The sequence below is a fragment of the Klebsiella sp. KE9456 genome (assembly GCF_043832615.1).
In the GTDB taxonomy this organism is placed as follows: Bacteria; Pseudomonadota; Gammaproteobacteria; order Enterobacterales; family Enterobacteriaceae; genus Klebsiella; species Klebsiella indica.
In genome coordinates this window covers 1-56,834 of record NZ_JBDYQK010000017.1, presented here as the reverse complement: position 1 = coordinate 56,834, position 56,834 = coordinate 1, and the positions used below count along the sequence as shown (strand labels likewise).

Genomic DNA, 56,834 nt, shown 5'->3' with positions numbered 1-56,834 from the left:
AAGCGGCGATCGTCGCTCAGGCGCCTGTTGTCGTCGAAGACACGGTTACTGCCGTTGAGGACGCCCCTGTGGTTTCCGCGCCGGTGGCAGCCCCGGTTGCGGAATCGGTTGTTGAACCAAAACCTGACACCGCCGCTCCGGTTGTCGTGGTGGGAAATCGTCATGCGACCGCGCCGATGACCCGAGCCCCGGCACCTGACTACGTGCCGGAGGCGCCTCGCCAGAGCGACTGGGTTCGCCCGAAATTTGCTTTTGATGGCAAAGGCGCCGCTGGCGGCCATAGCGCAACCCGTACAGCCACGGCGGAACCAACCCGCCCGCATCCTGTAGAGTAACGTCTGCACCTGAAAACCGGCCCCTGCGGCCGGTTTTTTTATTCAGCTTCCGGCCTCTGCATTCCGGCAACCTGCGGCATCACCGCTCTCATCAGATCAAGAAATTTACGCAAGCGCATCGGATAATAGCGTGCCCAGGGATACACAAGATGCACCGGCAGCGAAGGTGCCCGCCACTGTGGAAATAGCTCAATCAGTCGCCCGGCGGCAATATCCTCCACAACCGCCCAGCTCGAAACGATCGCCGCGCCCAGCCCGGCTACGGCGGTATTACGGGCGACATGCACGCTATCCGTGCTCAGACAGGGGGCAATGCCAAAGGTGATAAGCTGGTTATCAACCTGAGATTGCAGCATCACCTCGTGCTGATAAAAGGTGCTGATCGCCACCCACGGTAATACTGACATCTCCCGTGGGGATGTTAATGCCGGATAGCGCGCCAGCAGCGTCGGCGAGGCGACCACGCTACGTGGCACCTCGGCCAACAATACTGATACCGTCGCCGGGTCCACTTCCGCCCCCACGCGAATCGCGCAGTCGATACCCTCACTCAGGAAATCGACGGTCTTGTCATTCAGCATCCACTCGACAGAAAGTTCAGGATAGCGCTGGAGAAAATTCACCAGCGGTCCCAGTAACTGCTGTTGACCAAATGCATGCGGTGCCCGCACTCTTAATACTCCGACAGGCCGGTCATCGGCGATATGCAAATCGTCCTCCAGCGCCAGCCAGGCATCGACAATCTGACGAGCATGCTGATAACAGCGTTCACCGTCATCAGTCAGTTTCATTGCATGGGTGGTACGCAGAATCAGCTTGACGCCCAGCAGCCCTTCCAGAGACTGGAGCCGTCGACTTACCGTCGCCTGCGTGGTATTCATCTGTATCGCCGCCGCGGAGAGCGAACCCGCCTCAACGATACGAATAAATGTACGCATCAGCGCAATACGATCTATACGTTCCTGCTTCTTCATTTTTATTTTTCCTATACGTTTAGCGTATAACCGTTTTACCACCGGGCCATCTACCGCATCTGGCCTATTAGGGGAAAAATAGCGCCATCGTTTTTACAAGGAACATACCATGACACCGACTCCACTCTCCTCCCGCAATGCCGGGTGGGTCATCTTCATCCTCGCCCTGGGCGCCGGCTTCAGCGTTGCTTCAATCTATTATGCGCAACCGCTTCTGCCGCTGATAGGGGCCAATATGCAACTAAGCGTCGAAGGTATGGGTCTGGTGCCGACGTTGACTCAGGCAGGCTACGCGCTGGGGATCCTTTTTCTGCTTCCTCTCGGTGATCGCCATGATCGCAGAACGCTCATTCTGATGAAAAGCGCCGCCCTGGCCGTACTTCTGTTGTTATGTAGTCTCACCGGGCAACTCAGCACTCTGCTGATTGTCAGCCTGCTTATTGGTATGGCGGCAACCATGGCGCAGGATATCGTACCGGCAGCCGCTATCCTGGCGCCGGCGGGCAAACAAGGTAAAATGGTTGGCACAGTCATGACCGGCCTGCTGTTGGGGATCCTGCTCTCCAGAACCGTCAGTGGTCTGGTGGGGGCAATATTCGGCTGGCGAGTCATGTATCAGGCCGCTGCGATCAGTATCGCGCTCATTGGCGTGCTAATGTGGCGCGTCCTGCCACGTTTTGCGATTCATTCCACCCTGAGCTACCCGCAGTTGATGAAGTCAATGGCACACCTGTGGCAGCGCTATCCTGCGCTGCGCCGTGCCGCACTGGCGCAGGGCTTCCTGTCCGTCGCCTTCAGCGCATTCTGGTCAACACTGGCGGTTATGTTGCTGGCGCGCTATCAGATGGGCAGCGCGGTGGCTGGCGGCTTTGGTATTGCCGGTGCCGCCGGGGCGCTCGCTGCGCCGCTGGCCGGTGGTCTGGCCGATAAATTGGGCGCGGGAAAAGTCACGCAAATGGGCGCGGCGCTGGTGACTGCATCGTTCGCCCTGATGCTCCTGCGGCCTGTCCTGCCTCCGCATGGCCAGTTGATGCTGATTGCCATCTCGGCTGTTGGTTTTGACCTTGGGCTGCAATCCAGCCTGGTGGCCCACCAGAATCTGGTTTATGGCCTGGAGCCTCAGGCCCGTGGTCGCCTTAACGCACTGCTGTTCACCGGCGTATTTATTGGGATGTCGCTGGGTTCAATCCTCGGCAGCAAATTGTATGTGCTGGCAGGCTGGGGCGGCGTGGTTATCCTGGGGATCATCAGCGGCGCGGTTGCGCTTGGTATTCGTTTGCTCGAAAGCGCCAGAGTGCTCTCAGCCCAGCGAGAGGACAAATAAACATTCTCCCGTTCATATAACCAAAAGCCGCTCTGCCATGACGCAGAGCGGCTCCATTTTCAACCCGACACGGCAACTCAGACGGTACGGCGGGCGAACTCTTTAATGCGGAACCCCAGCAACAGCAGCGTCGCAAAATAGGCGATGACGCCAGCCGCCACCACGACCATCAAACGCAACAGGCGAAACGGCATCGTCCCCTGCGACCACTCCGGCATCACGGACATCACCCCCAGCAGTGCCACAGCCATCACAATCACCGCTATCACTAAGCGCAGCAGGAACATAAACCAGCCCGCCTGAGGCGTGAAAATTTTCTGCTTCCGCAGTTGCCAGTAGAGCAGCGCAGCGTTGAGGCAGGCAGCCAGGCCAATTGATAATGACAGGCCCGCGTGCTTCAGCGGGCCAATAAATGCCAGGTTCATCACCTGCGTCATAATCAGGGTAACGATGGCAATTTTCACCGGGGTTTTTATGTCCTGCCGCGAATAGAATCCCGGGGCCAGTACTTTCACTACAATAAGCCCCATCAGTCCGACGGAATACGCCACCAGCGCGCGTTGCGTCATCACTGCATCGAAAGCGGTAAATTTGCCGTACTGGAATAACGCGACCGTCAACGGTTTAGCAAGTATGCCCAACGCCACGGCGCTCGGCAGCGCGAGCAGAAAGCACAGGCGCAATCCCCAGTCCATTAAGCGGCAGTACTCGTCGTGATCGCCGCTGGCGAAACTTTTCGACAGCGAAGGCAACAGAATGGTCCCCAGCGCCACGCCCAGCACACCGGACGGAAACTCCATCAGACGATCGGCGTAATACATCCAGGAAACGGAGCCGGAAACCAGAAATGAAGCAAAAATGGTATTAATGATCAGTGAAATCTGGCTGACGGACACGCCAAGGATCGCCGGCCCCATTTGTTTCATGACCCGCATCGCGCCCGCATCTTTAAAATTAATTCGCGGCAGTACCAGCATGCCAATTCTTTTCAGATGCGGCAGTTGCCAGGCGAGCTGCAACACGCCGCCAACCGTCACCGCCCACGCCATGGCCAACATCGGCGGATGAAAGTATGGCGCCGCAAACAGGGCAAAACCGATCATACTGACGTTAAGAAGCGTCGGCGCAAAGGCCGGAACCGAAAAACGGTTCCAGGTATTGAGAATCGCGCCCACCAGCGAGGCCAGAGAAATCAGCAGAATATAGGGAAATGTAATACGCAGCAGTTGTGTGGTCAGCGTGAATTTATCGGGCGTATCGGCAAAGCCCGGCGCGGTAATGGCAATCACCCATGGCGCTGCCAGCATACCGGCAACGGTCACCAGCGCCAGTACCAGCGTCAACAGTCCCGACACATAGGCCACGAAAACGCGCGTTGCATCCTCGCCCTGTTTGTTTTTATATTCAGCCAGAATCGGCACAAAGGCCTGAGAAAAAGCGCCCTCAGCAAAAATACGCCGTAAAAGGTTTGGCAGTTTAAACGCGACAAAGAAAGCGTCAGTTGCCATCCCTGCGCCAAAAATACGTGCCACAATCGCATCGCGAGCAAAACCCAGCACGCGCGAAAACATGGTCATCGAACTGACTGCCGCCAGTGATTTTAAAAGATTCATTAACGTATTATTCCACAACCCTGGAGTAAAACGCCCGCAATGGCGGGCGCGGGAAAGTGGCGATAGTCTACCGGGTTCATACTGAATTACTACTGTCAGATGTTACAACGGATTATTCGCTCATCGCTTCGCGCCACAGCTTTTCCACGATGCGCTGAGCCAGAAGCGCCTGTTCTCCGGATGTTTCAGGAACTGTCTGATTTTGCACACATTCAATAAAGTGCCGCGCGCAGCCAGTAAATCCTCGCTGCTCCTGGGTGGTCTGCCAGCCGGGAACAGGACGCTGGAGCACACCGCTTCCCCGCTCCTCCTGCCACTCCCGCATATCCCGTACTTCATATAATCCGCCATCGCTCACCGCCTGTACCCACTCCCGCTGGCTTCCGGCGCGACGGTGCATACTGGTGGTGATCTGTAGCGGGCCGGAACTGAAATGATGTTCTGCATACAACATTTCACCTTGCGCCGTGGTTTGTAGCGCCCCGCAGCGCAAACGCGCTTGCCCGCCCGCCAGCCACAGCGCGGTATCGACCACATGCAGATAATCATCCAATAACGTGAAACGCAGATCGTGACCCACGCTATCGCTACGATGTTTATCCATTCGCAGCGACGCCGCATGCGTAAGTTGCGTTTTAAGTTCACGATACAGTGGAGCAAAACGGCGGTTAAAACCGACCATCAGCGTGAGATTGCGGCGGGCCGCCAGTTCAACCAACGCCTCCGCGTCGCTAAGCTTATCCGCCAGCGGTTTATCAACGCAGACATGAACGCCAGCATTAAGCAACCGACTCACCACGTCATAATGTGAAGTCGTCGAACTGTGGACGAATACGGCGTCACATTGCGCCGCCAACAGATCCAAAGAATCGGCATAGGGTATACGCCAGGTTTCACAGATACGCAGCGCTTTCTCTTTCCCCGGGGACCACGCCGCCTGTAGCGTCCAGCCGTCCGCGGGGCCCAGGACCGGCAGCCAGGCCTTTTGCGCGATACCACCTAAACCCACAACGCCGACGCGTAGCTTCGCCGCCATACTTAATCTCCCAAATGAGCGAGCAGTGAATCCAGCCGTGCTTTTAATTCTGCGACTTCCTCCTCCAGCGCTTCAACCCGGGCCTGAAGATCGTCGCCCGGCAGCGAAACGGCGTCAACCGTAGCGATAAATGAATCCATATCGTCGCAGAACAGATGCATATAGCGACTTTCACGTTTTCCCGGCTCACGCGGCAGACGCGCGACATACGGCCCATCTTCCCGCGCCGCCAGGTTATCAAGGACGCTTTCCACTTCCGCCATATCGCTGAATTCATACATTCTTTGCGCGCGACTACGTAGCTCGCCTGGCGTCTGCGCGCCGCGCAGCAGCAAGGTGGTCACAATAGCGACCTCAGCGGCGGTTAATTTCAGGTCGCCAAATTCTGAGTTGCAGAAACGCTGTTCATATTTCGTCACCCGATTGCCAAAACCGCTGACCGTACGCAAATAATGCCGCTTCACTAACGTATCAAGCAGATCCTGGACCGCGCTTTCGCTTAGCGACATCACCGGTTCACGGTTCGTTTTCTGGTTACAGGCGGTCACAACCGCATTGACCGACAGAGGGTACTGTTCCGGCGTAGTGACCTGCTTCTCCAGCAGGCAGCCAATGACGCGCGCTTCATGCGCGGTTAACTGATATTTCATGATGTCTCCTTAGCGACCCGGGGTCCAGTCCTGTGTTGTCAACGCCGTCAGTACGTGATCGCGCCACTGCCCATCGATCAGCAGGTAATCTTTGGCGTATCCCTCTTTTTCAAAGCCCAGACGCGCCAGCAAATCGCCGCTGCGCTGATTATGCGGCATATAGTTTGCCATTATGCGATGAATATGTTGTGTACGCTGCATATAGCGAATTGCCGCGGTCAGCGCTTCAAACATCAGCCCCTGCCCTTGACACTTTTCCGCAATGGAATAGCCCAGATAGCAGGCATGGAACGACCCGCGCACAACATTGGAAAAATTCGCCACGCCGATAATCTCTTTTTCTTCCGGATCGAGAAGCGCAAAATAGAATGCCGAACCCTGTTTATGAAACTCCGATATCATCGATAACCGCGCCTGCCAGCCGGACGGATAACAGTGGCTGTCATCGCGCACGGGCTCCCAGGGTTTTAAGAACCCTTTATTCTCCGCGTAATAATCGGCCAGACGCCAGGCGTCACGATCGTGAACCAGCCGGACCACCAGCCGATCCGTCGTCAAACGCACCTTCGGTACGTTACTGCGATAGCCAAACATTTCCCTCTCCTGTTCCCCTGACGCAATACATACTGACTTCACTATACCTGTCCTGCACGGTGGTGTGAAAACAGCAACATACCATTTTCTGCACCATCTCTGCTTTTCGATGAATAGCGTCTATCGTTCTTGCATTTTGATAAAAAAATATTGTCGCCAGTTTGCTGGGAAAATAGCCATTAACCCCGCAAAATATCAGCGCTTATTCTTATCTTTCCCGGGAGGGGAAATGTCCCGCGTATCGCAGGCAAGGAGCCTGGGTAAATATTTCCTGTTAGTCGATAACATGCTGGTGGTGCTCGGTTTTTTCGTTGTATTCCCACTGATCTCTATTCGCTTCGTCGACCAGATGGGCTGGGCGGCGCTAACGGTCGGAATAGCCCTTGGCTTGCGCCAGCTTGTACAGCAAGGATTTGGTATATTTGGCGGTGCAATTGCCGACCGTTTCGGCGCCAAACCGATGATTGTTACCGGTATGCTGATGCGCGCTGCCGGCTTCGCGGCCATGGCCATCGCCCATGAACCGTGGGTATTGTGGCTATCCTGCGTGCTTTCCGGCCTCGGCGGCACGTTGTTCGATCCGCCTCGCGCCGCGCTGGTGGTCAAACTGGTGCGCCCTCAGCATCGTGGGCGTTTTTTTTCTGTTCTGATGATGCAGGACAGCGCGGGCGCGGTAGTCGGCGCGCTGTTGGGTAGCTGGTTGTTGCAATATGATTTTCGTCTGGTTTGTAGCGCCGGCGCGGCGCTGTTTATCGCCTGTGCGGCATTCAATGCCTGGTATCTCCCGGCCTGGAAACTGTCGACGGTAAAAGCACCGGTTCGCGAAGGGCTGGGGCGCGTGCTGCGCGACAAACGCTTTGTCACTTACGTTCTGACGCTGACGGGTTACTACATGCTGGCGGTGCAGGTGATGTTAATGCTGCCGATCATGGTTAACGACATTGCCGGTTCGCCGTCGGCGGTGAAATGGATGTATGCCATTGAAGCAACCATTTCGCTCACCCTGCTTTACCCCATTGCCCGCTGGAGTGAAAAGCGTTTTCGCCTTGAGCAGCGCCTGATGGCCGGTCTGTTAGTGATGACCCTCGCGATGATGCCGATCGGCTTAACCAGCAACCTGCAGCAGCTGTTTACCCTGATCTGTGTGTTTTATATTGGCTCAATTATTGCGGAACCTGCACGTGAAACGCTGGGCGCTTCGCTGGCGGATGCCAGGGCGCGCGGCAGCTATATGGGTTTTAGTCGTTTAGGACTGGCCTTTGGTGGCGCTTTCGGCTATGCCGGTGGCGGCTGGTTGTTCGACGCCGGTAAAGCGGCATCTCAGCCCGCGCTGCCGTGGCTAATGCTGGGCGTTATCGGACTGGCCACCTTCGTCGCGTTATGGTGGCAATTCAGTTCAAAGCGCTCAACGCCCCGCATGCTGGAGCCGCGTACCTGAGTTGCCGGTCCTTTATTTCTCCTCCATACTGAATTGAGGATGTTCAGTACCAATGGAGGAGAAACGTGAAGTTATATATCTACGATCACTGCCCGTTCTGCCTTAAAGCCCGCATGATTTTCGGCCTGAAAAATATTCCTGTCGAGCTGATCACGCTCCTGAACGATGATGAATCAACACCCACCCGACTGATCGGGGAAAAAATGGTTCCGATCCTGCAAAAAGACGATAGCCGTTACATGCCTGAAAGTATGGATATCGTGCACTATGTCGATAAACTGGACGGCAAACCGCTACTTACCGGCTCGCGTAACCCGGCCATCGACACCTGGCTGCGAAAGGTCAACGGTTATGTTAACCGCCTGCTGCTCCCGCGCTTTGCAAAATCGGCGTTCGATGAGTTCTCAACGCCAGAAGCGCGTGCCTGGTTTGTGAATAATAAAGAAGCGGCAATCGGCAGTTTCACCGACCATCTTGCGCATTCACCCGGTCTGGTAAAGAACATCAGCGACGATCTGCGCGCGCTGGATAAACGAATAGTCCAGCCAAATGCCGTCAACGGTGATCTGTCCGAAGATGATATTCATCTCTTCCCGCTACTGCGGAACCTGACGCTGGTCGCCGGCGTAAACTGGCCAAGCCGCGTGGCCGCCTATCGTGATAATATGGCCAAACAGACGCAGATAAATCTGCTGTCATCCATGGCCATCTAAAAAGAAGGCAGCGAAAGGTCTGGCCGTTCGCTGCCATTCAGGCGCGTTTTCAGTATTTTCCGCTAGCACTTCCTGCGCTGGCCGACCATGCTGCTTTATGTCAGGATGAACCCATGGCATGACATTAAGGAACCCAATGAAAAAGATGTTTATCGTGGCCGCGCTTATGGTTATCGGCCTGCTGAGCGGCTGTAACCAGCTTACGCAGTATTCCGTGAGCGAGCAGGAGATCAACCAGGCGCTGCAGAAACGTAACCATTTCGCCAAAGACATTGGCCTGCCGGGCGTAGCGGATGCCCATATTGAACTGCAAAACCTTACCAGCGCCATTGGCCGGGAAGAACCCAACAAGGTGACGCTAAGCGGAGAAGCCAATTTAGATCTCAATTCATTATTCGGCAATCAGAAAGCAACCATCGACCTGAAGCTCAAGGCACTGCCGGTATTTAATCAAGAGAAAGGGGCCATTTTCCTGCAGGAGATGGAGGTCGTTGATGCAAAAGTTCAGCCTGAGAAGCTCCAGTCCGTTGTGCAAACGCTGATCCCTTATCTCAATCAGTCCCTGCGCAGCTATTTTAATCAACAGCCTGCCTACGTACTGCGCGAAGATGCCAGCACCGGTGAAGCGCTGGCTAAGAAATATGCTAAAGGTATAGAGGTGAAGCCAGGGGAAATCATTATCCCGTTCACCGATTAGTTCTCCGGGCGCTGACGCGCCCGTTTTTTTGCGGAAATGGGTGCAAAGGAAAACGTTTACGCTTATCCTTAGTGCCCGGCAAAAACAGCCCTGATGACTGAACCTACTAGCCGGAGCCTTCCATGACAGCACAATCCCAGGTATTGAAAATCCGCCGCCCTGACGACTGGCATATCCATCTGCGAGATGACGATATGTTACAAACCGTCGTGCCATATACCAGTGAATTCTATGGCCGGGCGATCGTGATGCCGAATCTGGTGCCGCCTGTCACCACCGTAGACGCCGCCATCGCCTATCGCCAGCGTATTCTTGCTGCCGTCCCTGCGGGCCACGATTTTACGCCGCTGATGACCTGCTATCTGACCGATACGCTCGAACCGGCGGAGCTGGAGCGCGGATTCAACGAAGGCGTATTCACTGCCGCCAAACTCTATCCCGCCAATGCCACCACCAACTCCAGCCATGGCGTCACCAGTACCGATGCGATTATGCCGGTGCTGGAGCGCATGGAAAAACTGGGGATGCCGCTGCTGGTTCACGGGGAAGTTACCCATCCTGATATCGACATTTTCGACCGGGAGGCGCGTTTCATTGACACGGTCATGGAGCCGCTGCGCCAGCGTCTGCCAGGCCTGAAGGTTGTCTTCGAGCATATCACCACCAAAGATGCCGCTGAATATGTACGCGACGGCAATGAACTGCTGGCGGCCACCATCACCCCGCAGCACCTGATGTTTAACCGTAACCATATGCTGGTTGGCGGGGTGCGCCCTCATCTCTACTGCCTGCCGATTCTGAAACGCAACATCCACCAGCAAGCTTTGCGTGAACTGGTTGCCAGCGGTTTCAACCGCACTTTCCTCGGAACGGACTCCGCGCCGCACGCCCGCCATCGTAAAGAAGCCAGTTGCGGATGCGCCGGCTGTTTCAACGCGCCAACCGCGCTGGGTAGTTACGCGACGGTGTTTGAAGAGATGAACGCCCTGCAGCACTTTGAAGCCTTTTGTTCGCTCAATGGCCCGCGTTTTTACGGACTGCCGGTCAATGAAGGCTACGTTGAGCTGGTGCGCGAGGAAAGCAAGGTGGCGGAAACAATTCCCCTGCCAGGCGATGCGCTGGTTCCGTTCCTCGCCGGTGAAACCGTGCGCTGGACAATGAAAAAATAAAAATCTCGCTCCCTGTTGTAAACGCGCAATAATAACTGTATAAATAAACAGTACATTACGCAGGGGGCAATTATGCGCATTGAAGTGTCCATCGCCAAATCAACAGCTCTACCCAATGGTGCCTTAGAAGCGCTGAACAATGAACTCTCCCGCCGTATCGAACAGCAGTTCCCCGCAATATCCAGTGAGGTGAGCGTACGCTATGCGGCTAATAATAATCTGTCGGTTATCGGCGGCCTGAAAGAAGATAAAGACCGGATTAGTGAAATCCTGCAAGAAACCTGGGAAAGCGCCGATGACTGGTTTGTCCACGACTAGTCAATTAACTTTGCTCCCTCATTGTGCTGTTTTTTTGCCGGGTCGCCCCGGCTTTTTTATTTTTCAGACTCATACATCCTCCTGATACTTCTGTTTAGTGTCTTCAAAAATAACAAAGAACCGATACTTTTTTGCGCAAAAAATCAACAAATGATAGCGTATGTACCTTCTGTTCCATTTAATTTCTCGAGTTTATTCTTGACTACTGATATAATTAACTTGCTTCAGAAAACGCGCATTAAACCTCGATAACTGTTGTCTTTTAACATATGAATAAGGGGTTATGATGGAAAAGAATAATGAAGTCATCCAGACCCATCCCCTCGTCGGATGGGACATCAGCACCGTAGACAGTTACGATGCGCTGATGTTGCGCTTACACTACCAAAACCCCACTCAAGAAAGCAGTAAAGACGCAGAAATTGGCCAGACGCTATGGCTAACGACGGACGTCGCACGTCAGTTTATTTCTATTCTGCAAGCCGGTATTGCGAAGATTGAATCTGGCGAATACCAGGAAAATGAGTATCGCAGACATTAGTATTACCGCCATGATGTCTAAATATTCACTAAACAGGCACCCCAGGGTGCCTGAATTATTTTCGGGCTTGTATAACAACAGGTTGTTAATTACCCTGCTTATAAAGCAATAACCCGGAACGCACCATGCAATACGATCTTATCATCCTCGGTAGCGGCTCAGTCGGCGCCGCAGCTGGTTATTATGCACGGCAGGCAGGGCTCAACGTCCTGATGATCGATGCGCATCAGCCTCCACATCGGGAAGGCAGCCATCATGGCAGTACGCGTCTCATTCGTCATGCCTACGGCGAAGGCGAGAAATATGTCCCTCTGCTATTACGCGCGCAAAAGCTGTGGGATGAATTTGCCGCAGCCAGCGGCGAAACCGTTTTTGAACCAACCGGTGTCATAAACCTGGGGCCTGCCGGTTCTGAATTCCTGCGTAACGTCGCCAGCAGTGCAGCCCAGTTCCAGCTAGATGTCGAGGAAATGGACGCACGAGCGGTTATGGCTCGCTGGCCGGAAATTCGTGTGCCAGATGATTATCGGGCGATATTTGAACCCGCCTCCGGCGTACTGCGCAGCGAACTGGCCGTTGAAACCTGGATTCGTCTCGCCCGCGAAGCGGGAGCCGCACAGCTGTTTAATTGCCCGGTCTCGGCCATTCACCCGCAATCGCATGGCGTGACGGTCGAGACGATAGAGGGTGAGTACAGCGGTAAAAAATTGCTGGTCAGCGCCGGAACCTGGGTCACGCGCCTTCTGCCTGAGCTCCCTGTTCAGCCCGTACGTAAAGTTTTCGCCTGGTTCCAGGCGGATGGACGTTACAGCAGCAAAAATAACTTCCCGGCATTTACCGGCGAGTTAGCCAACGGCGATCAGTTTTACGGTTTTCCGGCGGAAGATAACGAACTGAAAATCGGAAAGCACAACGGCGGGCAGCGCATTTCCGCCCCGGAAGAGCGTACAGCGTTTGGCAGCGTGGCGACGGATGGCTCGGAGTCTTTCAACTTCTTGCGTAACGTGTTGCCCGGTATTGGCGGCTGCCTGCATGGCGCATCCTGTACCTACGATAACACCCTAGATGAAGACTTTATTATTGATACTCTTCCCGGTCAGCCCAATACGCTGTTGATTACGGGCCTCAGCGGGCACGGTTTTAAGTTCGCCCCGGTGCTAGGGGAACTGGCTACCCGGTTCGCGCTTGGAGCGCCCTTTGAGTTTGATCTGACGCCCTTTTCACTGGCGCGATTTACGTTATAAGCGCCCGATTTACTGGTGAGCAAAAAACAACGGCCTCAATTGAGGCCGTTATGTGCAGAGAGAGATTATGCGTCGCCTTTTTGAACTGCTGGTCAACAACATCCGCGAACATTTTATGATTTATCTCGCGCTATGGCTGCTGCTGGCGATTATCGATCTCATCTGGTTATGGTTTTTCTGAAAATTCAGGGTCCGGGATCCCTAACTTAGTATTCAGACGACCGCGAGATTTATTGAAGATCTTATTGCCATTCTCACGTCCGGCGCGCAGTTTTCTCTGCTCCTCTTCCGGCAGCTTATGCTCTTCCATGCAGGCTTCGCTGCAGCAGCCGGAAAATTTCTCCGCGCAGGACGGGCACTGGATAAACAGCAGGTGGCAGCCATCGTTCAAACAGTTAGTATGACTATCGCAAGGTGCGCCGCACTGATGGCAATGCGCAATAACATCCTCAGTAATACGTTCGCCCATACGCTCATCAAAGACAAAGTTCTTACCGACAAAGCGTACTGGCAGCCCCTGCTCCCGCGCCCGTCGCGCATACTCAATGATCCCGCCTTCAATATGCCAGACCTTACTGAATCCATTATGCTTCATCCAGGCGCTCGCTTTTTCACAACGAATACCGCCGGTGCAGTACATAACGATTTTCTTATCTTTATGTTCCTGCATCATCTCAACGGCCTTCGGCAACTGATCGCGGAAAGTATCCGCCGGGATCTCCAGTGCCTTCTCGAAGTGCCCGACCTCATATTCGTAATGGTTACGCATATCGATGAAAACGGCATCCGGATCATCCAGCATCGCGTTAACTTCCGCCGCCTTCAGATACTCCCCCACGTCTGATGCATCGAACGTCGGATCATCAATACCGTCCGCAACGATACGATCGCGAACTTTGAGGCGCAGAACCCAAAAGGATTTGCCATCATCGTCCAGCGCGATATTCAGGCGCAAACCATTCAGGGCGGGATCAAACGCGTACAAAAATTCACGTAACGCATTGACCCGGCTTTGCGGCACGCTGATTTGTGCGTTGATGCCTTCATGAGCCAGATAAATACGGCCAAAAACATTCAGTTTAGTCAGCGCAAGCCACAGCGCATCGCGCGTCGCTTGAGGATCGGTAATCGTGAAATACTTATAAAACGAGATCGTCGTGCGCGGCTCGGTCTCAGCCAACATTTGCGCTTTTAACGTCTCATTTGCAATGCGGTTATGTAACACTGGCATGGTGTACCTGTTCAACATAGTCAATGAGTAAAATAAACGGCGGGCATCATATAGCAAACACGATTAATTTACATCCCTACATTTTGAGCTACATTTCTCTCACTCACAGGTGCCCACATTAACATTAAATGCCATTGGGCGGCGGTATTTTGGCTGGAGCATAAAAAAATGCGATAATAGAACGCGTTGCTTAATTAAACAGGTATAAGATGACCCAATTACCTAAATTTTCCGCAGCGTTGCTGCATCCACGCTATTGGTTGCTTTGGTCAGGTATTGGCCTGCTCTGGTTAGTTGTACAACTCCCCTATCCGCTAATTTATCGTCTGGGAACCGGACTGGGCCATCTGGCCCGGCATTTGATGAAGCGGCGGGCCAAAATTGCTTATCGTAATCTGCAACTCTGCTTTCCGGATAAAAGTGAGCGGGAATGTCACCAGATGGTGGTGGCTAACTTTGAATCTGTCGGCATGGGACTCATGGAAACCGGCATGGCCTGGTTCTGGCCGACAAAGCGTATTGCGCGCTGGACTGATTCCATTGGCGTTGAGCATATCAGGCAAGTGCAGGCGCAAAAGCGCGGTATTTTGCTGATTGGCATCCATTTTCTGACCCTGGAGATGGGCGCGCGCATGTTTGGTATTAATGCCCCTGGTATTGGCGTCTACCGCCCAAATGACAACCCGGTCATCGACTGGTTGCAGACATGGGGGCGTTTGCGTTCGAATAAAGACATGATCGATCGCAAAGATCTGAAAGGTATGATTCGTGCCCTGAAAAAAGGGGAAGTTATCTGGTACGCCCCCGACCACGATTATGGCCCGGCATCCAGCGTGTTTGTGCCATTTTTCGCTGTCGACCAGGCCGCCACCACTTCGGGTACCTGGATGCTGGCCAGAATGTCAAAAGCCTGCATTGTTCCCTTTGTTCCTCGCCGCAAACCGGGTGGCAAAGGGTATGAATTAATCATCCTGCCAGCGGAATGCGACCCACCGCTGGATGATGGGGAAACCACCGCCTCCTGGATGAACAAGGTTGTCGAGCAGTGCATTCTGATGGCGCCTGAGCAATATATGTGGATGCACCGTCGCTTTAAAACGCGTCCCCAGGGCGTCCCGTCCCGCTATTGATTCCCGCATCCTGCCCAGCAACGCTGGTTATCCCGCATCTGAATACGGATGTGGGATAACTCTGCCATCTGTCAGCCTTTTTTAAGCTTTAAAAGCTGTCCTCCATTGCGGCAACCCTTTCCCGGGCGCATAATTAGCATGCTCATATTTTCAATTGTTTGACCTGCGCTGCAGGCCAGTGGGAACCTATGCCGGCTGCTGATACTTCGATTAACTGGAAGCGTAACCTTACCGTCACCTGGCTTGGCTGTTTTTTAACCGGCGCCGCCTTCAGCCTGGTAATGCCATTTCTCCCTCTGTATGTTGAACAACTCGGCGTAACCGGCTACAGCGCGCTTAATATGTGGTCAGGGCTGGTTTTCAGCATTACCTTTTTATTTTCTGCTATCGCTTCGCCATTCTGGGGTGGGCTGGCTGACCGTAAAGGCCGCAAAATTATGCTGCTGCGCTCGGCCCTCGGCATGGGGATCGTCATGTTGCTGATGGGACTGGCGCAAACAATCTGGCAATTTCTGATCCTGCGCGCACTGTTAGGTCTGCTTGGCGGATTCATTCCTAACGCCAATGCCCTGATTGCCACCCAGGTTCCCCGACAAAAGAGCGGGTGGGCGCTGGGAACGCTATCGACAGGCGGCGTCAGCGGTGCGCTGCTTGGGCCGTTGGTGGGGGGGATTCTGGCCGATAACTGGGGATTGCGTACCGTCTTCTTTATCACTGCGACTGTGTTGTTTATTTGTTTCTTATTTACCTGGTTTCTTATCCGCGAGCAGTTTGTGCCGGTTAATAAAAAAGAGATGCTCAACGCGAAGGCTGTTGTCTCTTCGCTGAAAAATCCGAAGCTGGTGCTGAGTCTGTTTGTCACATCGCTGATTATTCAGGTCGCCACAGGTTCAATTGCCCCGATTCTGACGCTATACGTGCGCGATCTTGCGGGTAATGTCAGTAATATTGCGTTTATTAGCGGTATGATTGCGTCAGTACCCGGCGTTGCGGCCCTGCTCAGCGCACCGCGTCTGGGGAAACTGGGCGACCGCATCGGGCCGGAAAAAATCCTGATTGCCGCGATGGTGATCTCCGTTGTCCTCCTTATACCGATGTCGTTCGTGCAGACGCCACTGCAACTGGGGATCCTGCGTTTTCTGTTAGGCGCGGCCGACGGGGCGTTATTACCCGCGGTGCAAACATTACTGGTATATAACTCCACCAACCAGATATCCGGTAGAATTTTCAGCTACAATCAGTCATTTCGCGATATTGGCAACGTCACCGGACCGCTGATTGGCGCATCGGTTTCCGCTAACTATGGCTTCCGTGCCGTCTTTTTAGTCACCGCCTTTGTGGTGCTGTTTAACGCGATCTATTCAACCCTCACTCTTCGCCGCCCTCGCCGCAATCGCGCCTCTGATAATCCGGGTTCCGGCCAGCATTCCGTAAATTAATATTGCGAGCCCATTCCTCTCTTGACGCCTGACCCGACGCCTTCTATAGATTGAATCGTGTTCATTTCTATTCTTCTTAGGGGGTTAGCCATGTCAAAGGAGTTAATGTTCTATGCCACGCTTGAAGAAGCTATTGATGCAGCCCGCGAAGAGTTTCTTGCTAATCATTCAGATAGCGATGAAGAGAATGCCAGCGTCGAACAATTAAATATTCAGAAATACGTACTCCAGGATGGCGATATCGCCTGGCAGGCTGAATTTCTTGCCGATGAAGATGAGGACGGAGAATGTCAACCTATACTCATCGGCCAGGCGGCACAAAGCGTCTTTGACGGCGATTATGACGAAATTGAGCTACGCCAGGAGTGGCTTGAAGACAATACGCTGCACGAGTGGGATGAAGGCGAGTTTCAGTTAGAACCCTCTCTGGATAGCGAAGAGGGTCAGACCGCAGCCGATGAGTGGGATGACCGCTAGCGTATTAGTTGTAAGGACCGTGGCTGGCATCAAGCGGCAGCAGTAACGTATCAAACACCAGCGAAAAGGGCAGATCGAGAATGGTGATATAACGCCATGAAGAATCCCGGACGTCCCACTGAACGCCTGGATAATACTGATTTCCATGCCCCTGTCCGGGCACGGTACGACTGATAATACTACCGCAGCCGCTAAGCAGCAGCGTCATAGCGATAGCCAGTAAAACTCTCATCAAAAACCTCAACTCTCTGGTAAAAAAATACCGGCACAATTGCCGGTATTTTCCTTAACGTACGGCTTTCATCGTTTTAACGCGAGGGGATTCAGCGTCAACTGTTGATACGCCGTCACCCACGAAGAATATTTTTCCGGCGCGGCCCATACACGATAATGCATACGCGACATCGTGACCGGATCGCTCAGCAACACCAGGCGGCGGTCACGATTAAGCTTATCCGGCATCTCATTCAGCGCCTGTTCAACATGGCGTTCGCGCGCAGTATCGAGAATATGACCGTGACGATGACGCGCCGTCGCCATCGCGGTTGCCAGTGCGTTAAACGACGGGTTAAATACCGCGTGCATAAAACCATCGTCCAGGGAACGCTGACGGTTCAGCGTCAGGAAGGTATCGGTATCTTTTAACACCTGCGGCGGAGAATACTCTTCCGGGATCAGGAACAGCTTGCATCTCTTGGTACGCAGACCGATTGTCGCACGGCTGGAAATCGCCGACACAAACGGAGACAAGATAAGCGAAAACACGATTGGCGCCAGCCAGAACAGAAAACGCAGATCCAGCCACGCCATGCCAATCGCCCAGACCAGGCCCAGCAGCAGTTGTGAACCGTGACGCATAAACGCTTCGCTCCACGGGGTGGAGTCATCATCACGCTGCGGCGAGTTCCACACGACTTCCCAGCCGAGAAACGCACTGACCACAAACACAGTGTGAAACAACATTCGCACTGGCGCCAGCAGCACGGAAAAAAGCACTTCCAGCAGCAGAGAAAGCGTGACGCGGATAAAGCCGCCGTACGCTTTTGGCCCTTTACACCAGATCAGAATAACGCTCAGTAACTTCGGCAGGAACAGCAGCACCATAGTCGAGGCAAACAGCGCAATTGCCAGCTCCGGGCGCCACTGCGGCCAGACCGGGAACAACTGCCGCGGCTGCAGGAAATACTGTGGCTCAGTCAGGGCATGTACAACCTGCAAAGCGGTAGACAGCGCAAGGAACATAAACCATAGCGGCGCCGAGAGGTAAGACATGACACCGGTCAGGAACACCGCACGGTGAACCGGATGCATTCCCTTCACCAAAAACAGACGGAAGTTCATCAGGTTACCCTGGCACCAGCGGCGATCGCGCTTCAGTTCGTCCAGCAGGTTCGGCGGTAACTCTTCATACGAACCGGGAAGATCGTAGGCAATCCACACCCCCCATCCGGCGCGACGCATCAACGCCGCCTCCACAAAATCGTGCGACAGAATGGAACCGGCAAAGTTACCCTCTCCCGGTAACGGTGCCAGCGCACAGTGCTCAATAAACGGCTTTACGCGGATAATCGCGTTATGACCCCAGTAGTGCGACTCGCCTAATTGCCAAAAGTGCAGGCCCGCGGTAAACAGCGGACCATACACACGCGTGGCAAACTGCTGACAACGAGCATAGAGCGTATCCATACCGGAAGCGCGCGGCGACGACTGGATAATCCCGGCATTCGGGTTCGCTTCCATGAGCCGAACCAGTCCGCTCAGGCACTCGCCGCTCATCACCGAGTCAGCGTCCAGCACCACCATGTAACTGTACTGGCTGCCCCACCGGCGACAGAAATCATCAATGTTGCCGCTTTTGCGTTTTACGCGCCGACGGCGGCGACGGTAGAAAATCTGCCCTTCACCCTGCACTTCAGCGATCAGTTCCATCCACGCTTTTTGCTCCGCCACGCAGATATCCGGGTTGTAGCTATCGCTAAGGATATAGACATCAAAGTGCCTGGCGTTACCGCTGGCTTTTACTGACTCCCAGGTCGCCCGCAGCCCGGCGAAAACGCGGTCCACGTCTTCATTACAAATCGGCATGATGAGCGCAGTACGATGTTCCGGATTCAGCGGCTCGTCTCCGATGGTCGACGCAGAAATGCTGTATTTATCGCGCCCGATCAGCAGTTGCAGGAACCCCATTAATGCCGTCCAGAACCCCGCGGAAACCCAGCAGAAAAGCACCGCAAACAGAACCAGAATCCCTGACTGCAACACATAGGGCAGCAGTTGCATAAAGGACACCCAAAGGTTCTGCCCAACCATGTCCATCGGATTAATCAGCGCCCAACCTTGATACGGTAAGATAGTTTTCATGTACCAGGTCGCCACGATGGTCTGCGACAAGGTCAACAACAGCAATATATAGCGGCGGATAGTACCCACAGTTCGCCACTTCTGTTCGCTCTCCAGCTCTTCTTTACTCAGGCGAGTGAGGTAACGGGGCGTGACATCACGACCACGCAGACGATCCCAGAACCGCCCGATGGGATTGGTTCGCCACGGGTCCGGAAACATAGAGGAACGCTTTATTTCTGGCATGGCATTCAGTTGGGTGCGACCTTCATCATCTTTAATCAACTGCTCACCAGACAGCGAATGCGGCCAGCTATGCGCCAGTCGCGACTTTACCGAGCCCAGCGGTGAATCGTCTTCGCGATGATAAACATGATGCTCCGCGTCCAGCGCTTCATGGACGGCCTGTAGACTCGCGTCGGGTAATGCGGTTTTCTCCGCCTCCGACAGCGGCAATGCGTCGATGTACTTCGTTATCTTATTCATTGGCAGGCAGCTGATAGCTCCAGGTTTCACTCAACGTCGTCTGGTCGGCATTGACCAGCGCAGCGCGCATGTCCGTCGTTTTCTTCGGATCTTTCACTTTTACGCGCAGGATCAGGCGCCAGCCTTTCGTCACTGGATTATAGCGCACGCTGTTTTCAACGATTTCGCCGTTATCACCAATGCTGGCCTGCGCGGTTACCGGCGTATCCGCAGGCATCTTTTTCATGTCATCGCCGATAAAATCAACAATAAAAGCGATAGTGCCATCAGGCTGGCGGATCAGATTTGATTGCTTGACATCACCAGTGGAACGACGAGTCTGCATAACGTACGCGTTATCCGGCGCATGCAATTTATCTTCGTCACGGGTGAAAGTGATAGTGTATCTGAAGTTCATCTCTTTACCGGGTTCCGGCAGTTGATCCGGCGTCCAGTAGGTAACGATATTATCGTTGGTTTCATCGTTGGTCGGGATCTCAACCAGTTCGATTTTCCCTTTCCCCCAATCGCCTTTTGGCGTAATCCACGCGCTTGGGCGCAAATCGTAACGATCGTCAAGGTCTTCAAAACGCGAGAACTGACGACCTCGCTGCAGCAAGCCAAATCCCTGTGGATTCTCCATTGCATAACTGCTGACAGCGAGATGTTTTGGATTATTCAGAGGACGCCAGATCCACTCACCATTACCGGCAAGGATAGAAAGCCCGTTGGAATCGTGCAGCGCCGGACGGTAGTTAATGGTGGGAGATGGCTGATGCGGCCCAAACAGGAACATACTGGTTAACGGAGCGATCCCCAGTTTCCCCACTTTATCGCGCAGATAAATTTTCGATTGTACGTCCACGACAGTATCGCGACCCGGCATGATGATAAAGCGATAAGCGCCTGTGGCACGCGGGGAATCCAGTAACGCATAGATAGTCAGACGCTTATCCGTGGCTTTTGGACGCTCAATCCAGAACTCACGAAAACGCGGGAATTCTTCGCCGGAAGGCAGCGCAGTGTCAATGGCGAGCCCACGGGCAGAAAGCCCATACACCTGGCCCTGGCCCAGCACGCGAAAGTAGCTGGCGCCGAGCATACTGACTATTTCATCGTTCTTATCTTTGCTGTTGATCGGATACAGGACCTTAAAGCCCGCGAACCCCAGATCTTTAACCGTATCTTTATCGTGCTGGACATTGCCAAAATTGAAATAGTCCGGGCTATATTTAATTTTATGCACGCTGGTTGCAGTGACTTCATTAATGGTCACCGGTGTGTCGAAATACATCCCCTGATGATAAAACTCAAGTTTGAAGGGGGTTTTCAGATTGTTCCAATAGGCTTTATCGTGATTAAACTGAATTTGCTGATAGTCAGCGTACTTCATATCGCGGAAGACAGAGGGCAGGTTACTTTTTGGCGCTTCGTAGCCTTTACCAGCTAGCGTTTGAGCTTCTTTTGCGACATCATCAATGCTGAATGCCCATGCAGATGAAGTACACAGGGACAACATGACAGCTGCACTTAACCAACGCATTTTCATCATCTGTGGTTTATGTTTCATATAAGTAAGCACTTCCCCCTTTGTGTGCTTAAATCGATCCGATCTATTTTAATGGAAACTCGGGCAATCCGACAACATAATCCCTGTATTGTTCAGCTTAGCGGTACAGGGAACAAACAGTTCACTCTCTCAGTCGCACTTTACGTACTTATCCTGGAGACAGATACCCGGGGTTCATGTAGGGTTACAGTGAATTTAAAGCTTATCGCATTGAGTGGTAAGACGAATTGTCTGAGAATGCCGTGAAATCGTATGAATAATACTCCAGTACAGCGTGAATATTTCCTCGACAGCATCCGCGCCTGGTTAATGCTGTTAGGTATCCCTTTTCACATCTCGCTCATCTATTCCAGCCACAGCTGGCATGTTAATAGCGTCGAGCCCTCATGGTGGTTGACATTGTTTAATGACTTCATCCACGCCTTTCGCATGCAGGTGTTCTTCGTGATTTCCGGCTATTTTTCCTACATGCTCTTTCTGCGCTATCCGCTTAAGAAATGGTGGAAGGTACGCATTGAACGGGTGGGAATTCCCATGTTAACCGCCATTCCGCTACTCACCCTTCCGCAGTTCATTATGCTGCAGTATGTCAATGGAAAAACGGAGAACTGGCATGCGCTCTCGGGTTATGAAAAATTCAACACACTGGTCTGGGAACTCATCTCACACCTGTGGTTTTTATTAGTTCTGATGGTACTGACGACATTAGGCGTTGTGCTGTTTAAGTGGCTGGCACAGCGGCGTTCTGCCGCAGCATCCACTTTCGGTGACACGGTCACATTAAGGCAGCTATCGGTCATTTTCCTGGTTCTCGGCGTGCTATATGCCATCATTCGCCGCACGCTATTCATTTTATATCCGCCGATTCTCAGCAACGGTCTGTTCAACTTTATCGTCATGCAGACGCTGTTTTATCTGCCGTTCTTTATACTCGGCGCCCAGACATTTATTAACGCACGCCTGAAAACGATGTTGACCACTCCGTCACCTGGGTGTTTTACCGCGGCGCTGTTGGGTTTTATCGCTTACCGCCTCAATCAACAGTATGGCTCCGGCGATGGCTGGATGTATGAAATAGAATATATTATTACCATGGTGCTGGGTCTGTGGATGGTCAATGTCGTCTTTTCGCTTGGACACCGTTTACTCAATTTTCAGTCAGCACGCGTGACCTATTTCGTCAATGCATCGCTGTTTATCTATCTGGTTCACCACCCGTTAACTCTGCTCTACGGAGCCTGGATAGCGCCGGTAATTAAATCAAATATCCTGGGATTTATGACCGGGCTGGTTTTTGTTGTTGGAATTGCTCTGATTCTGTATGAAATCCATCTGCGGATACCGCTGTTGCGCTTTCTTTTTTCCGGGAAATACCCACAAAAAGCGGCTAAACCGCAGACGTCGACCTGCTAACGCCAACAGAAAGACAGACTGTATTTCATGTAAACCAGCCTACTTTTTCGCGAACAGCAGACGAAAGACATCACGATACAGACCTTCCATTGCCGTTTTATCCACTATCGATGTGACCAGTTCACGTCGATAGGCGGCACCTTCCGTTAATATGGCGATAAATTCGCAGGCGGCATTAATGTGTTCATCGCTCATATCAGGATGGTAGTGCCGGGTAAGCCGCCCCCCTTCTTCTTTCAAACGGCGATCGGCCTGCAGCATAATGTCTCGCAGGCGCGGGTTCCTGGACGCTTCCGCGTTAATTTCCATCAACAGATAATTATCATTTTTAGTATGCTCATTCACGGGGATCGCCCCCGCTAAAATCGCTGCCATCCGGGATAAATCGTGATTCCCGGCAATCAATTCGCCGACTCTGGCATTAACGATTTCCGTGACAATCGCTTCAACAATTTCTTCTTTACTGGCAAAGATGCGGTACAACTGCCCTACGCTCAGGCCAGCCTGGCGTGCAATATCCGCAACCGAAGCTCCGTGCAGCCCCTTTTCCGCGAAGCATTTTTGCGCCGCATTAACAATTTCTCCTCGGCGAATCTGTTGTTTTTGCAATACTTTCCCTACAGCCACCGATTACTCTCCCGCGGTGATAATTTCCGGCTAAAAACGCATAGTTTACTTCAACAACCGCGCGATACGCGACTACACCTGAAGCAATTGTCTGTAGATGCCGGCGGTTTCGGGATCAAAGCAAACAAAACAGACACGTTCCAGCGGCGTATAGCGGGTAAGAAACGCCGTCACCGTCCGTACCGCTATCTCTGCCGCCGCACGTTTAGGATAGCCATAAACGCCGGTGCTAATCGCCGGAAATGCAATGGATCGGTAGTTATTTGCCGAGGCCAGCAGCAAACTATTTTTATAAACATCAGCCAGTAGCTCCGCTTCCTGCTGGCTACCACCATGCCAGACAGGCCCTACGGCGTGAATAACCGCGCTGGCGGGTAAATTTCCCGCGAGGGTAATCACCGCATGGCCTGGCGGACACTCCCCCTGCTGTTGCCGCACCACTTTACAGGCGGCCAACAGTTCCGGCCCTGCGGCACGATGGATCGCGCCGTCAACACCGCCGCCGCCAAGCAGCGAGGGGTTTGCCGCATTCACGATAACATCGACGGCAAGTTTTGTAATATCGCCGAGAATAACCTCAGGTTGAACAGCCATTTATCCTCCTGCCGACATACGTCTTAAGATTGATATTCGTGGATAATATGACACGACAGCCCTCATGACGAAAGGCGAAGAAGATGTTGACGATAATCAGCCATCAGAACAGGCATCGCGCTATGGTGATAATAAAACCGATGAGTGGCTTAACTGAGCAGCAGTAACCTGAACGGGCTGGGTACTAAGGTAATGAAAGCGGCCTATGTGAGATCAGTTGCTTTCATTAGCAAGCGGCTTATTTTTCTCCGCGCGCGCCGCCAGCCACAGCCCACTATTTTTCATGGCGTAACCAAATACCAGGCCCAGCGCCAGGGAAGGCACAACTACATGCCAGTCGCCATTACCCGCAAACGTTGAACAGGCGCCAATAAAGGTCCCGGGAACAAAAGATAACCACAGCCTGCGTGCCTGCATACACATCAGGAACGCCACGATCCCCGTCATGATATAACTCAGGATTTCAAATTGCGGTGCCAGCGCGCTACCATACATGATAACCAGCGCCCACACCACGCCGCTCATTACCGTGCATGTCGAGATCAGCAGCCCCTTCAGCCCGCCCTGTGGGCAAGCAAAGTAAGCCGTACAGCCGAGGAAACCCGCCCAGCTTAGCAGGCCAAGCGCGACCGCCACCCATCCCCAAATACCAGAAAGAATGCCGGTCGTTAATGCGATTGCGAAGAGTATATTCATGGCGCGTATCATAGCAGATACGCGACCCATAAATGAGATACAAAGCACATTATGCGGAATAGCGAACATTTCGTTGCATATAAATTGTGATTCTAGTCACACTTAATCGTTATGCTGTTCCTGCAGTTCATCCCACATTGCGGAGAGGGCTTCACGGGTCAACGGGGCCATTGTCCGCCAGAACGGTGTAACCGCATGCGCTTCAACTTTGCCGAGGAATGAGCCGCACCACGGCAGAATATATTCAGCAAAGAGGGTTTCCAGAACCTCGTCTTCATCCTCTGTCGCGTGATCTTCCAGCCACGAGGCCGCTAACAGTAGCGATCCTAAATGATCCGCCATCCCCTCACCTGTCGGGATGCCATGAGCGGTAAAAAATCCCCGAACTTCCGCTTCCGTTGCGCCATCTACCCATGCGCTACGATAGGGCGCAACGCTGCACTCTTTACCAACAAACAACGCATTGTATTCCGTGGCCAGAGACGGCATATCGCAGCTCTTTTGCAGCCGTTCCAGCAGTTCATCCTGCTCCAGCGGCCAGCTCGCCGCCAGCTTCCCTTCGCGAATAAGGGTAAACAGCGGGACCAGCAGCGGATCCTGCGGCTGACGATAATATAACGAACCCAACACGCGGCAGAGGATGGAAAACTCATTCATTTATTTATTCCAGTTTTTAAAATTACAGTTCAGCAAACTCAGGAATCGGTGGCATTCCACGTGATTCAAGAAAATTAAGCAGGCGACGCGGCGTCACGTTAAGAATTCTGTCTTCAGGAAAATCGACGGCATCGAGGATTTTACGACATTCGGCAAATTCACCAAGCGTGAACGCCGTGTGAGAATCCGAACCCAGCGCAACCCATCCTCCGGCATCGCGCACGGCCGCAGCCACGGCGCGACAATTATCCTCACTGCCAATGCGCGAGGAAACAAAAGATGAATTATTGATTTCCAGTGCAACATTATACTTCGCCGCAGCGGCGGCAATAGCCGGGATATCAACCGGAAACTTTGGGTTGCCGGGATGGCTGATAATATGAACCGCACCGCTCGCCATAGCCGCAATCATCGCCTCGGTATGGACCGCTTTATTCTGAGGCGGAAAAACCGGCTCGTGAAAGCCGGCGATAATCAAATCCAGCGAGTTAAGCATCGGTCCGGTACAATCTATTTCACCTTGAGTATTTTTGATATTCGCTTCAATGCCACGCAGGATGCCGACGCCATCAACCAGACGAGGCCAGATACGCATATTGACAAAATGCCAGTAGTGCGGCGCATCAGCCATATCTGGCCCATGATCGGTAATGGCAAAGAGTTTAATTTCCTTGCGCCTGGCTTCAGCAATATAGTCATGCAGAGTGCTATATGCATGGGTGCTGGCGACGGTGTGCATGTGCAGGTCAACAGGATACATCACAATCTCCTTCTTTTTGTTTGTGGCAAGGATAGCAGGAATCTGAGTATATGATCAGCAAAACCCCGCCGCGACGGGCTTAGCGCTTAGTATCCCAGCCTGCGATCCACCTGCCCGCTCACCTTTTCACCTCGTTCCAGTTGACCAATCGTTGTGGCGATATACGCTATCGCTTCCAGCGGTCGGGTGACGGCTGCGATATGCGGCGTCATCGCCACCCGGGGGTGCGCCCAGAGAGGGTTCTCTTTGGGCAACGGTTCGCGGCTGAAGACATCTAGCATCGCCCCTTTCAGCTTGCCGCTATCCAGAGCCGCCAGCAGATCGTCTTCAATCACATGAACGCCTCGCGCCAGGTTCAGCACATAGCTGTTATCCGCAAGCTGAGACAACAGCGCTTTATCAATGATTCCGGCGGTTTCCGCGGTGTCAGGCAGTAGATTAATCAGTACACGTGTACCCGAGAGGAACGTGTTCAGCTCTTCTTTTCCGGCAAAACTGGTCACCTGTGGCCAGGCTTTACGGCTACGACTCCAGCTACGCAATGGGAACCCCCAGGGACGCAGCCCCTCAGCCACTTTAGCGCCCAGCACGCCAGCGCCCATAATTCCAATAGTGAACTCTTCGCGCAGGTACTCATCCAGCGGATGCCAGCATGCTTCCTGCTTCAAGGCCTGGTAATCGTCGAAACGACGGAACCAGTGAAGCACCTGACTCACCGCGTATTCCTGCATCTGCAACCCCATGCCGGTATCTTCCAGGCGGAACAACGGAATCGACTGCGGCAGCATCTCCGGATGCTCCCGGAGCTTTCTAAGAATTGAATCAACGCCGGCACCAAGAGCAAAGACTGCTTTCAGTTCTCGTCCTTGCAGCATATCTACCGGTGGATGCCAGACCAGAGCATAGTCTGCAGGTTGGTTATCGCCGGTTTTCCACTCGCGGACTCGAGAACCCGGCAACTGTTTTTCCAGTTCCGCAATCCAGTAAGGTGTGTCGAAGGTTGGGTGGTAAAAGATGATATCCATGAAGACTCCTGATAGCCGACGCCACGTACGGTGACGTCAACGCGGTATTTTACTCTTTGTTTTCTATTAAGTTGCCAGCATAGCAAATTTCACCTGACCCGCGAGTGAAAAAGGGAATGGCGAGAAAAAAATCAATTTCCGCGTACTTAGGCAGCAAGTTGCCTGAAGTTTGGCTAAACGCGCGTTTTTTTCAAAAAGGTGATTGACGGGCGAAACGTATTTCCCTAAATTAGCGGCCGTTCCCGAGATCAGCGGGAAAGACAATATGGTGAGGTGTCCGAGTGGCTGAAGGAGCACGCCTGGAAAGTGTGTATACGGCAACGTATCGGGGGTTCGAATCCCCCCCTCACCGCCATCTTTAAAGAAGAGCGCGTACGCAAGTACGGGCTCTTTTTTGTATATCGCACACTCAGGGGGGGATGAGAAGCCCCGACCGGGGGTCAACAACTGGCGCAGCCAGTTGGACAGATGACGAGCCCGCGAGAAATCTGCCCGCAGGGCGAGCGCAGCGAGTCAATCCCCCCCTCACCGCCATCTTTAAAGAAGAGCGCGTACGCAAGTACGGGCTCTTTTTTGTATATCGCACACTCAGGGGGGGATGAGAAGCCCCGACCGGGGGTCGACAACTGGCGCAGCCAGTTGGACAGATGACGAGCCCGCGAGGAATCTGCCCGCTGGGCGAGCGCAGCGAGTCAATCCCCCCCTCACCGCCATCTTTAAAGAAGAACGCGTACCAGGTACGGGCTCTTTTTTGTATATCGCACACTCAGGGGGGGGATGAGAAGCCCCGACCGGGGGTCGACAACTGGCGCAGCCAGTTGGACAGATGACGAGCCCCCGAGGAATCTGCCCGCAGGGCGAGCGCAGCGAGTCAATCCCCCCCTCACCGCCATCTTTAAAGAAGAGCGCGTACGCAAGTACGGGCTCTTTTTTGTATATCGCACACTCAGGGGGGGATGAGAAGCCCCGACCGGGGGTCGACAACTGGCGCAGCCAGTTGGACAGATGACGAGCCCCCGAGGAATCTGCCCGCAGGGCGAGCTCAGCGAGTCAATCCCCCCTCACCGCCATCTTTAAAAAAGAGCGCGTACCAGGTACGGGCTCTTTTTTGTATATCGCACACGCCGGGGGGGATGAGAAGCCCCGACCGGGGGTCGACAACTGGCGCACGCCCGCAGCTTGATGGAGATGAAAGGGAAAGCGTGGACCATATTCATGTGCCAGACCACGGGTCAGACACGCGGCTATTTTAACGTGTTGCTCGCCAGGCTCACCCCAGCGGTCCCGCCTGGCGAGCAACATTTTCCAGGTAGATCTGGCGCAAGCGCCGTGTCAGCGGACCGGGCCTCCCGTCGCCAATAAGCTGGCCATCTACACTGATCACCGGCCAGACGAATGTCGTGGCAGAACTAATAAACACTTCTCGCGCCTCGCGTGCTTCCTCCGGAGTGAACAGGCGTTCCTCCAGATGGATATCGTGCTGCGCCGCCAGTTGTAATAGCGCATGGCGCGTAATACCGTGCAGAATATCATGGCTCCGCGGACGGGTTACCACAACATTATCCGCCGTAACGATATAACAGTTACAGGAACTGCCTTCAGTAATAAACCCGTTTTCCACCAAAAAAGCATCATCGGCACCCTGGGCATGCGCCATTGCTTTTGCCAGGCACGGGGCCAGCAATTGCACAGTTTTAATGTCCCGCCTGTGCCAGCGGATATCCGGGCAGGTGATCACCCGGATACCGGTTTCTGCCATCGGGTGATTTACCACTGCTCGCGCCTGAGTAAACAGCACCAGGGTGGATGCAATATCCTTTTCCGGGAAATTGAAGTCCCGATCACCGGCGTTCCCCCGGCTCAATTGCAGATAAATTCCCCCTTCCCGCAGTCTGTTACGTGTAATGAGTTCGTCATGTATAGCGCGTAACTCTGCATCGCTAACTGGCAAAGTTAACTCCAGCTCCTGACAGGAACGATGCAGACGCGCCAGATGCCCATCAAACTCAATGACCTGTCCGTTCACCACTGCTGTCACTTCATAAACGGCATCGGCAAATAAAAAACCACGGTCAAAAACAGAAACTTTTGCGTCCTCGGCAGGCAAATACTGCCCATTGACGTAGACGGTACGTGACATGTTGTTCTCCTGATAAACGGCCGGATAACTGCGTCAGCCCCACAATGTACTCTCTGGCGGATAGCACTCACGGTTTCGTAACGTAAATCTGATTCACGATCCTGGGCCAACAGCCACGGAGCATCGCGATCCTCCATTGCCGGATTATGCAGCGACTGTAAGTTCCCTTACTCATCCGCTAACTGGTCGACAATAGCACCCACCCCCTGACGGAAGGGGTCGATAACCGGTAAATCATACTGTTTTGCCAGTTGCTTCATCAGTGTGAAGGCGGCGTCTTCGCTCAGTGCGGCAGTATTTACCGAGATACCAACAAACCGGGCTTTGGGGTTAGTCAGTTGCGCTGTTTTCAGACTCAAGGCCATGCAATCACCCAGTTCAGGAATCGGATAATCCACGCCGCGCATCGTACGGCGAGTGGGTTCGTGACACAGCACCAGCGCATCGGGTTGCGCACCGTGAATGAGTCCTGTCGTCACTCCAGCGAAGGACGGGTGGAATAACGACCCCTGTCCTTCAATAACATCCCAGTGATCCGCCTCGTTATCCGGGGTCAGCGTTTCCACTGCGCCGGAGACAAAATCCGATACGACGGCATCGATGCTCACTCCCGCGCCACTGATCAAAATCCCGGTCTGGCCGGTGGCGCGGAAGGTTGCTTTGCCACCGCGCGCCAGGATCTCCCGTTCAATCGCCAACGCGGTATACATTTTACCGCAGGAGCAATCAGTACCCACCGGTAGCAAGCGTTTACCACTGCGTTTGCGGCCGTTCGCCACGGGGTATTGTTGTTCCGGGTGGCGCACATCGAACAGTTTGCGCCCAAGACGCGCCGCCAACGCGTTCAGTTCCGGTACATCAGCCAGTTTGTTATGCAGCCCGGCAGCCAGATCCATACCGCTTTGCAGCGCGGCGCTTAATACAGATATCCACTGGCTGGAAATAATCCCGCCACGGTTCGCGACACCCACCACCAGGGTTTTTGCTCCCGCCGCTTTCGCTACGGCAATATCCATATCCACTAAATGGCAATCTGCATGACAATTCTCCATGCGAAACTGACCGACGCAATATTCCGGATGCCATTGTTTAATCCCCTCAGCGACTTTTGCCGCCAGTTGATCATGGGCATCGCCTAAAAAAAGTAAATACGGCTTTTTAATTTCCATTATTTATCCCCCACAGGATAATGAAAAGTAAATAAAATAACTCAGATTTAACAATCCGCAGGATTAAAGACTCACTTTGACTACTATCGAGAATATCAGCAGTTTTTTTGTTGTCAATAAAGTTAAAATAAGGCGATATTAACCAATTAATAATTGAAATTGCAGTTTTTTGCACTAAGGAAAAGACATTTAATTCTTATAAAAATGATATTACTCTTTAAATAATACGTTACGCCTGCGCCTCTCCGAAAAAAAAATCAAAAAAATTTACCCCACCAAACATAATTGGTGTGCCAGACCTTATCCTGCCAGGAACACACTATTCATAATATAATTTCTCATACCTGGCTCAGTGATGCCTCAATAAAGTGCAGTCATGCACCGCAGCCCCAAAATAGTGCAAAGCATCCCTGTTTATGGTCTGCCCGGTAATGATGGCAAAAAGAGCGATAACGAATACGACATACATTCAGGCACAACGGTTGCTTAATAATTTTAGATCGATGATTACATTTCGTGATAAGAAGAATGAATGATAAACATCTTATTTATTGTTAAATTATATTTTCATTTACCCCCCCCTGAAATGTTAATAATTTATTATAATCAGAACCATTTATGATACGTGTTTCTAACACCAAAAGTTCATGCCCACATCCCTGCCGATCGCCTGTGCTGACGTGGCACTTATCTGTGAACCTAATGACAAAGTCATTTTGCCGCCAGTAAAACACTCCGGCACTGGAACTGGAGTGCGTACAACACAAGAACGGGAGACGTACTGGCCTACACCTTTGGGATAAAAATAAAGAACCACAAATACCCGCGGAAAACTATTTTTTCAAAGATGAAATAAGCAATAAAAATAACCATAATTATTTGCAACAAGAGATTTGAAAAATACCTTTCTTATTTTTACACCCATAAAAACCTCAACCCACTGCTTTAAAAACCCGGAAGTAACTGCTAATTGAAAGGGTTAACACTTTCGCTATTTTTGGGGGAAATCATCCTGAAAAACACAAATCAGATATTACACCCCTGAAACGTCTTAGCTTGTTGAAGTGGTTATTATTTCAAGTCTGCCCGTACATTACTCCCCTCATTCATTTCATCTGACGATGGTTAACATTACTAGCGAATAAGACGCAAATCCAGACTATTTACGTCTGACTGTTTACTTTCCTTTACTCCACCAGAATCAGAGAAAATAAAGAAACGATGCAGGCCTAAAGCCTGGATAATCATGGCAGAATCCCACCTTCACAGGCAGAAGAGCGGCCTTGATCCTGCCGCGAATATACTCATCGCAGGTAATGTCACAAAGGCGCTCAAATTCAGCTTTTTTGTTGATTAGTGGTGAATATGTTTATATCGGTTGGCGCGACTCTCTGCCGTGGGAAAATCAGGTATTTTTAATACTCTCCGATATACACAGCCCGAACAATTTCTTAAATGCCCTTTTTCCACTGGAAGTAACGCGCACTTCCCTAAACCCTTTAGCCCTGCTTAACCAGCCTTTCTGCTCACAACAGGCAAAAAAAGCGGCGCCGGCCTCTCCGCCAAGATGGAATCGCCGTTCACTCCAGTCAAGGCAGGCGCAGCATTCTTTACGCCGAGTTTTTGGGTTCAGTTTAACGCCCAACTGTCGGAACCGTTCATGTCCTGCTAACATCAGTGAAGCGCCATCGGCAGTTACCCAACCTTCAGAAATCATACAATCATAAAGATTAACCGCGATTTCCCCGGCGAAATGGTCATAACATGTTCGAGAAATACGTAATGAGGACGGTGTACTTATTTTCGCTATCGATTCTGAGCGCCATGATACACCCATCATATGCTCAAGCAGCCTGGCGATATGCGTCCCCGCCAGCCGGTAGTATCGATGACGCCCCTGAGAAAGACAGATAATCAGTTTCTCGCTGACAAGCCGGGATAAATGAGAGCTGGCTGTTGACGCTGCAATATCGGCTACAACGCTTAACTCAGTAGCCGTCCATGCGCGTCCATCCATCAAGGCACAGAGCATTTTTACACGAGATGGGTCTGATATGGCAGCCGCTAAAGCTGCCATTGAATATTCCAGAGCATCGCTACTGTCAATGCAGTCCGTACGTCTTAATACCTTACTCATGCATTACAGCCCATTTTTCTGTCACTTTACTGGCAACCATATCATTATCTGTCATAAGGATCAGTTGGTTTGCATGGTCGCTGTATTGGCATAATATATTAATACCATTCTCGGCCAGCACTGCCGCTATCTCTCCCAATTCACCGGGGCGTTTTTGCTTAAGTTTTCGGATCACAGGTCGGCATACACGCTCAACCTGAAAACCTCGCTCTTCGAGCACAATTTTCGCATCATCACCGTTTTCGACAAGAAAATGAGCATGCCCCTTGCCAGCGATAGTAAAAACACCACCGCCTTCAAGACCAATACCATTTTGTCCCAGTACCGTTCCCAATGCGGCCAGTTCACCGACGTTATTATTTAAAACAACATGAATATCAAACATTTTTTCTTCCTGTGGTTTCGGATGCGTAGTCTCTAATCACATGTGCAATACGGATACGATAAAGAGAAAAAATAGAACGACGGCCTTCCACCTGCGCCGCTTTATGCAAAATGTTTTGTTTCCAAAGTAACACTGACTCTTCGTCTCGCCACCATGACAACGAAAGGATCTTTCCTGATGTTGTCATGCTCTGGAAGCGTTCTATAGAGATAAAACCATCAATATCTGCCAGCAGTGGTTTTAATTCCGCAGCCAACTGGAGATAACGCGCTTGTTGCGTGGCAACAACATCGGCTTCAAAAAGCACCGCGATCATATTCCTGTCCTCAACATATTTGGTGGAATATGACTGTACCGTTTTCAGCACAGTACACTTCGATGGCGGACGAAATATGAGTGTCATCGCGGATAAGAACAAATAAGTGTTAAGAAAGCGGGCACTTCGGCATAAAATGAAAAGACCAGCGCGCATGATGGAAAAGGTTGCGGCATATGCTGTCCACGAGTTATACAAAATCTCTGCCGAGAGTGAAAAACGCACGACCTGATTCACAGCATTAACATTTCTATTCCATAACTCTACAGCCCGTTGTGTTCATTGCTTAACCGAACGATACAGAAAAAATAAATACTGCTTGACCGTTTTAGCGCAACTCCCTATAGTAGCGCCCCGTTGCCGCCTAAGGTGAGCAGCAGAAAAAATATGGTGAGGTGTCCGAGTGGCTGAAGGAGCACGCCTGGAAAGTGTGTATACGGCAACGTATCGGGGGTTCGAATCCCCCCCTCACCGCCATCTTTAAAGAAGAGCGCGTACGCAAGTACGGGCTCTTTTTTGTATATCGCACACTCAGGGGGGGGGATGAGAAGCCCCGACCGGGGGTCGACAACTGGCGCAGCCAGTTGGACAGATGACGAGCCCGCGAGGAATCTGCCCGCAGGGCGAGCGCAGCGAGTCAATCCCCCCCTCACCGCCATCTTTAAAGAAGAGCGCGTACGCAAGTACGGGCTTTTTTTTTGTATATCGCACACTCAGGGGGGATGAGAAGCCCCGACCGGGGGTCGACAACTGGCGCAGCCAGTTGGACAGATGACGAGCCCGCGAGGAATCTGCCCGCAGGGAGCTGATCCCCCACTCAATCCACTATCCTCCTGCATCTCCACCATGCTACTTTTATATACCCATATAAAAGATGGACAGAAGAATGAGCACCATCGCAGTTGTTGTTCTGACTTACCATAAACCGCTTAATGAAGTGGATGCACTGCTGGCTGAGCATGTGGCATGGCTTAAGAAAGGTTATTCGGCGGGGATATTTCTCGCATCAGGGCGCAAAATTCCTCGCTCAGGTGGTGTGATTCTGGCTAAAGGAGATGACCTGGATTTGTTGCATAACTGGCTGAGACAGGATCCATTTCAGCAATCGGGCATCGCTAACGTCGAAATCATCCCTTTCGAAGCCACGATGACCGCCCCCTCTCTGCAAAATTTACTTTAGCCCCATATAAACAAAGCCCGGTCATCCCGGGCTTTGCAGGTTAAATATGAATCAGTAATAGGCCTGAAGCGCACGCTGACAAAGGGTTGATCGCACGCAATCGTCCGCCGTAAAGCGCACAATGCCCACCATCTCATCTTCCTCAAAACGCGCCAGCGCATCGGCAAGGCCCGACCTCACCCCAGATGGCAAATCGCACTGGGTAATGTCGCCGTTGACGATAACCGTCACGTTTTCCCCGAGGCGAGTCAAAAACATCTTCATTTGCGCAGCGGTCACGTTCTGAGCCTCATCCAGAATCACCACCGCATTCTCAAATGTTCGCCCGCGCATATAAGCAAACGGTGCGATTTCTACCTTGCCAATTTCCGGGCGCAGGCAGTACTGCATAAAGGAAGCCCCCAACCGCCTCACCAGTACGTCATAAACGGGTCGAAAATAGGGGGCGAACTTCTCGGCGATATCTCCCGGTAAGAAGCCGAGATCTTCGTCGGCCTGCAGCACGGGACGGGTAACAATAATTCTGTCCACATCCTTATGAATCAGGGCCTCAGCTGCTTTTGCCGCACTGATCCAGGTCTTCCCGCACCCGGCCTCGCCTGTCGCGAAAATCAGCTGTTTACTGTCGATGGCATTCAAATAATGCGCCTGAGCGTCATTGCGTGCTTCAATTGGCGATGCATCGCGGCTGTCCCGCGCCATACCAATTGCTTCTACGCCACTCATTTGCACAAGCGATGTGACCGATTCTTCTTCGCGTTGTTTATGGCTTCGCGAATCCTGTCTCAGCACACGTTTGGCCTCACGACGAGCTCTGGTCACTGCTTTTTGTCTTCCCATGGATAGCACCTTGCGTTGTTGGTTTACATCACACGCGTCAATATCGACGCGATTATGCGCACGAACGATTGAGGTTTGGCTTCCTTGTAAGCCATTGCTTGCATGACGAATTGACAGAGGGTTATGGCTACGCGCACCGATAACCTTGCCGGTGTATGGATTTTCTGTTGTGTATGGGGATGGGGATAGATTTGAGGGGCAGTAATCACGGTCGGAAATGCGACCCCCGTGCTGATAAGTACGGTATGAAGCTTGACGTTTTCCGTTACAGCAATCGGGCATTCGCGATCTCCATGGTGAAACGACATCACTGCCGGGAACTACCGCGTCTGTAATAAGTACATCAAAAATAATTCTCAATGCAACTTATTTCTTACAGATAGACAACAAATAATTCTCATCGCAGCGGAAGAGAGTTTCCGACAATTAGATTACAGAAAAATTAAACAAGGCAGGAAATACAAAAAATGAATGGAAAAACAGCAGAAAACGCCCTGCCCTTACGGGCAGGATCGTCAGGCTTCGAGCAGTGATTGCCCCAGATAGTGCTGATTGTCGATAACTCCCGGCAGCACAAAGAAATAACCACCGCCAATCGGCTTCACATACTCTTCCAGAGGCTCTCCGTTAAGCCGCTTCTGCACCGTCAGAAACCCTTTTTCCAGATCGTGTTGATAGCAAACAAAAAGCAGCCCCATATCCAGTTGCCCGGCAGGGGTCACTCCCAGCGAATAGCTATAACCCCGTCGCATCATCAGGCTGGACGCGGTCTCCGGCGTGCGCGGGTTTGCCAGCCGAATGTGGCTATCAAGCGGAATGATATCACCGTCGGGATCTTTACTGTAATCCGGTACATCGTGTTCCTGCTGCATGCCAAGCGGAGCGCCAGTTTGTTTATCACGGCCGAAAATTGTTTGCTGCTCTTTTAACGGCGTGCGATCCCAGAACTCAACGTGAAACTGAATAATCCGCGCCGCCTGATAGCTACCGCCCGTCGCCCACGCCGGCTCGCCCTGGTCCTCGGTGACCCACACCACTTTATCCATTAACGCATTATCCGTGCTCTGCGGATTCGCGGTACCGTCTTTAAAACCCAGCAAATTAACCGGCGTCTCTTTGCCTCTGCTTCGCGCGGCGCTATCGGAGATAAAGCCTTCCCGCTTCCAGCGAACGCTGAGCAGATCCGGAGTATGCTTGATCACATCGCGCAGGGCATGAATCACCGTATCCTGCGTATTGGCACAAATCTGCAACAATAGATCGCCGTGGCAGAGCGCTGCATCAAGGGCATCGTTAGGAAAGCCCGTCATCTTTTGCAGCTTTTTCGGCGCATGACTGGCTAACCCGAAGCGCGCATCAAAGAGTGAATGGCCAACCGATACGGTCATCGTCAGATTATCCGGCGCGATCCACGGCCCCAGAATCCCCGAATCCATGGGCGGCAGGCGGGGATTCGGCGTCTGTGGCGCAGGCCCGCCTTTGGTCAGAAAGGCGATGCGCTGGGTCAGTAAGCGAAACAGTCGCTCCAGATCCGCTTTATCGCTGGCGAGCACATCAAACGCCACAATCATCATCGAGGCCTGCTGTGGCGTGAGCACGCCAGCCTGATGCGGTCCGTAAAACGGCTGAGTTTCCATACGGGCATTGGGTGACAACGTTCCCGGCGAGCTATTGTCTTTTGCCGCATGCGCTACCGGGCAACCGCCGGTGATGGCCAGCGCGCCGCCAAGCGCGCCGATCCCTTTTAATAACCGCCGGCGTGACGGTTCATTCAGATCATCTTTTTGCTCTGTCATCGACTTAGTCCAGACCGAGGATCCCACGCAACTGGGCCAGCTCTTCCGCCAGAGTGGTGATCGGCCCTTTCAACGCCGTACGATCCGCGTCCGTCAGCTTATCGTAGGTCTCAAAACCCTCTTTCGTGCGATATTTACTCAGGATAACATCCACTTTTTTGAAGTTGGCATCCACTTTCTCCAGCAGCGAACTGTTATCTTTTTGCAACTGCGGACGCAGCAGGTTAACGATTTTTTGTGCGCCATCAATGTTGGCCTGGAAATCCCACAGGTCGGTGTGGCTGTAACGGTCTTCTTCGCCGCTAATTTTGCTGGCCGCCACTTCTTCAATCAAATCCGCCGCGCCGCCAACCACTTTTGAAGGCGGGAATGCCAGTTCACTGATGCGTTTTTGCAGATCGAGAACGTCTGCATTCAGTTGATCGGCATATTTATCCATTCCTTTAACGCTGTTATCGCTAAACAGCGCTTTTTCCAGTCGATGGAAGCCAGTGAATTTCGGATCTTCCGCTTTTTTCTCGTAATCATCCTCGCGGGCATCAATATTGCTGTCGAGGTCAGAGAACAGCTCGGCAATCGGTTCGATGCGCTCATAATGCTGGCGTGTCGGCGCATACAGCGCTTTTGCCTTCGCGATATCGCCGGCTTTCACCGCATCGGTAAACGCTTTCGTCCCACTAACCAGTTCAGCGGTCTCTGCGGTAACGTAGGCTTTATACGCGGTAATGGCTCCGCCCAGGCTAAGTAACGCATCCGCTTTAGCCGCGTCTTTGGTCGCTTCGCCGGTTACCGTTAGTTTACCTTTGGGATTCGTCAGCAGGCCGCAGGTCATGTCATATTCGCCCGGCTGCAGATTCGCCGTCAGCTTTTGCGTAAAGCCGGGAGCAATATTCTCGCGCTCTTCCACCACCATCACCCCTTTCAGTATTTCCCACTCCAGGGCTTTCTGGCTGTGGTTTTGAATGATGAACTGCGTTTTACCCGCTTTCACAGTAACGTTCATCGGTTCACACTGTTTGTCGGTGACGGTAACTTTTACCTGCGGAATATCGGCAGCCTGAGCGTAAAAAGCAGAGCTGAACAGCGCAGCAACGGTAAGCTGCAGCGCATTGCGACGAAAATGATTCATCATGACCGTTCCTTTCGATAAGTATGTTGTAACTATATAAATCCGCGATGCCCGACTAAGCGACACGTGATGCGGTGGTTTTATTGCCCGACGGCAGAATGAACAGCACCAGCGCCGGGATCAGATAGATAAAGTAGACCGCCACTTCGCTGATGGTCGGCGTTTCCTGATAGCCAAAAATCCCTTCCAGCAGAGTACCAAACAGCGTGTGTGTCGAAATAACGTTGCTCAGATCGAAGGCAACGTCCTGGAAATAGTTCCATAATCCCGCTTCATGGAATGCGCGGATGGCGCCTGCGGCCAGGCCGGCTGCCACCAGCAAAATAAACAGGCTGGTCCACTTGAAAAAGAGACCGAGATTCATGCGGATGCCGCCCCAGTAGAGCAGGAATCCCAATACAATTGCCATCGCCAGGCCCAGCATCGCGCCGACAGGCGGCCAGATCCCCACATCCTGCTGAAACGCCGCCAGCAGGAAAAACACCGATTCCAGCCCTTCGCGCGCAACGGCGAAAAACACCATCATCACCAGCGCCCAGCCGTGGTTATTCCCGCGCTGAAGCGCATTGTCGACCGCCTCTTCAAGCTGTTGTTTCACGTTGCGCGACACTTTCCGCATCCAGAACACCATCCAGGTCAGGATGCACACCGCCACTACCGCCACGATGCCTTCAAACAGCTCCTGTTGACGCTGTGGAAATTCGCCGGTCGTTTCGTTGATAAAAATTCCCAGCCCCAGACACAGCGCCGCCGCGAGAAACACCCCGACCCACATTACGCCAATCCAGTTACCACGCTGTGTGCGTTTGAGATAGCTGGCAATCAGGCTGACAATCAGCGCAGCCTCCAGACCTTCACGTAACATGATGAGAAATGGGACAAACATGCCTACATCCTTAAGTGTGTATTACCGTCAGCAGATGCAAAGATAAGTAAATATTTATGATAGTGATTATCATTACAAAAACCAGAAACACAAGCGAAATGTGTACAAAATGATGATGATTTGTAAATTACCCGCTAGCAAATAATGACTTGCAGAATCATCACGCGGTCGCGGAGACCCGCAGCCGGATAAAGGAATTTTTTGCGCCAGATATTTACCCCGCCTGCAGGCTGTGGCTAAATGTCCGCCTTATTTACCTTCGAAATGAACAACATGACTCAATTCTTGCACTTCCTGCTGGCGCTGGTGGTGATCCTTGCCCTCGCCTGGCTCGCCAGTTACGACCGTAAAAAAATCCGCATTCGCTATGTTATCCAGTTAATTGTTATAGAAATTGCGCTGGCTTTCTTTTTTCTTCATGCCGAAAGCGGCCTGTGGCTAGTGAGAAATATCGCCACTTTCTTTGAATCTCTGCTTCATTTTGCCGCAGAAGGGACCAACTTTGTATTTGGCGGCATGAGTGAAAAAGGCCTGGCGTTTATTTTCCTCGGCGTGCTTTGCCCAATTGTGTTTATCTCAGCGCTGATTGGTATTCTTCAGCACTGGCGTGTTCTGCCAATTTTCATTCGCCTGATTGGTACCCTGCTGTCGAAAATTAACGGTATGGGCAAACTGGAATCCTTTAACGCGGTCAGCTCGCTGATCCTCGGACAATCAGAAAACTTCATTGCCTATAAAGGCGTCCTTGGCGACCTCTCATCACGCCGTCTGTTTACCATGTCGGCCACCGCAATGTCGACCGTTTCCTTGTCGATTGTCGGCGCCTATATGAGTATGCTTGATGCGAAATATGTCGTTGCGGCGCTGATTCTGAATATGTTCAGCACCTTTATTGTGCTGTCGATAATTAACCCCACTCGCCCTGGCAGTGAGGAAGAGATAAAACTGGAAAAACTGCATGAATCCCAGAGTTTCTTTGAAATGCTCGGCGAATATATTCTTGCTGGTTTTAAAGTGGCGATGATTATTCTGGCGATGCTGATTGGCTTTATTGCCTTAATTAGCGCGATTAATGCCTTGTTCGCCACCCTGTTTGGCCTGAGCTTCCAGCAGCTCCTTGGCTACGTTTTTTATCCGCTGGCGTGGCTGATTGGGATTCCGCTAAGCGATGCGCTTAACGCAGGCGCTATTATGGCAACCAAACTGGTCGCCAATGAGTTTGTCGCCATGATTGAACTACAAAAAATCGCCGCCAGCATGACACCGCGCGGACTGGGTATTTTGTCGGTCTTCCTGGTCTCTTTCGCCAACTTCGCCTCTATCGGCATTATTGCCGGCGCGATCAAAGGACTGAATGAGCAACAAGGGAATATTGTTTCCCGCTTTGGCTTGCGTCTGGTGTATGGCGCAACGCTGGTCAGCCTGCTCTCTGCCAGCTTCGCGGGGCTGGTGCTGTAACCGCAAGTCCCGGTTTCCCCGGTCAACGCGACCGGGGGATCTGGCGACCACATCGCCCATGCCCGGTCAGCGCGGGCCGCTAGCGGGCGATATAACAAAGGCGTCCCCCTAAAAGTGAACGCAGACCGGTTGATCGACACGCATCACTGACTCCTGCGCAAAGCGTGATTTATAGATCGTGCGTAACGCCTCAATCCCCTCCTCACTCTTATCCTCTTTGCCATGAATCAACATCAGCGCCCTGCTCTGCTCGCGCGCAACGGCGCCGTCATGGCCCAGCCACTGACCGCGGGCATCAAATACCGTCAGACCATCGCGAAAACGCGGCGTCACGTCGCGATCAACGAACTGCTGCCACTCCTGAGCGGTGATATCTTTTCCTGCCGGACGGCTTAAACCGAAATAAAGCGTCGTCTGAATCATGCTGTTCTCCGCCGGGCAAGCGCTGGTATCCGCTATCGACGAGGTTTTCGCGGCAGGTGCCACGCAGCCGCTTAAAATCCCTGCCAAAACCAGTGCCATCGCACCTTGTCTGAAATTCATTTTGCTATCCTCTATTGTTATTCGAGCTGAGATATCAGCGTATTTTCAAAGAATTAGCAAGAGGCTGAGATAAAACAAAGCCCGCATAACGCGCAATGCCGTTCACTTAAGCAAATCATCGGTGTTGTCTTTTGTTTTATTTGCCTGTGGCAATCGCATTATCGGTGGTTTAAACGAAAATCTGATTCAGTTGATTCGCTTACTGAGCTGATACGGGCTGAAATATAAAGGATATAACCTTTTTATAATTTTCAGCCTCTGAAAAGCCACTGACGAATAACGGACTCACCGCATGGGGGTTGGGCGCATCAAGGAAACCTGGCGGGAACGCAGGCGCGCATCCAGGACTGGCCGCCAGGACGGCGGCCAGAGGGCGGGTCGAGACAGGGACGTCGAGTCCCGCCCGGTCCGCCAGATGAAGCCGGAGTGGAGCGGACCGCGCAGCGGCAGGTTTTCAGCGCAATGCCGGGGGTGCAGGGGGACGGGCGAAACGTCCCCCTGCCCGTTCACACGCTGTGGATATAACGAATATCCGCGAATTTATCGTGAACGGAACAGACCACGGAATCTGAATGGGCGAAAACGAAAAATGCCATTTTCGCCATAACCACCGATTAACAGAACCGCTCAGCCAGCCATAAACACAACTGACACCCCTTAACTGACCCGCATTGCGCATAACGCGGGCGCAGGTCAGTACTGAGGATTATTCTGCGGTCGCGGATTGCGGCGGCGCGGAGTGATAATGCGCGTCCGCTTCGGCAAAGCGTCTTTGCATCTCAGCGGAGGGGGCGCTCCCCAGCAGACTAAAGACCACAATGCCCAGACTGCCGAAAATGAAACCCGGAATGATTTCATACAAACCCAGCCAGCCGAATTGTTTCCAGACGATCACGGTCAACGCGCCGATAATCATCCCGGCCAGCGCGCCATTACGCGTCATACGCGACCACATCACTGAGAACAGCACCACCGGGCCAAACGCCGCGCCGAAGCCAGCCCAGGCATAGCTCACCAGACCCAGTACCCGATTCTCCGGGTTTGCAGCCAGGGCGATAGACACCAGCGCAACCAGCAACACCATAAAGCGCCCCACCCATACCAGCTCTTGCTGACCGGCATTTTTACGCAGAAACGCTTTATACAAATCTTCGGTAATCGCGCTGGAGCACACCAGCAGCTGGCAGCTCAGCGTCGACATCACCGCCGCCAGAATCGCCGATAACAGGATCCCCGCAATCCACGGGTTGAATAAAATTTGCGCCAGTTCAATAAAGACGCGTTCAGCATTCTGATTCACTGCGCCGGCCACTCCCGGATGAGTGGTGAAATAAGCGATACCAAAGAAACCGACGGCAACAGCCCCCGCCAGGCAGAGAATCATCCAGGTCATGCTGATACGACGCGCGTGTACAATACTGTGGTGGGAGTCCGCCGCCATAAAACGCGCCAGGATATGCGGCTGACCAAAATAGCCTAGCCCCCAGCCCATCAAAGAGATAATCGCCACAACGTTCAGCCCCTTGAGCATATCAATATTCTCAATGCTCTTTTGCTTAATCACTTCCAGCGAATCACCAAAACTGCCGACGGAAATGATCACCATTATCGGCGTCAGCAGCAGAGCGAATATCATCAGGCTGGCCTGGACGGTATCGGTCCAGCTCACCGCAAGGAATCCCCCGACGAAAGTATACACAATGGTTGCCGCCGCCCCCGCCCACAGCGCGGTTTCGTAGCTCATCCCGAAGGTACTTTCAAACAACCGGGCACCGGCCACAATGCCGGAAGCACAATAAATGGTGAAAAACAGCAAAATCACCAGCGCCGAAATAATTCGCAGCACACGACTGGTATCTTCAAAACGGCCGGTGAAATAATCCGGCAGCGTCAGGGCGTTATTATTAACCTCGGTATGCACGCGTAAACGCCCTGCCACCAGTTTCCAGTTGATCCACGCGCCCAGCGTCAGACCAATGGCGATCCAGCTTTCGGAAATACCGGAAATAAATATCGCGCCTGGCAGCCCCATCAGCAGCCAACCGCTCATATCGGAAGCCCCGGCGGAGAGCGCCGTGACAAATGGGCCGAGACTACGGCCACCGAGAATATAATCATCGAAATTTCTGGTGGAACGCCAGGCAATAAAACCGATAAGAACCATACCAAAAATATAAACAATAAAAGTCACTAACATGGGTGTGCTAATAGCCATGTAAAAATCTCCAGAATTTTTGTCGACAGCGTCCAAATTTGTCGTTTTTCCATTACCGGAACGGGGTAATGGCATATTGGTTGTATTGGGCGACCGTATCCTGACGGAAGCTTTGTTTTTTCACAAACGATTTAACACAGCATTTACACGAAATGCCTCCGGGGCCAAACTCCATTTTGTTATAGGTTGCACTCTCTCACGTTTTTATCGGTTGCACCATGAAAAAGTGTTAAGTCACGCAGACAAAAACCTTATCCATAAGGGATAAATCTGCGTAATTTTCATTATATTTTTTAACAAATGAGGCATTTTTCTGCCCGCAACACAATTCTCAATTAACAAGGTTGCACAAAGTTGCAACATGGTGGATATTTCTACGCAACCGCATAACGACACTGATAATCTATTGCAGGAGTTCCTGATATGGGCACCACCACCATGGGTGTAAAACTGGACGAAGCGACGCGCGAACGTATTAAATCCGCGGCAAGCCGTATTGACCGCACGCCACACTGGTTGATTAAACAGGCCATCTTCAACTATCTGGAAAAGCTGGAAAGCGACCAGGCGTTGCCGGAACTTTCGGGAAGGTTTTCCGGTGAGGTTAATGAAGGTGAAGAAGCCGGTACGCCAGGCGATGAGCCTTATCAGCCGTTCCTTGAATTCGCCGAGCAGATCCTGCCGCAATCCGTCTCTCGCGCCGCGATTACCGCCGCCTGGCGGCGGGCCGAAACCGATGCCGTACCGATGCTGCTGGAGCAGGCCCGTCTGCCGCAGAATCTGAGCGAACAGACACATAAGCTCGCTTATCAACTGGCAGAAAAACTACGTAATCAAAAAACCGCCAGCGGCCGCGCCGGGATGGTGCAGAGTCTGTTACAGGAATTTTCACTCTCCTCACAGGAGGGCGTCGCGCTAATGTGCCTGGCAGAGGCTCTGCTGCGTATTCCCGATAAAGCCACCCGCGATGCGCTGATCCGCGACAAAATCAGCAACGGCAACTGGCAGTCGCATATTGGCCGTAGCCCCTCGTTGTTCGTCAACGCCGCCACCTGGGGACTGCTGTTTACCGGCAGACTGGTTTCCACCCATAATGAAACCAGCCTGTCGCGCTCGCTGAACCGCATTATCGGTAAGAGCGGCGAACCTTTGATCCGCAAAGGCGTCGATATGGCCATGCGCCTGATGGGCGAGCAGTTCGTCACCGGGGAAACTATCGCTGAAGCGCTGGCTAACGCCCGTAAGCTGGAAGATAAAGGCTTCCGTTACTCCTACGATATGCTGGGCGAAGCGGCGCTGACCGCCGCCGACGCGCAGGCCTATATGGTCTCCTACCAGCAGGCGATCCATGCCATCGGCAAAGCCTCAAACGGGCGCGGCATTTATGAAGGACCGGGCATTTCAATCAAACTCTCCGCACTGCACCCCCGCTACAGCCGCGCCCAGTACGACCGCGCGATGGAGGAGCTTTACCCCCGGCTGAAGTCCCTGACCCTGCTGGCGCGCCAGTACGATATCGGCATCAATATCGACGCCGAGGAGGCCGATCGTCTGGAGATCTCACTCGACCTGCTGGAAAAACTCTGTTTTGAACCGGAACTGGCGGGATGGAATGGCATTGGTTTTGTTATTCAGGCCTACCAGAAACGCTGCCCGTTCGTCATTGACTACCTGATCGACCTTGCAACCCGTTGCCATCGTCGCCTGATGATCCGCCTGGTGAAAGGCGCCTACTGGGACAGCGAAATCAAACGCGCGCAGATGGACGGTCTCGAAGGCTATCCGGTCTATACCCGCAAGGTCTACACCGACGTCTCTTATCTGGCCTGCGCGAAAAAGCTGCTGGCGGCGCCGAACCTGATCTATCCGCAGTTCGCCACTCATAACGCCCATACCCTGGCGGCGATTTATCACCTGGCCGGACAGAACTACTATCCGGGACAATACGAATTCCAGTGCCTGCATGGCATGGGCGAACCGCTGTATGAGCAGGTCACCGGTAAGGTCGCTGATGGTAAACTCAACCGACCGTGCCGTATTTACGCCCCGGTCGGCACTCATGAGACGCTGCTGGCGTATCTGGTGCGCCGTCTGCTGGAGAACGGCGCTAACACCTCTTTTGTTAACCGTATTGCGGACAGCACGCTGCCGCTGGATGAACTGGTTGCCGATCCGGTTGCCGCCGTGGAAAAGCTGGCCCAGCAGGAAGGTCAGCCTGGCCTGCCGCATCCGAAAATCCCCCTGCCGCGCGATCTTTACGGCAAAGGGCGCAGCAACTCGGCCGGTCTGGATCTGACCAATGAACATCGACTGGCCTCCCTCTCCTCCTCTTTATTAAATAGCGCATTACATAAATGGCAGGCGCTGCCGATGCTGGAGCAGTCGGTTGCTGAAGGTGAGATGCAGGCGGTGATTAACCCGGCGGAACCAAAAGATATCGTCGGTTACGCGCGAGAAACCAGCGACGCTGAAGTTCAGCAGGCGCTGACCAGCGCGGTCAACCTTGCGCCAATCTGGTTCGCCACCCCACCGCAGGAGCGCGCGGCGATCCTCGAACGCGCAGCGGTATTGATGGAAGGCCAGATGCCGACCCTGATGGGTATCCTGGTGCGGGAAGCCGGCAAGACTTTCAGCAACGCCATTGCTGAAGTACGCGAAGCGGTAGATTTCCTCCACTATTATGCGGGTCAGGTCCGCGACGATTTTGATAACGAAACCCATCGCCCGCTGGGGCCGGTGGTGTGTATCAGCCCGTGGAACTTCCCGCTGGCGATATTTACCGGACAGATTGCCGCCGCGCTGGCGGCAGGCAATACCGTGCTGGCGAAACCCGCCGAACAGACGCCGCTTATCGCTGCCCGGGGCGTGGCGATCCTGCTGGAGGCTGGCGTACCACCGGGCGTTATTCAGCTATTGCCGGGCCGCGGGGAGACCGTCGGCGCCGCGTTGACTGCCGATGAACGGGTGCGCGGCGTCATGTTTACCGGCTCAACCGACGTCGCCACCCTGCTGCAACGCAATATCGCCAGCCGCCTTGATACGCAGGGTCGGCCAACTCCGCTGATTGCCGAAACCGGCGGGATGAACGCGATGATCGTTGACTCTTCCGCCTTAACCGAGCAGGTGGTGATCGATGTACTTGCCTCGGCGTTCGACAGCGCCGGTCAGCGCTGCTCCGCTTTGCGGGTGCTCTGTCTGCAGGAGGAGATTGCCGACCATACGCTGACCATGCTGCGCGGCGCGATGGCCGAGTGCCGGATGGGCAATCCCGGCCGCCTGACGACCGATATCGGGCCGGTGATTGATGCAGAAGCCAAAGAGAACATTGAGCGTCATATCCAGGCGCTGCGGGGCAAAGGACGAACCGTCTTCCAGGCGGTGCGTGAAAACAGCGAGGATTCCCGCGAGTGGGACACCGGCACTTTTGTGCCGCCAACGCTGATTGAACTCGACAGCGTCGATGAGCTGAAAAAAGAGGTCTTCGGCCCGGTCCTGCACGTGGTGCGTTATCACCGCAACGAACTGGATCAGTTGCTTGAGCAGATTAACGCCTCCGGCTACGGCCTGACCCTGGGCGTGCATACCCGCATTGACGAAACGATCGCCCAGGTCACCGGTAGCGCCCATGTCGGCAACCTGTATGTCAACCGCAATATGGTCGGCGCCGTGGTCGGCGTACAGCCATTTGGCGGCGAAGGGCTATCGGGCACCGGTCCGAAAGCCGGCGGCCCGCTGTATCTCTACCGCCTGCTCGCCTGCCGTCCGCAAAACGCCGTCGGGATCACCCTCGCCCGCCAGGATGCGGAGTACCCGCTGGATGCGCAGTTGAAAACGCTGCTGGAAAAACCCTTGCTCGCGCTACAGCAGTGGGCGGCGGATCGCCCGGAATTGCAGTCTCTGTGCCAGCAGTTCGCCGAACAGGCGCAGGCCGGGACTCAGCGCCTGCTGCCAGGCCCCACCGGCGAACGCAACACCCTGACCTTTATGCCGCGCAATCGCGTGCTGTGCGTGGCCGATAATGAGCAGGATGCGTTAACTCAGTTAGCGGGCGTAACCGCAGTCGGTTGTGAAGTACTGTGGCCTGACGCGCCTCTGCAGCGCGAGCTGGCGAAAAAACTGCCGCCTGACGTCAGCGAACGGATCCACTTTGCAAAAGCGGAAACCCTGACGGCCCAGCCTTTCGATGCGGTTATTTATCACGGCGACTCCGATCAGTTGCGTGAGCTGTGCGAGCAGGTCGCGGCGCGCGAGGGAGCCATTATTTCGGTGCAGGGGTTCGCCCGTGGTGACAGCAATCTGCTGCTGGAACGCCTCTATATTGAACGTTCACTCAGCGTCAATACCGCCGCCGCAGGCGGCAACGCCAGTCTGATGACCATTGGCTAAGGTTGTTTCCCGTAGGCGGCGCGGCGCATCTGTCGCACAGCGCCGCCCGTCAATTAACGCACGCGAATACCGTCGAGAATCATCCGCTGCACGTTGTCAACGGTCTGCTGAAAAAACGCCTCATCGCGAAGCGTCGCGCCGGTTATCGCCTCAACCTGGGTGGCGAAGTCAGCATAATGTTGAGTTGTTGCCCAAATCATAAAGATCAAATGCTGAGGATCAACAGGAGCAAGTTTACCGCTCTCAACCCAGCGGGAAATAATCGCCGACTTCTCATCCACCAGCGCTTTCAAATCGCCGGTAAGTTCTGCCATCAGCAACGGCGCGCCCTGAAGCATTTCAAGACAAAACAGCCTCGACGCCTCAGGGTGGTCGCGGGATACCTCCAGCTTAAGGCGAATATATTCACCGATAGCGACCAGCGGACTGATATCTTCGCGAAAAGCTTTCAGCGGCATTAGCCAGATAGCCAGAATCTGCTGCAGCACGGCGATATACAGCGCCTCTTTTGACGGGTAGTAATAGAGCATATTGGTTTTCGATACCCCGGCCAGCTCAGCCACCTGTTCAAGGCGCGTACCGTGGATACCAAACTGCGAGAACGCGTCCAGCGCCGCAGCCAGAATAGCCGCTTTTTTCGCGCTCACCGCCTGTGAACGTTTACCGCTCTTTTTCACGGCGCCCTGTGCCATAGCTCATCTCCTTCTTTTCAGACCATCAGCATAACAAAAGCCCGGCGCCGACACGACTCTCTGCACTCCCATTGCGCACGACTGCGTTTTTTTCGTGCACTATTTTTGACCATTCAGTCCACTTTTATTGCTGCCATTTTAAGCAACTATATTGCAACACATTAATAACATTAACCTTTCAAAAACTGGCATCGTCTTTGCTTTATCTATAACGCGGGGTGACCGAGGAAGCTGCAGGATGCAACGCCGCGCGCCTTCTTGTTCAACGACATGCAGAGAGGTAGGTATGAAAATTGGTGTCTTCGTTCCGATCGGTAATAACGGCTGGCTGATTTCCACCCATGCTCCCCAGTACATGCCAACGTTCGAGCTCAATAAGGCCATCGTGCAAAAAGCCGAACATTACAACTTTGATTTCGCGCTCTCGATGATCAAACTGCGCGGCTTCGGCGGTAAAACCGAATTCTGGGATCATAACCTTGAATCCTTCACCCTGATGGCCGGGCTGGCGGCGGTGACCTCGCGTATCCAGATTTACGCCACCGCCGCCACGCTGACGTTGCCGCCGGCGATCGTCGCCCGCATGGCGTCCACTATTGATTCCATCTCCGGCGGTCGCTTTGGCGTCAATCTGGTGACCGGCTGGCAAAAACCGGAATATGAACAGATGGGCATGTGGCCGGGCGATGATTACTTCGCCAACCGCTATGACTATCTCACTGAGTATGTCCAGGTCCTGCGCGACCTGTGGGGGACCGGGCACAGCGACTTTAAAGGCGACTACTTCACCATGAACGACTGCCGCGTGAGTCCCCAGCCGTCGCAGCCGATGAAGGTGATCTGCGCCGGGCAAAGCGATGCGGGCATGGCGTTCTCCGCGAAATACGCTGACTACAACTTCTGCTTCGGCAAGGGGGTCAATACGCCCACCGCCTTTGCCCCCACCGCCGCCCGCATGATGAAAGCGGCGGAGGAAACGGGTCGCGATGTCGGCTCCTACGTGCTGTTTATGGTAATTGCCGACGAGACCGATGAAGCGGCCCGCGCCAAATGGGAACACTATAAAGCAGGCGCGGATGAAGAGGCTCTGGCATGGCTGACCGAGCAGAGTCAGAAAGACACCCGCTCCGGCAGCGATACCAACGTACGCCAGATGGCTGACCCCACTTCCGCTGTCAATATCAATATGGGCACCCTTGTCGGCTCCTATGCCAATGTTGCCCGCATGCTTGACGAAGTCGCGACCGTCCCCGGCACAGACGGCGTGCTGCTGACGTTTGATGATTTCCTTATCGGCATCGAAGCCTTTGGTCAGCGCATTCAGCCGCTGATGCGCTGCCGCGCCCCTGTTACCACAATGACTCAGGAGGTTGCCTGATGATTACCCTGCCTGCTCGCCCGGAATCCCTGACCTTTGCGCCGCAGCAAAGCGCGCTGATCGTGGTGGATATGCAGAACGCCTACGCCAGCAAAGGCGGCTATCTCGATCTCGCCGGGTTTGATGTGTCCGCCACCCAGCCGGTCATCGACAATATCAACACCGCCGTGGCCGCCGCCCGTGCCGCCGGAATGCTGATTATCTGGTTCCAGAACGGCTGGGACGACCAGTATGTTGAAGCGGGCGGTCCGGGCTCGCCAAATTTTCATAAATCCAACGCGCTGAAAACCATGCGTCAGAACCCGGAACTCCAGGGCAAGCTGCTGGCGAAAGGTGGCTGGGATTATCAACTGGTTGATCAGCTTATGCCGCAGCCCGGCGATATTGTGCTGCCGAAACCGCGCTACAGCGGCTTCTTCAATACCGCGCTCGACAGCATCCTGCGCAGCCGCGGCATTCGCCATCTGGTCTTTACCGGCATCGCCACCAACGTCTGCGTGGAATCCACCCTGCGAGATGGTTTCTTCCTCGAATATTTCGGCATCGTTCTGGAAGACGCAACTCACCAGGCCGGTCCGGCATTCGCTCAACAGGCGGCGCTGTTCAATATTGAAACCTTCTTTGGCTGGGTCAGCGATGTCGCCCGCTTCTGTGCGGCCCTTGACCCCGCCGCACCACTCTCATTCCCCGAGGAGAAACGTTATGCCTAAACACGTGATTATTCCGCCAGGCACCACCACGCCTATTGCACCATTTGTCCCCGGTACGCTGGCCGACGGTGTGGTTTATGTTTCCGGCACGCTGCCGTTTGATAAACAAAACAACGTGGTCTATATCGGCGACCCAAAGGCGCAAACCCGCCACGTACTGGAAACCATCAGGAGCGTTATCGAGACGGCGGGAGGCAGTATGGAGGATGTGACCTTCAACAGCATCTTTATCACCGACTGGAAAAACTACGCCGCGATTAACGAGGTCTACGCCGAATTTTTCCCCGGCGACAAACCGGCACGCTTCTGCATTCAGTGCGGACTGGTGAAGCCAGATGCACTGGTGGAAATCGCGACTGTAGCACATATCGGGAAACCCTCATGATCAAGCTGAATATTTCCCCGGCACCTTATCCGAACGCGCCGGTAGTGGTGCTGAGCGCCGGGCTCGGCGGCGCGGGCGGTTACTGGTTGCCGCAGCGAACGGCGCTGGAAGCACAGTACCAACTGGTGAGCTATGACCATAACGGCACCGGAGAAAACGGCGGTCCGCTACCGGCGGACTACAGCATGGCAACCATGGCGGAGGAGCTTTACGCCGCGCTGCAGGGAGCGGGAATTATGCGCTTCGTGCTGGTCGGTCATGCGCTGGGCGCGTTGATTGGTCTGCAACTGGCGCTTGATTATCCCGAAGCGATAAGCGCTCTGGTGCTGGTTAACGGCTGGCTGAAACTCTCCCCGCATACCCGCCGCTGTTTCCAGGTACGCGAACGATTGCTGCACGCCGGGGGCGTTCAGGCCTGGGTAGAAGCGCAGCCGCTGTTTCTCTATCCGGCAGAGTGGATGGCTTCTCGCCAGCCGCGTCTGGAGGCCGAAGATGCGCTCGCCATCAGCCATTTCCAGGGTAAAGATAATCTGTTGAAGCGGCTTAATGCCCTGAAGCAAGCCGACTTTTCACGCCGGGCGGCGGAAATAACCTGCCCGACATTCATTATCAGCGCAGCTGACGACCTGCTGGTGCCGGCCTCCTGTTCCCGCGTGCTGCAAGAGGCCATCCCCGGCAGCCAGCGGGTGGAAATGGCCTGGGGCGGCCACGCCTGCAACGTCACCGATACTGCCGCCTTTAACCCCATTTTATGTGACGGGCTGGCCACCATACTGCCTGCCGCGAAGGAGAATCTATGAGCGAAGCCATTAGCCGGGCGGCCTGTGCTACCCTGTTTACCGATGCCAGGACCCACAATGGCTGGCTGGATAAAGCGGTCACTGACGACAAGTTACATGAAATCTACGACCTGATGAAAATGGGGCCAACCTCGGCCAACTGCTCTCCGGCACGCATTGTTTTCGTCCGCACGCCGGAAGGGAAAGAAAAACTACGCCCGACCCTGTCGAGCGGCAATGTAGAGAAAACCATGAACGCCCCGGTCACCGCGATCGTAGCCTGGGACAGCGCCTTCTACGATCGGCTGCCGGAACTGTTTCCCCACGGCGACGCCCGCAGCTGGTTTACCTCCAGCCCGCAACTGGCGGAGGAGACCGCGTTTCGCAACAGCACATTGCAGGCGGCATATCTGATTTTCGCCTGCCGGGCGCTTGGCCTTGATACCGGGCCGATGTCGGGTTTTGACCGGGAAAAAGTGGATGCAGCGTTTTTTGCCGATGGCCGCTGGAAGAGTAATCTGCTGATTAATATCGGCTACGGCGATAGCAGCAAACTGTATGATCGCCTGCCACGTTTGCCCTTCGATGATGCCTGCCAGTTAGCATAAGGAGCCGGAATGTCCCTTGCCGATAAACAAAGCTTTCGCGATGCCATGGCGCATGTCGGGGCGGCGGTCAATATTATCACCACGGATGGTCCCGCCGGACGCGCGGGATTTACCGCCAGCGCCGTCTGTAGCGTGACCGATACGCCACCCACGCTGCTGGTGTGCCTGAACCGCTCGGCCTCAGTCTGGCCGGTATTCAGCCAGCACAAGACACTGTGCATCAATACGCTGGCCGCCGGACAGGAGGGATTATCGAATATATTTGGCGGCAAAACACCGATGACGGAGCGCTTCGCCGCCGCCGACTGGCAAACCGGCGTGACCGGCTGCCCGCGTCTGCAAGACGCGCTGGTCAGCTTCGATTGCTGTATTAGCCAGGTTGTCAGCGTCGGCACTCACGACATTCTGTTTTGCGAGGTGGCAGCAATTGTTCGCCACCCTGAGCCGCGCGGATTAATGTGGTTCGACCGAGGCTACCATACGCTGATGCGGCCAGCCTGTTAACCTTAACGCCAGGCTAACAGCGTAAGGCTGCATATGGTGTTTCGATTTTCTCGCAGACAGTGACACACGCGGTGCCGCCGTTACCATCGCACCTGGGCTATTCCCCTGTGACTATCATCCTTCCCCGACAGCACAGCATGTACCGGGGCCAGACGATCGACGAAATGGACGCCGCCGACGAAACGTCGGCGGCGAGGGTGATGAGTTCGTGTTCGGGATCTCCCCCATCAGCAAACAATCCGGTCAACGCACTAGCTATTGCGGCTACCGTGACTATTTTTCCCTCCTTTTTTGCCAGCTTCTGATGCGCGCTGGGGATCATTTTTGAAATTCCCCCCGCTATGCTGACCACCTTTACGACCTGCTTCTGATGCTCTTTCACGGTCTTCGGCAAAGTTGCCGGCACCGCCACGATGGTTTGCCATTACTGACCTCCACTTAGGTTATCTACCCTGACGCATTCAGGTTGCAGGATAAAAACGCCGGGGACGCGTTAGCCCCGAAATGGCCGCGTCACTCGCTGATGCGGTATCCCCTGAGCGCAAGGCCCGGAGATGAACGGCATCAACGCAGCCAATACCAGACAACCTGGCATATGACGGGTATGGACATCATATTGCATGAGGTGAATCTCAAGACTTTCGTCTCCGTAATACAGAGCACCGCCCTTTTCGTATCACGTGCCTTTAAGGTTAGCGAATGCGCGTCATGCTGACGGAACAGAGTCACATTCTGAAATAACTTTGCCAACACAATCTTTATTGTCCACCGGGTTATCCGCTAACCGCTTCTTATGGTTACGAAAAGAGCAAAGCAGAAAATGTATCATTTTGCGACAAAATCAATAATTCCAATTTTGTTATAAATCAAATAAATGATTGATGCATTTGCACTCCTCACCAGAGATCTTATCTTTAAAAGTAGCCAGTAAATTAACTGGTCCATAACGTAACCGAGGAGTGATGCAAATGGCTAAAATTCTGGTGCTTTATTATTCAATGTACGGACACATCGAGACCATGGCGCATGCTGTCGCCGAAGGGGCAAACAAAGTCGATGGCGTTGACGTGGTCGTGAAGCGCGTACCGGAAACCATGCAGGCGGAGGCGTTTGCCAAAGCAGGAGGAAAAACACAAAACGCTGCCGTTGCCACACCGCAGGAACTGGCAGAATATGATGCCATCATCTTCGGCACCCCAACCCGTTTCGGCAATATGTCCGGACAAATGCGCACGTTTCTCGATCAAACTGGCGGCCTGTGGGCGTCCGGTGCGCTGTACGGCAAACTGGCCAGCGTATTCAGTTCAACGGGCACCGGCGGCGGCCAGGAGCAGACGATCACCTCCACCTGGACCACCCTTGCCCATCACGGGATGATCATTGTGCCAATTGGTTACGGCGCTCAGGAACTGTTCGATATATCACAGGTTCGCGGCGGGACGCCTTACGGCGCCACCACTATCGCCGGGGGAGACGGTTCACGTCAACCGAGCGAGGAAGAGCTGGCGATTGCTCGCTATCAAGGTCAACATGTCGCAAGCCTGGCGGTTAAACTTCACGGTTAATCTTCAGCAGGAGGAAAGCATGCCGAATCAAGAAGCAAAATCCCACCACGTGGGCGAATGGGCACGTTTACGCAATACCTCTCCCGAAATTGCCGAGGCGATTTTTGAATTAGCCAATTACGATGAAAAAATAGCGGAGCAAATCTGGGAAGAAGGCAGCGATGACGTTTTGCCTCTCGCGTTCGCCAAAACCGACAAAGCGTCTCTGTTCTGGGGCGAACAGACCATCGAGCGTAAAAACGTCTGACGCGTTCGGCATGATTTACCTGGTTGTCTCCCCGGTAGCGCGACGGCTTACCGGGGTATCATGTGTGCATGGCCGCACCGCCATTACGGCGCGGCCATATTTTGTTGATGTTATAAAAAACCGGATGACTCCGGTTTTTTATAACACTGGTTATTTTATCGCCTCGGCCATCGCCTTCTTAAAGGTTTCCATCGGGCAGAAGCCGTTACCATCCACCGGACAACCGTTCAGCGCCAGCGTCACCCGCTGCGGCGGGGATTGCAGGGTCAGCGCCTCGGCATTACGCAGTTGCTCAGTGCTTTGATAAACATACTCAATCTTCATTAAATCACGATTGCCGCGCTTATCGTGCCAGCGCTGGAACACCAGCTTGCCGCCGATTGGCGTACGTTCGTACTGTTCAGGCAACTGATAAGCTTTAAAATCCAGCGCCGTCAGCAGCGAGGCGATATTGGAATCATGCCCCACCAGCAGCGTGACTTTCGCCGCTCTTTCCGCATCGCCCACCAGCGCGTTATCAATATATTTCACCAACGGTTTAGCGACGTTGCGCGCCACTTGCGGAGAGGTAAACAGACTATCCTGGTAGCCATTTTTCAGCTTAGAGAGCACTCGCCACTGCTGATCGCTTTTGATTTCCCCCCAGGCCACCTGATCTTTGGGGAAACCTTCGTAATATTGCAGTGTAAAAGCGTCAACCAGCGAATTGCCTACCTTCAGCGGACCGGATACGCCCGGCTCCTTCTGGTATTGGGCGCTGAAGGTATCTTTCCCGTCGCTTAGCGAGCACTGCTGCTTCTCTTTGCAGGAAGGGGAATGACGGTAATCCGTCATCGTCTCCAGTAATTTATAGCTTTCATCAAGCTGCATCCCCTGCCGCTCTTTCTCCATCGCCTGCACGGCTTTTTCTTTGAATGCGGCGGAATCGTCGGTGATCACCGGGTTAAAAGTTGGGTCCATGGTGCCCATTTTCTCCTGATGATGCACCGTCACGCCGCAGCCGGGAAAGGCGCCGGTAATGAAGAACTGCGCCGTGGCGACGGTTCGTTGCAGGCTATTGGCGTAAGCATAGACCGCGTTCTCCGGCGGACACTCACCGCTGGTCACCAGCCCCTGCTGCGCCAGCCATTCACGCATATAGTGCCCCATATAAACTTCAAGCACCCCACCCTTGGTGGTCAGTTGCCCGCCGGGAACATCCCACTGCGGCCACGGCTTCGGCGTGGATTGCTCCAGCACGCTGCCATTGTTCGCCAGCGGCGCGCGCAGGTTATGGCGGCTCATGATCAGCACCTGCTGAAGCTGGTACCCTTCCGGTGCGGCCTGTTCCTGCGCCTGAGCACCTGCCGACAGTAAAACGACGCCTGCCACTGCGGTGGCGAGTAGACTTTTTCTCATCCCTTAATCCTCAGTCAGTGATTATCATCGCCTTAATTGTGACAAATTTATGACATTTTTCCTGGCAATAGCTCGCAAAGTGAGGAAAGAAAGACCGCGTCCTCCTCCCCCACCGTAATGACTAATATCAGTAACATAACCGGGGTTTTTTAGGCTATTCCTGCCACTATGTTCAGAGGTGCTGAATCTGCCCCGTGGCATAACAGATGGTGCGCCGTGCCTGACCGGATTCACGGTGCGACATTCATCACCGCGCTCATCACTGTTCAATTAATGAGCAATCCGGCTTTACACTTTATGATTATTGATGTAAAAAATAATTTCAATATTTCACTGGTCTGCCACTTTTGTCTAACAAGTCGGGTTCTCTTTCAGATATTTCCCGATGTTATCATCCCTGCATCACTGTATTTTTTCTTCATGTTAAACAGACTATTAGGTTAATGTATGTCAGGTATCCTGCTCTTTATCGTCGCGGTGGTTTTGCTGGGTGTGGCCATTTACAGCCTGGTGTCCTACGTCAAGGATCGGCGTTCCGGACAACTGCCAACTCATAAGAAAAAGAAATAAAACATCCCCACTATTCTTACTCTCTGCCCCCTGTTATTCCTGGCAAACCGTTCCTCTGGCAAACAGTTACCGTTCGCGAAACAAAGTGAAAAACCACTATTGCTGCCGCAATGCAGGTCAGTTAAGGGCTGTCAGTTGTGTTTATGGCTGAGCGGTTCCGTTAATCGGTGGTTTAAACGAAAATCTGATTCGGTTGATTCACTTACTGATCTGATACTACGGGCTGAAATATAAAGGATATAACTTTTTTTATGATTTTCAGCCTCTGAAAAGCCACTGACGAATAACGGACTCACCGCATGGGGGTTGGGCGCATCAAGGAAACCTGGCGGGAACGCAGGCGCGCAT

56 protein-coding genes, 2 tRNA genes, 1 other RNA gene and 1 pseudogene (1 of these 60 running past the window's edge) are annotated in these 56,834 nt (G+C 53.3%); 30 read left to right on the top strand and 30 right to left on the bottom strand.

Annotation, left to right across the window (positions count from 1 at the left end; genetic code table 11):
- On the top strand, nt 1-335 hold the end of the coding sequence (gene rne, locus ABK821_RS17440) for a ribonuclease E (protein WP_343178471.1). Its footprint begins 2,917 nt before the window's first position; only the last 335 of its 3,252 coding nucleotides appear in the window; its start codon lies off the left edge, out of view; it ends in the stop codon at nt 333-335.
- A 38-nt stretch (nt 336-373) separates the two neighbouring features.
- On the opposite strand, the gene ABK821_RS17435 is transcribed toward rne, so the two are convergent.
- Complete coding sequence (locus ABK821_RS17435) at nt 374-1,309, bottom strand: LysR family transcriptional regulator (protein WP_142502130.1); 936 nt, start codon at nt 1,307-1,309, stop codon at nt 374-376.
- Nucleotides 1,310-1,418: 109 nt separating this feature from the next.
- Between ABK821_RS17435 and ABK821_RS17430 the strand changes: the two genes are divergently transcribed.
- Nucleotides 1,419-2,633 carry an MFS transporter gene (locus ABK821_RS17430; RefSeq protein WP_343178470.1) on the top strand — a complete coding sequence of 405 codons (1,215 nt, stop codon included), beginning with the start codon at nt 1,419-1,421 and terminating at the stop codon, nt 2,631-2,633.
- A 77-nt stretch (nt 2,634-2,710) separates the two neighbouring features.
- Here ABK821_RS17430 and murJ read toward each other — a convergent pair whose 3' ends face one another.
- The 4 genes from murJ to rimJ all read right to left on the bottom strand — a co-directional run bounded on the left by murJ (nt 2,711) and on the right by rimJ (nt 6,526).
- Complete coding sequence (gene murJ, locus ABK821_RS17425) at nt 2,711-4,246, bottom strand: murein biosynthesis integral membrane protein MurJ (RefSeq protein WP_138361163.1); 1,536 nt, start codon at nt 4,244-4,246, stop codon at nt 2,711-2,713.
- Between the two features lie 112 nt (nt 4,247-4,358).
- Complete coding sequence (locus ABK821_RS17420) at nt 4,359-5,282, bottom strand: Gfo/Idh/MocA family oxidoreductase (protein ID WP_343178469.1); 924 nt, start codon at nt 5,280-5,282, stop codon at nt 4,359-4,361.
- Between the two features lie 2 nt (nt 5,283-5,284).
- The gene (locus ABK821_RS17415) at nt 5,285-5,932 is read right to left on the bottom strand and encodes a YceH family protein (protein WP_138361161.1); all 648 of its coding nucleotides are present in this window, start codon (nt 5,930-5,932) and stop codon (nt 5,285-5,287) included.
- A gap of 9 nt (nt 5,933-5,941) precedes the next feature.
- Nucleotides 5,942-6,526 carry a ribosomal protein S5-alanine N-acetyltransferase gene (rimJ, locus tag ABK821_RS17410; RefSeq protein ID WP_138361160.1) on the bottom strand — a complete coding sequence of 195 codons (585 nt, stop codon included), beginning with the start codon at nt 6,524-6,526 and terminating at the stop codon, nt 5,942-5,944.
- Nucleotides 6,527-6,755: 229 nt separating this feature from the next.
- Between rimJ and mdtH the strand changes: the two genes are divergently transcribed.
- From mdtH to ABK821_RS17370, 8 genes are all read left to right on the top strand, one after another.
- Entirely contained in the window at nt 6,756-7,964 is a 1,209-nt protein-coding gene (gene mdtH, locus ABK821_RS17405) for a multidrug efflux MFS transporter MdtH (RefSeq protein WP_138361159.1), read from the top strand.
- 65 nt (nt 7,965-8,029) lie between these two features.
- Nucleotides 8,030-8,677, top strand: coding sequence for a glutaredoxin 2 (gene grxB / locus ABK821_RS17400; protein WP_138361158.1), 648 nt, complete (start codon nt 8,030-8,032; stop codon nt 8,675-8,677).
- Between the two features lie 136 nt (nt 8,678-8,813).
- On the top strand, nt 8,814-9,374 hold the full coding sequence (locus ABK821_RS17395) for a lipoprotein (protein WP_138361157.1): 561 nt from the start codon (nt 8,814-8,816) through the stop codon (nt 9,372-9,374).
- Nucleotides 9,375-9,496: 122 nt separating this feature from the next.
- Nucleotides 9,497-10,543: a dihydroorotase gene (pyrC, locus tag ABK821_RS17390; RefSeq protein ID WP_138361156.1), complete on the top strand. Its 1,047-nt coding sequence runs from the start codon at nt 9,497-9,499 to the stop codon at nt 10,541-10,543.
- Nucleotides 10,544-10,615: 72 nt separating this feature from the next.
- On the top strand, nt 10,616-10,861 hold the full coding sequence (gene dinI / locus ABK821_RS17385) for a DNA damage-inducible protein I (protein WP_138361155.1): 246 nt from the start codon (nt 10,616-10,618) through the stop codon (nt 10,859-10,861).
- A 286-nt stretch (nt 10,862-11,147) separates the two neighbouring features.
- On the top strand, nt 11,148-11,402 hold the full coding sequence (gene bssS / locus ABK821_RS17380; RefSeq protein WP_138361154.1) for a biofilm formation regulator BssS: 255 nt from the start codon (nt 11,148-11,150) through the stop codon (nt 11,400-11,402).
- A 125-nt stretch (nt 11,403-11,527) separates the two neighbouring features.
- A complete protein-coding gene (solA, locus tag ABK821_RS17375) occupies nt 11,528-12,646 on the top strand; it encodes an N-methyl-L-tryptophan oxidase (RefSeq protein ID WP_308564929.1) in 1,119 nt (372 codons plus the stop codon).
- A 67-nt stretch (nt 12,647-12,713) separates the two neighbouring features.
- A complete protein-coding gene (locus ABK821_RS17370; RefSeq protein WP_112217203.1) occupies nt 12,714-12,827 on the top strand; it encodes a DUF2770 family protein in 114 nt (37 codons plus the stop codon).
- On the opposite strand, the gene ABK821_RS17365 is transcribed toward ABK821_RS17370, so the two are convergent.
- Nucleotides 12,813-13,877: a rhodanese-related sulfurtransferase gene (locus ABK821_RS17365; RefSeq protein WP_138361151.1), complete on the bottom strand. Its 1,065-nt coding sequence runs from the start codon at nt 13,875-13,877 to the stop codon at nt 12,813-12,815. The genes ABK821_RS17370 and ABK821_RS17365 overlap by 15 nt on opposite strands.
- A 209-nt stretch (nt 13,878-14,086) precedes the next feature.
- Here ABK821_RS17365 and ABK821_RS17360 point away from each other — a divergent pair, with 209 nt between their 5' ends.
- From ABK821_RS17360 to ABK821_RS17350, 3 genes are all read left to right on the top strand, one after another.
- On the top strand, nt 14,087-15,007 hold the full coding sequence (locus ABK821_RS17360; protein WP_308564933.1) for a Kdo(2)-lipid IV(A) acyltransferase: 921 nt from the start codon (nt 14,087-14,089) through the stop codon (nt 15,005-15,007).
- A gap of 188 nt (nt 15,008-15,195) precedes the next feature.
- Complete coding sequence (gene mdtG / locus ABK821_RS17355; RefSeq protein ID WP_138361149.1) at nt 15,196-16,446, top strand: multidrug efflux MFS transporter MdtG; 1,251 nt, start codon at nt 15,196-15,198, stop codon at nt 16,444-16,446.
- Between the two features lie 90 nt (nt 16,447-16,536).
- A complete protein-coding gene (locus ABK821_RS17350) occupies nt 16,537-16,923 on the top strand; it encodes a MysB family protein (RefSeq protein ID WP_138361148.1) in 387 nt (128 codons plus the stop codon).
- A gap of 4 nt (nt 16,924-16,927) precedes the next feature.
- On the opposite strand, the gene ABK821_RS17345 is transcribed toward ABK821_RS17350, so the two are convergent.
- From ABK821_RS17345 to mdoG, 3 genes are all read right to left on the bottom strand, one after another.
- Nucleotides 16,928-17,155, bottom strand: coding sequence for a YceK/YidQ family lipoprotein (locus tag ABK821_RS17345; RefSeq protein ID WP_138361147.1), 228 nt, complete (start codon nt 17,153-17,155; stop codon nt 16,928-16,930).
- Nucleotides 17,156-17,223: 68 nt separating this feature from the next.
- On the bottom strand, nt 17,224-19,749 hold the full coding sequence (mdoH, locus tag ABK821_RS17340; protein ID WP_138361146.1) for a glucans biosynthesis glucosyltransferase MdoH: 2,526 nt from the start codon (nt 19,747-19,749) through the stop codon (nt 17,224-17,226).
- Nucleotides 19,742-21,298, bottom strand: a complete 1,557-nt coding sequence (mdoG, locus tag ABK821_RS17335; RefSeq protein WP_206665974.1) for a glucans biosynthesis protein MdoG — start codon at nt 21,296-21,298, stop codon at nt 19,742-19,744. The genes mdoH and mdoG overlap by 8 nt, the downstream gene beginning before the upstream one ends.
- 252 nt (nt 21,299-21,550) lie before the next feature.
- On the opposite strand from mdoG, the gene mdoC reads away from it, so the two are divergent.
- A complete protein-coding gene (gene mdoC / locus ABK821_RS17330; RefSeq protein WP_343178468.1) occupies nt 21,551-22,711 on the top strand; it encodes a glucans biosynthesis protein MdoC in 1,161 nt (386 codons plus the stop codon).
- 39 nt (nt 22,712-22,750) lie between these two features.
- On the opposite strand, the gene ABK821_RS17325 is transcribed toward mdoC, so the two are convergent.
- From ABK821_RS17325 to ghrA, 6 genes are all read right to left on the bottom strand, one after another.
- Complete coding sequence (locus ABK821_RS17325) at nt 22,751-23,338, bottom strand: helix-turn-helix domain-containing protein (RefSeq protein WP_343178467.1); 588 nt, start codon at nt 23,336-23,338, stop codon at nt 22,751-22,753.
- Between the two features lie 72 nt (nt 23,339-23,410).
- Entirely contained in the window at nt 23,411-23,932 is a 522-nt protein-coding gene (gene ymdB, locus ABK821_RS17320) for an O-acetyl-ADP-ribose deacetylase (RefSeq protein WP_138361143.1), read from the bottom strand.
- Nucleotides 23,933-24,145: 213 nt separating this feature from the next.
- Complete coding sequence (locus tag ABK821_RS17315) at nt 24,146-24,628, bottom strand: DUF1097 domain-containing protein (RefSeq protein WP_138361142.1); 483 nt, start codon at nt 24,626-24,628, stop codon at nt 24,146-24,148.
- 102 nt (nt 24,629-24,730) lie between these two features.
- Entirely contained in the window at nt 24,731-25,285 is a 555-nt protein-coding gene (locus ABK821_RS17310) for a molecular chaperone (protein ID WP_138361141.1), read from the bottom strand.
- A gap of 22 nt (nt 25,286-25,307) precedes the next feature.
- Nucleotides 25,308-26,045 carry a phosphatase gene (locus tag ABK821_RS17305; protein ID WP_171034873.1) on the bottom strand — a complete coding sequence of 246 codons (738 nt, stop codon included), beginning with the start codon at nt 26,043-26,045 and terminating at the stop codon, nt 25,308-25,310.
- Between the two features lie 86 nt (nt 26,046-26,131).
- Entirely contained in the window at nt 26,132-27,070 is a 939-nt protein-coding gene (ghrA, locus tag ABK821_RS17300; RefSeq protein ID WP_343178466.1) for a glyoxylate/hydroxypyruvate reductase GhrA, read from the bottom strand.
- Between the two features lie 267 nt (nt 27,071-27,337).
- Here ghrA and ABK821_RS17295 point away from each other — a divergent pair.
- Both ABK821_RS17295 and ABK821_RS17290 read left to right on the top strand, forming a co-directional pair.
- Nucleotides 27,338-27,425: transfer RNA gene (locus ABK821_RS17295), tRNA-Ser, on the top strand.
- 222 nt (nt 27,426-27,647) lie between these two features.
- Nucleotides 27,648-27,783: non-coding RNA, RtT sRNA (locus tag ABK821_RS17290), on the top strand.
- A 557-nt stretch (nt 27,784-28,340) separates the two neighbouring features.
- Here the strand turns inward: ABK821_RS17290 and ABK821_RS17285 are convergent.
- Nucleotides 28,341-29,210: a D-amino-acid transaminase gene (locus ABK821_RS17285; RefSeq protein ID WP_138363219.1), complete on the bottom strand. Its 870-nt coding sequence runs from the start codon at nt 29,208-29,210 to the stop codon at nt 28,341-28,343.
- Nucleotides 29,211-29,377: 167 nt separating this feature from the next.
- Nucleotides 29,378-30,379 carry an N-acetyltransferase DgcN gene (gene dgcN, locus ABK821_RS17280; protein WP_138363218.1) on the bottom strand — a complete coding sequence of 334 codons (1,002 nt, stop codon included), beginning with the start codon at nt 30,377-30,379 and terminating at the stop codon, nt 29,378-29,380.
- A gap of 653 nt (nt 30,380-31,032) precedes the next feature.
- Between dgcN and ABK821_RS17275 the strand changes: the two are divergent.
- Nucleotides 31,033-31,178: pseudogene (locus ABK821_RS17275) on the top strand (IS1 family transposase); the annotation flags it as partial.
- A gap of 606 nt (nt 31,179-31,784) precedes the next feature.
- Here ABK821_RS17275 and ABK821_RS17270 read toward each other — a convergent pair.
- Genes ABK821_RS17270 through ABK821_RS17260 form a run of 3 tightly spaced genes read right to left on the bottom strand, consistent with a single transcriptional unit; the run spans nt 31,785 to nt 33,217 of the window.
- Nucleotides 31,785-32,456, bottom strand: coding sequence for a winged helix-turn-helix domain-containing protein (locus ABK821_RS17270; RefSeq protein WP_343179156.1), 672 nt, complete (start codon nt 32,454-32,456; stop codon nt 31,785-31,787).
- Between the two features lie 52 nt (nt 32,457-32,508).
- The gene (locus ABK821_RS17265) at nt 32,509-32,901 is read right to left on the bottom strand and encodes an amino acid-binding protein (RefSeq protein ID WP_343179157.1); all 393 of its coding nucleotides are present in this window, start codon (nt 32,899-32,901) and stop codon (nt 32,509-32,511) included.
- Nucleotides 32,894-33,217, bottom strand: a complete 324-nt coding sequence (locus ABK821_RS17260) for an antibiotic biosynthesis monooxygenase (RefSeq protein WP_343179158.1) — start codon at nt 33,215-33,217, stop codon at nt 32,894-32,896. Before ABK821_RS17260 ends, ABK821_RS17265 begins: the two co-directional genes overlap by 8 nt.
- A 389-nt stretch (nt 33,218-33,606) precedes the next feature.
- On the opposite strand from ABK821_RS17260, the gene ABK821_RS17255 reads away from it, so the two are divergent.
- A tRNA-Ser gene (locus ABK821_RS17255) sits at nt 33,607-33,694 on the top strand.
- Between the two features lie 409 nt (nt 33,695-34,103).
- Complete coding sequence (locus ABK821_RS17250) at nt 34,104-34,397, top strand: YciI family protein (RefSeq protein WP_138363214.1); 294 nt, start codon at nt 34,104-34,106, stop codon at nt 34,395-34,397.
- A gap of 51 nt (nt 34,398-34,448) precedes the next feature.
- Here the strand turns inward: ABK821_RS17250 and phoH are convergent, their stop codons facing one another.
- From phoH to efeU, 4 genes are all read right to left on the bottom strand, one after another.
- On the bottom strand, nt 34,449-35,237 hold the full coding sequence (gene phoH, locus ABK821_RS17245) for a phosphate starvation-inducible protein PhoH (RefSeq protein WP_171034958.1): 789 nt from the start codon (nt 35,235-35,237) through the stop codon (nt 34,449-34,451).
- A gap of 515 nt (nt 35,238-35,752) precedes the next feature.
- Nucleotides 35,753-37,033 (bottom strand): iron uptake transporter deferrochelatase/peroxidase subunit, encoded by a 1,281-nt coding sequence (efeB, locus tag ABK821_RS17240; RefSeq protein WP_138363212.1) that lies wholly within the window; start codon nt 37,031-37,033, stop codon nt 35,753-35,755.
- 4 nt (nt 37,034-37,037) lie between these two features.
- Nucleotides 37,038-38,165 carry an iron uptake system protein EfeO gene (gene efeO / locus ABK821_RS17235; RefSeq protein WP_142502140.1) on the bottom strand — a complete coding sequence of 376 codons (1,128 nt, stop codon included), beginning with the start codon at nt 38,163-38,165 and terminating at the stop codon, nt 37,038-37,040.
- Nucleotides 38,166-38,217: 52 nt separating this feature from the next.
- Nucleotides 38,218-39,048, bottom strand: a complete 831-nt coding sequence (gene efeU / locus ABK821_RS17230; RefSeq protein WP_138363210.1) for an iron uptake transporter permease EfeU — start codon at nt 39,046-39,048, stop codon at nt 38,218-38,220.
- Nucleotides 39,049-39,321: 273 nt separating this feature from the next.
- Between efeU and ABK821_RS17225 the strand changes: the two genes are divergently transcribed.
- Nucleotides 39,322-40,506 carry a NupC/NupG family nucleoside CNT transporter gene (locus tag ABK821_RS17225; RefSeq protein WP_138363209.1) on the top strand — a complete coding sequence of 395 codons (1,185 nt, stop codon included), beginning with the start codon at nt 39,322-39,324 and terminating at the stop codon, nt 40,504-40,506.
- Between the two features lie 108 nt (nt 40,507-40,614).
- Here the strand turns inward: ABK821_RS17225 and ABK821_RS17220 are convergent, their stop codons facing one another.
- Nucleotides 40,615-41,049 carry a DUF3574 domain-containing protein gene (locus ABK821_RS17220; RefSeq protein WP_138363208.1) on the bottom strand — a complete coding sequence of 145 codons (435 nt, stop codon included), beginning with the start codon at nt 41,047-41,049 and terminating at the stop codon, nt 40,615-40,617.
- 706 nt (nt 41,050-41,755) lie between these two features.
- A complete protein-coding gene (putP, locus tag ABK821_RS17215; RefSeq protein WP_343179152.1) occupies nt 41,756-43,264 on the bottom strand; it encodes a sodium/proline symporter PutP in 1,509 nt (502 codons plus the stop codon).
- Between the two features lie 423 nt (nt 43,265-43,687).
- Between putP and putA the strand changes: the two genes are divergently transcribed.
- Nucleotides 43,688-47,650, top strand: a complete 3,963-nt coding sequence (gene putA, locus ABK821_RS17210; RefSeq protein ID WP_343179151.1) for a trifunctional transcriptional regulator/proline dehydrogenase/L-glutamate gamma-semialdehyde dehydrogenase — start codon at nt 43,688-43,690, stop codon at nt 47,648-47,650.
- Nucleotides 47,651-47,703: 53 nt separating this feature from the next.
- Here the strand turns inward: putA and rutR are convergent, their stop codons facing one another.
- Nucleotides 47,704-48,342, bottom strand: coding sequence for an HTH-type transcriptional regulator RutR (rutR, locus tag ABK821_RS17205; RefSeq protein WP_138362575.1), 639 nt, complete (start codon nt 48,340-48,342; stop codon nt 47,704-47,706).
- Nucleotides 48,343-48,628: 286 nt separating this feature from the next.
- Here rutR and rutA point away from each other — a divergent pair, with 286 nt between their 5' ends.
- The 6 genes from rutA to rutF are packed head-to-tail and all read left to right on the top strand — an operon-like array spanning nt 48,629 to nt 52,706.
- Nucleotides 48,629-49,720: a pyrimidine utilization protein A gene (rutA, locus tag ABK821_RS17200; protein WP_138362576.1), complete on the top strand. Its 1,092-nt coding sequence runs from the start codon at nt 48,629-48,631 to the stop codon at nt 49,718-49,720.
- Nucleotides 49,720-50,430 carry a pyrimidine utilization protein B gene (gene rutB, locus ABK821_RS17195; protein ID WP_138362577.1) on the top strand — a complete coding sequence of 237 codons (711 nt, stop codon included), beginning with the start codon at nt 49,720-49,722 and terminating at the stop codon, nt 50,428-50,430. Before rutA ends, rutB begins: the two co-directional genes overlap by 1 nt.
- Entirely contained in the window at nt 50,423-50,815 is a 393-nt protein-coding gene (gene rutC / locus ABK821_RS17190) for a pyrimidine utilization protein C (RefSeq protein WP_138362578.1), read from the top strand. The genes rutB and rutC overlap by 8 nt, the downstream gene beginning before the upstream one ends.
- On the top strand, nt 50,812-51,615 hold the full coding sequence (gene rutD, locus ABK821_RS17185) for a pyrimidine utilization protein D (RefSeq protein WP_138362579.1): 804 nt from the start codon (nt 50,812-50,814) through the stop codon (nt 51,613-51,615). Before rutC ends, rutD begins: the two co-directional genes overlap by 4 nt.
- Complete coding sequence (locus ABK821_RS17180) at nt 51,612-52,202, top strand: malonic semialdehyde reductase (protein ID WP_138362580.1); 591 nt, start codon at nt 51,612-51,614, stop codon at nt 52,200-52,202. Before rutD ends, ABK821_RS17180 begins: the two co-directional genes overlap by 4 nt.
- Before the next feature lie 9 nt (nt 52,203-52,211).
- On the top strand, nt 52,212-52,706 hold the full coding sequence (gene rutF / locus ABK821_RS17175) for an NADH-dependent FMN reductase RutF (RefSeq protein ID WP_138362581.1): 495 nt from the start codon (nt 52,212-52,214) through the stop codon (nt 52,704-52,706).
- Nucleotides 52,707-52,957: 251 nt separating this feature from the next.
- Here the strand turns inward: rutF and ABK821_RS17170 are convergent, their stop codons facing one another.
- Nucleotides 52,958-53,131 (bottom strand): general stress protein, encoded by a 174-nt coding sequence (locus tag ABK821_RS17170; protein ID WP_138362582.1) that lies wholly within the window; start codon nt 53,129-53,131, stop codon nt 52,958-52,960.
- 543 nt (nt 53,132-53,674) lie between these two features.
- On the opposite strand from ABK821_RS17170, the gene wrbA reads away from it, so the two are divergent.
- Together wrbA and ABK821_RS17160 are read left to right on the top strand one after the other, a co-directional pair.
- The gene (wrbA, locus tag ABK821_RS17165) at nt 53,675-54,271 is read left to right on the top strand and encodes an NAD(P)H:quinone oxidoreductase (RefSeq protein ID WP_138362583.1); all 597 of its coding nucleotides are present in this window, start codon (nt 53,675-53,677) and stop codon (nt 54,269-54,271) included.
- A 19-nt stretch (nt 54,272-54,290) separates the two neighbouring features.
- Nucleotides 54,291-54,518, top strand: coding sequence for a YccJ family protein (locus ABK821_RS17160; RefSeq protein ID WP_138362584.1), 228 nt, complete (start codon nt 54,291-54,293; stop codon nt 54,516-54,518).
- Between the two features lie 150 nt (nt 54,519-54,668).
- Here the strand turns inward: ABK821_RS17160 and agp are convergent, their stop codons facing one another.
- Entirely contained in the window at nt 54,669-55,916 is a 1,248-nt protein-coding gene (agp, locus tag ABK821_RS17155) for a bifunctional glucose-1-phosphatase/inositol phosphatase (RefSeq protein WP_138362585.1), read from the bottom strand.
- Nucleotides 55,917-56,363: 447 nt separating this feature from the next.
- On the opposite strand from agp, the gene ABK821_RS17150 reads away from it, so the two are divergent.
- Complete coding sequence (locus ABK821_RS17150) at nt 56,364-56,486, top strand: small membrane protein (RefSeq protein WP_138362586.1); 123 nt, start codon at nt 56,364-56,366, stop codon at nt 56,484-56,486.
- 131 nt (nt 56,487-56,617) lie between these two features.
- On the opposite strand, the gene ABK821_RS17145 is transcribed toward ABK821_RS17150, so the two are convergent.
- The coding region (locus tag ABK821_RS17145) for a hypothetical protein (RefSeq protein WP_395034001.1) at nt 56,618-56,834 on the bottom strand (217 nt) is incomplete at its 5' end.

Excerpts from the sequence above, each read along its gene's own strand:
- ABK821_RS17435 (WP_142502130.1), bottom strand. The coding sequence starts at position 1,309 with ATGAAGAAGCAGGAACGTATAGATCGTATTGCGCTGATGCGTACATTT.
- ABK821_RS17430 (WP_343178470.1), top strand. The coding sequence starts at position 1,419 with ATGACACCGACTCCACTCTCCTCCCGCAATGCCGGGTGGGTCATCTTC.
- murJ (WP_138361163.1), bottom strand. The coding sequence starts at position 4,246 with ATGAATCTTTTAAAATCACTGGCGGCAGTCAGTTCGATGACCATGTTT.
- ABK821_RS17420 (WP_343178469.1), bottom strand. The coding sequence starts at position 5,282 with ATGGCGGCGAAGCTACGCGTCGGCGTTGTGGGTTTAGGTGGTATCGCG.
- ABK821_RS17415 (WP_138361161.1), bottom strand. The coding sequence starts at position 5,932 with ATGAAATATCAGTTAACCGCGCATGAAGCGCGCGTCATTGGCTGCCTG.
- rimJ (WP_138361160.1), bottom strand. The coding sequence starts at position 6,526 with ATGTTTGGCTATCGCAGTAACGTACCGAAGGTGCGTTTGACGACGGAT.
- mdtH (WP_138361159.1), top strand. The coding sequence starts at position 6,756 with ATGTCCCGCGTATCGCAGGCAAGGAGCCTGGGTAAATATTTCCTGTTA.
- ABK821_RS17395 (WP_138361157.1), top strand. The coding sequence starts at position 8,814 with ATGAAAAAGATGTTTATCGTGGCCGCGCTTATGGTTATCGGCCTGCTG.
- pyrC (WP_138361156.1), top strand. The coding sequence starts at position 9,497 with ATGACAGCACAATCCCAGGTATTGAAAATCCGCCGCCCTGACGACTGG.
- dinI (WP_138361155.1), top strand. The coding sequence starts at position 10,616 with ATGCGCATTGAAGTGTCCATCGCCAAATCAACAGCTCTACCCAATGGT.
- bssS (WP_138361154.1), top strand. The coding sequence starts at position 11,148 with ATGGAAAAGAATAATGAAGTCATCCAGACCCATCCCCTCGTCGGATGG.
- solA (WP_308564929.1), top strand. The coding sequence starts at position 11,528 with ATGCAATACGATCTTATCATCCTCGGTAGCGGCTCAGTCGGCGCCGCA.
- ABK821_RS17370 (WP_112217203.1), top strand. The coding sequence starts at position 12,714 with ATGCGTCGCCTTTTTGAACTGCTGGTCAACAACATCCGCGAACATTTT.
- ABK821_RS17365 (WP_138361151.1), bottom strand. The coding sequence starts at position 13,877 with ATGCCAGTGTTACATAACCGCATTGCAAATGAGACGTTAAAAGCGCAA.
- ABK821_RS17360 (WP_308564933.1), top strand. The coding sequence starts at position 14,087 with ATGACCCAATTACCTAAATTTTCCGCAGCGTTGCTGCATCCACGCTAT.
- mdtG (WP_138361149.1), top strand. The coding sequence starts at position 15,196 with ATGCCGGCTGCTGATACTTCGATTAACTGGAAGCGTAACCTTACCGTC.
- ABK821_RS17350 (WP_138361148.1), top strand. The coding sequence starts at position 16,537 with ATGTCAAAGGAGTTAATGTTCTATGCCACGCTTGAAGAAGCTATTGAT.
- ABK821_RS17345 (WP_138361147.1), bottom strand. The coding sequence starts at position 17,155 with ATGAGAGTTTTACTGGCTATCGCTATGACGCTGCTGCTTAGCGGCTGC.
- mdoH (WP_138361146.1), bottom strand. The coding sequence starts at position 19,749 with ATGAATAAGATAACGAAGTACATCGACGCATTGCCGCTGTCGGAGGCG.
- mdoG (WP_206665974.1), bottom strand. The coding sequence starts at position 21,298 with ATGAAACATAAACCACAGATGATGAAAATGCGTTGGTTAAGTGCAGCT.
- mdoC (WP_343178468.1), top strand. The coding sequence starts at position 21,551 with ATGAATAATACTCCAGTACAGCGTGAATATTTCCTCGACAGCATCCGC.
- ymdB (WP_138361143.1), bottom strand. The coding sequence starts at position 23,932 with ATGGCTGTTCAACCTGAGGTTATTCTCGGCGATATTACAAAACTTGCC.
- ABK821_RS17315 (WP_138361142.1), bottom strand. The coding sequence starts at position 24,628 with ATGAATATACTCTTCGCAATCGCATTAACGACCGGCATTCTTTCTGGT.
- ABK821_RS17310 (WP_138361141.1), bottom strand. The coding sequence starts at position 25,285 with ATGAATGAGTTTTCCATCCTCTGCCGCGTGTTGGGTTCGTTATATTAT.
- ABK821_RS17305 (WP_171034873.1), bottom strand. The coding sequence starts at position 26,045 with ATGTATCCTGTTGACCTGCACATGCACACCGTCGCCAGCACCCATGCA.
- ghrA (WP_343178466.1), bottom strand. The coding sequence starts at position 27,070 with ATGGATATCATCTTTTACCACCCAACCTTCGACACACCTTACTGGATT.
- ABK821_RS17285 (WP_138363219.1), bottom strand. The coding sequence starts at position 29,210 with ATGTCACGTACCGTCTACGTCAATGGGCAGTATTTGCCTGCCGAGGAC.
- dgcN (WP_138363218.1), bottom strand. The coding sequence starts at position 30,379 with ATGGAAATTAAAAAGCCGTATTTACTTTTTTTAGGCGATGCCCATGAT.
- ABK821_RS17270 (WP_343179156.1), bottom strand. The coding sequence starts at position 32,456 with ATGGCAGCTTTAGCGGCTGCCATATCAGACCCATCTCGTGTAAAAATG.
- ABK821_RS17265 (WP_343179157.1), bottom strand. The coding sequence starts at position 32,901 with ATGTTTGATATTCATGTTGTTTTAAATAATAACGTCGGTGAACTGGCC.
- ABK821_RS17260 (WP_343179158.1), bottom strand. The coding sequence starts at position 33,217 with ATGATCGCGGTGCTTTTTGAAGCCGATGTTGTTGCCACGCAACAAGCG.
- ABK821_RS17250 (WP_138363214.1), top strand. The coding sequence starts at position 34,104 with ATGAGCACCATCGCAGTTGTTGTTCTGACTTACCATAAACCGCTTAAT.
- phoH (WP_171034958.1), bottom strand. The coding sequence starts at position 35,237 with ATGGGAAGACAAAAAGCAGTGACCAGAGCTCGTCGTGAGGCCAAACGT.
- efeB (WP_138363212.1), bottom strand. The coding sequence starts at position 37,033 with ATGACAGAGCAAAAAGATGATCTGAATGAACCGTCACGCCGGCGGTTA.
- efeO (WP_142502140.1), bottom strand. The coding sequence starts at position 38,165 with ATGATGAATCATTTTCGTCGCAATGCGCTGCAGCTTACCGTTGCTGCG.
- efeU (WP_138363210.1), bottom strand. The coding sequence starts at position 39,048 with ATGTTTGTCCCATTTCTCATCATGTTACGTGAAGGTCTGGAGGCTGCG.
- ABK821_RS17225 (WP_138363209.1), top strand. The coding sequence starts at position 39,322 with ATGACTCAATTCTTGCACTTCCTGCTGGCGCTGGTGGTGATCCTTGCC.
- ABK821_RS17220 (WP_138363208.1), bottom strand. The coding sequence starts at position 41,049 with ATGAATTTCAGACAAGGTGCGATGGCACTGGTTTTGGCAGGGATTTTA.
- putP (WP_343179152.1), bottom strand. The coding sequence starts at position 43,264 with ATGGCTATTAGCACACCCATGTTAGTGACTTTTATTGTTTATATTTTT.
- putA (WP_343179151.1), top strand. The coding sequence starts at position 43,688 with ATGGGCACCACCACCATGGGTGTAAAACTGGACGAAGCGACGCGCGAA.
- rutR (WP_138362575.1), bottom strand. The coding sequence starts at position 48,342 with ATGGCACAGGGCGCCGTGAAAAAGAGCGGTAAACGTTCACAGGCGGTG.
- rutA (WP_138362576.1), top strand. The coding sequence starts at position 48,629 with ATGAAAATTGGTGTCTTCGTTCCGATCGGTAATAACGGCTGGCTGATT.
- rutB (WP_138362577.1), top strand. The coding sequence starts at position 49,720 with ATGATTACCCTGCCTGCTCGCCCGGAATCCCTGACCTTTGCGCCGCAG.
- rutC (WP_138362578.1), top strand. The coding sequence starts at position 50,423 with ATGCCTAAACACGTGATTATTCCGCCAGGCACCACCACGCCTATTGCA.
- rutD (WP_138362579.1), top strand. The coding sequence starts at position 50,812 with ATGATCAAGCTGAATATTTCCCCGGCACCTTATCCGAACGCGCCGGTA.
- ABK821_RS17180 (WP_138362580.1), top strand. The coding sequence starts at position 51,612 with ATGAGCGAAGCCATTAGCCGGGCGGCCTGTGCTACCCTGTTTACCGAT.
- rutF (WP_138362581.1), top strand. The coding sequence starts at position 52,212 with ATGTCCCTTGCCGATAAACAAAGCTTTCGCGATGCCATGGCGCATGTC.
- ABK821_RS17170 (WP_138362582.1), bottom strand. The coding sequence starts at position 53,131 with ATGGCAAACCATCGTGGCGGTGCCGGCAACTTTGCCGAAGACCGTGAA.
- wrbA (WP_138362583.1), top strand. The coding sequence starts at position 53,675 with ATGGCTAAAATTCTGGTGCTTTATTATTCAATGTACGGACACATCGAG.
- ABK821_RS17160 (WP_138362584.1), top strand. The coding sequence starts at position 54,291 with ATGCCGAATCAAGAAGCAAAATCCCACCACGTGGGCGAATGGGCACGT.
- agp (WP_138362585.1), bottom strand. The coding sequence starts at position 55,916 with ATGAGAAAAAGTCTACTCGCCACCGCAGTGGCAGGCGTCGTTTTACTG.
- ABK821_RS17150 (WP_138362586.1), top strand. The coding sequence starts at position 56,364 with ATGTCAGGTATCCTGCTCTTTATCGTCGCGGTGGTTTTGCTGGGTGTG.